Source organism: Salinicola sp. DM10, assembly GCF_017306975.2.
Taxonomy (GTDB): domain Bacteria; phylum Pseudomonadota; class Gammaproteobacteria; order Pseudomonadales; family Halomonadaceae; genus Salinicola.
The window spans coordinates 929,553-986,562 of sequence record NZ_JAFLEN020000001.1; the positions used below are offsets into that span (position 1 = coordinate 929,553).

The window sequence follows — 57,010 nt, forward strand, 5'->3', positions numbered from 1 at the left end:
TGACGCCAAATGCCAGACATGAAAAAACCGGCCATTGAAGCCGGTTCTTTTCGATTCGTGGCGGAGAGGGAGGGATTATCGGCTCGCTTCGCGAGGCCGCTTGTCGGCGCTCGAACACCAACACCGCGAGCGCCTCGGTGCGAACCGGAGGGTTCTCATCACCTCCCTCTCATGACGCCAAATGCCAGACATGAAAAAACCGGCCATTGAAGCCGGTTCTTTTCGATTCGTGGCGGAGAGGGAGGGATTCGAACCCTCGAAGCCTTTCGACTTACACACTTTCCAGGCGTGCTCCTTCGACCACTCGGACACCTCTCCGCATTGTCATCCTGCCCGTTTCGGCGTTGCCGCTTCGTTCAGAACGGCGCACAGCTTATCCGCCTAACTCCGTGATCGCAAGCCATTTTTTTCCTCGTCTGGCTTTTTCTGCCTCACTGCCAGCGCTCGACGTACGTCTGCGGATCGCGCACCGGCGGTTGAGGGTAGCGGCCTCCCGGCTGGCCGAGATAGAGATAGCCGATCAGCTCTTCGTGCTCGCCCAGGCCGAGCCCGCGCCATACGGTCTTGTCATGGGCATAGGTACCGGTGCGCCACATCGCCCCCAGCCCCTGCGCGAACGCCGCGTAGAGCATGGCATGCGCGGCGCAACCCGCGGAGATGATCTGCTCGACCGGCGGCACCTTGGGCAGGTCCGGCGTGACGCACGCGATCACCGCAATGATCATCGGCGCCCGCTTGGGCTTCTTGCGCGCGGCATCGAGAGTGGCATCGTCGATATGCGGATTGGCCTGATAATCGGCGCGGGCGAACAGCTCACCCAGGCGGTCGAGCCCTTCACCGCTGATTTCGATGAAACGGTACGGCGTCATTTCCTTGTGATCCGGCGCCCGCAGCGCGGCACGGTAGAGCGCTTCGAGCTGCTCGGCGGTCGGCGCCGGACCGGCCAGTTTGCCCATCGAACGACGCTGATGCAGTAGCGTCATGGCATCCATGTCTGACTCCTCTGAGACATCGGTGGTAACACGCAAGGGGTCGCTCGACTCTACGCCAAAAGCGTCACTGCCGCAGCAGACGTGGCGGCAATGCCGGCGTCCAGCCCGGCGTGGCCCGCCACGGGTTGATATCGAGCCCGCCGCGGCGCACGTAACGCGCCATCACCAGCAGCCGCTCGGGGCGGCAGCGTGCCATCAGATCGACGAAGATGTGCTCGACGCAGTGCTCGTGAAAATCCTGATGCTGGCGATAGGAGATCAGATAGCGCAGCAGCGACGCCCGCTCGATCCGCGGTCCGCGGTACTGAATCAGCACGCTGCCCCAATCGGGCTGGCCGGTCACCGGACAGTTGGACTTGAGCAGGTGCGAGTGCAGCGTCTCCTCGACGATAGCGCCTTCGTCGCAGGCGAGCAGTTCCGGCGCCGGCGTATAGCGGTCGATTTCGACCTCGAGCTCGTCGATCCCCTCGCCAGGCAGCGGCGCCGGCGCGAGTGCGGCGTCATCGACACCGAACAGCTCCACCGTGACCTCGCCACCCGCTGCCGCGCTCAGATCACGCACCAGCGTTTCGATCACCTGATCGCGACCGCTGAAGGTGGTCTGATTGAAGCTGTTGAGATAGAGCTTCCACGACTTGGATTCGATCAGGCAGGGCGAATCCGCCGGCAGTCGGAAGCGCGCCACCGCGACCACTGGCTTGCCGCGCGGGTCGAGCCAGGAGAGCTCGAAAGCCCACCACTCGTCACCACCGACGAACGGCAGCGACGTGGCCTCGATTCCCAGCGGCGCCCGATTGGCGGCACGCTCGATGGGAAACAGCAAGGCGGCATCGTAGCGCTCGGGATAGGCGGATTCGCGACCCAACGGCGCATCAGCGAGGGTCTCCGGGCGCGGTGTACTCATGAGCGAATCCCCTTGCCGCGGTTGAGCATCCAAAGCGCCAGGCACCAGAACACGACGATGAAGGCGGCGATGGCGATCAGCGCCCCGCTCACCGGAATGTCGGAGATGCCCAGAATGCCGTAGCGGAAGGCGTTAACCATGTAGAGGATCGGGTTGACCATGGTCACCTTCTGCCAGAACTCCGGCAGCAGGTCGATCGAGTAGAACACGCCCCCCAGATAGGTCAGCGGCGTCAGCACGAAGATCGGGATGATCGAGATATCGTCGAACTTCTTGGCCAGCAGCGCATTGATGAAGCCGCCAATCGAGAACAGCAAGGCGGTCATGACCACCACCATCAGGGTCAAGAACGGATGGTGCAGATCGAGATGGGTAAAGAACAGCGAAACCAGCGTCACGATCAGCCCGACGCCGAGCCCGCGTGCCGCACCACCGATCACGAAGCCACCCAGGATGACCCAGTTGGGCATCGGCGAGACCATCATCTCCTCGACACTGCGCTGGAACTTGTTGGAGAAGAACGATGACGCCACGTTGGAGTAGCTGTTGGTGATCACCGACATCATGATCAGGCCCGGCACGATGTAGGACATGTAGGAGATGCCGTGCATCTCGCCCACGCGTGAACCGATCAGATTGCCGAAGATGATGAAGTACATGGTCATGGTGATGGAGGGCGGCACCAGGGTCTGGGGCCAGATCCGCACGAAGCGGCGCACCTCTTTCACCACCATGGTCCAGAGCGAAATCAGCAGTTGCCGGGTATTCAAGATGCCGTCTCCTTGGCCGGTGTCGAAGTGGCGCTGTCGATACCGCTGCTGGCATCCGGCGGCGAGGTCATCGAAACGAACAGCTCTTCCAGACGATTGGCCCGGTTACGCATGGACAGCACGCGCACGCCCTGACGGGTCAATTGCTGGAAGGCATCGTTGAGATCGGTGCCCTTGCGCACGGAGAGTGCCAGCTGGTGCGAGTCGACCCGCTCGATCTCGAAGCCTTCCACCTGGGGAGCGGCCTCCAGCGGCTCGGCAAGATCGAGCAGGAACGTCTCGGTGTCGAGCTCGGTCAGCAGGCCGCGCATCGAGGTATTCTTGATGATCTCGCCCCGGTTGATGATGGCGATATTGCGGCACAGGCTCTCGGCTTCCTCGAGATAGTGCGTGGTCAGGATGATCGAGGTGCCCTCCTCCTCGTTGATCCGGCGCATGTACTCCCACATGCTGCGGCGCAGCTCGATATCGACCCCGGCGGTGGGCTCGTCGAGAATTAGCAGGCGCGGACGGTGAATCAGGGCACGCGCGATCATCAGCCGGCGTTTCATCCCGCCGGAGAGCATGCGCGCGGCACCGTTGCGCTTGTCCCACAGGCCGAGATCCTTGAGCAGACGCTCACAGCGCGGCTTGGCCTCCTTCATCGGCATGCCGTAGTAGCCCGCCTGGGTGAGGATGATGTCCTCGACCTTCTCGAACTGGCTGAAGTTGAACTCCTGCGGCACCACGCCGAGGTTGTATTTCGCCTTGGCGAAGTCATGGTCGATATCGATACCGAAGATCTTCACCTGGCCCGCGCTCTTCTGCACCAGTGAGCAGACGATGCCCAGGGTGGTGGACTTGCCCGCGCCGTTGGGACCGAGCAGCGCGAAGAAATCGCCCTGCTCGACATCGAGATCGATGCCTTTGAGGGCTTCGAATCCATTACCGTAGACTTTGGTCAGCCCGCGGATGGACAGTGCCGGTTCTGCCATCAGGGATTCCTGTCGAGTACGTAGAAGAAGTGCCGCCACATATGGGGCCGATCGATGAAAAATCAATCTTTAGCAGACGAATAGACGCGATGGTCGTGACTGTCGCCGCTATCGTCAGCGTCACCACGCTACCGTGTCAGCGTAGTCGGGAAGCCAGCCGGCGGCAGCGAGGACGGGAGCATGCTGCGCGATGCGTACCTGGAATTCACAGCCGACGCGATATCATCGAGCCCAGAAGATGGCGACAGACGCCAGCATCTCGGCAGGTCGGACGAAGTGAGGAGAGCGATAGCTTACGCTTGGGACAACACGACACTGGAGCGGGAAAGGAGATCGACCGGGCTGGCGTTCCAGCGGACCGGCGTTCCGGCTCACGACCCTCGGCCACGCTTCAAGTACCACGAAACTGGAGCGGGAAAGGAGATTCGAACTCCCGACCCTCGCCTTGGCAAGGCGATGCTCTACCACTGAGCTATTCCCGCTTGTCGAGTCGAAACCAGGCTTCGACGGGATGATCGAGCGATCATCGAAGTGGCGTCCCATAGGGGGTTCGAACCCCTGTTACCGCCGTGAAAGGGCGGTGTCCTGGACCACTAGACGAATGGGACGCAAGACCGGAGAGTGACAGCCAGGCGGAGCCTTCGATCACCTACCGGGTACCACAAAACTGGAGCGGGAAAGGAGATCGATCGGACCGGCGTTCCGGCTCACGACCCTTGATCACGCTTCAGATCCTACAAAACTGGAGCGGGAAAGGAGATTCGAACTCCCGACCCTCGCCTTGGCAAGGCGATGCTCTACCACTGAGCTATTCCCGCTTGTCGAGTCGAAACCAGGCTTCGACGGGATGATCGAGCGATCATCGAAGTGGCGTCCCATAGGGGGTTCGAACCCCTGTTACCGCCGTGAAAGGGCGGTGTCCTAGACCACTAGACGAATGGGACGCATTGTTGGAGCGGGAAAGGAGATTCGAACTCCCGACCCTCGCCTTGGCAAGGCGATGCTCTACCACTGAGCTATTCCCGCATCCTGACTGACGAACCAGACTGGCTTCGACAGTATCTTCGAAAGAGTCGAGTGGCGTCCCATAGGGGGTTCGAACCCCTGTTACCGCCGTGAAAGGGCGGTGTCCTAGACCACTAGACGAATGGGACGCAATGTCTCGTCTCCGTCGAGATGGCGCGCATATTACTGAGGCCGCCCAAAGCTGTCAAGCAATTGATTTCACCGCTGTTCGTCGCCACCTAAAACGCGCTGGCGAGAGCGCCGCAAATGGCCTGTAATGCAGACAGGTGACGAGGCACGAGGAGACCCGCCATGAGTAGAATCAAGAAGAGCGACGCCGAGTGGCGCGAACAGCTGACCCCGGAGCAGTATCACGTCACCCGGGAAAAAGGCACCGAGCCACCGTTCAGCGGCGACTACCAGGTCGAGCCGGTCCAGGGCATCTATCACTGCGTCTGTTGTGGCGCCCCGCTGTTCGAGAACGAGCACAAGTTCGAAGCCCACTGTGGCTGGCCCAGCTTCGACCGTCCACTGGCCGCCGCCTCGGTGGAAGAGCACACGGACACCAGCCACGGCATGCGCCGCATCGAAGTGACCTGCCGCCGCTGCGATGCCCACCTGGGCCATGTCTTCCCAGACGGCCCCGCGGAGACCACCGGCCAGCGCTACTGCATCAACTCGGTGGCCATCACCTTCCATGCCGGCGAATGACCGCGCCCGTGGGCAGCCATCTGGCTCACGGTCATGGCAGGCCGTTTCATGGCCGCGGCGAGCTGCATCATGGTAGCGCCAAAGCGCTCGACCCGAGACGCTAGCGCCAAGGTGACGCCTAGACAGCAGTGCCAGAAAGACAGCAGTGCCAGAAAGACCGCCCCATACGCCAGCGCCCCGACCTCGGTCGGGGCGCTGTCATTATGACTGTCGCCGCTTATCCTACCAGGCTCAGCTGCCGCGATAAGTAGAGTACGCGTAGGGGCTCAGCAGCAGCGGGATATGGTAGTGCTGCTGCGTGTCGACGACTTCGAACGGGACGGTGATTTCGGGAAAGAAGGTCTCGGTGCCGCGGGCACGGTACCAGTCACCGGTGGCGAAGACGGCGCGATAGACACCGGCTTCGAACGTCTCGTCTTCGGGATAGAGCGCCGAGATCCGCCCATCCTCGGAGGTGGTCCCGGTGGCGATGGTCTCCCACTGGCCGTCGGCCCGATGCTCGAGCGTGACCTCGACGCCCGCCGAGGGTTTGCCGCTCTGAGTATTCAGGACATGCACGCTGATCGGATTGCCGGCGGCCAACGAGACGCTGGCAACGCTGGTGAGCAGCAGGCCGGCGGCGATGGATACGAGAGGTTTCATGCGGGGCTCCTTTCCCTGCGATTGATGATCCATGCCTCTACGCCGCCCGCCGGCGACTGGATGCACGAGATTGCCATCACCCGTCGGCTGCCCCCACCCGCCGTTCATGCCGACACCCCCACCCTGCAGCCGCTGAGGGCCGCATCCTGCTAGACTGTCCGCCCGCTTGGCGTCGGGCATCCCCCCGACAGGCATGACATTGGCAGGAGAGACGTATGCTCGGCTGGTATCCCGGTCACATGAACAAGGCGCGCCGCCAGATCACCGAGGCGCTGCCGGAGATCGACGTGGTCATCGAGGTGCTCGATGCGCGTCTACCCTACTCCAGCGGCAACCCGATGCTGGCCGATCTGACCGAGCACAAGCCGGTGCTCAAGATCCTCTCGCGCGCCGACCTCGCCGACCCCGAGGCGACCCAGGCATGGATCGCGCACTTCGACGCCCAGCCCGACAGCCGCGCCATCGCGGTGACCACCACCCAGGCCCGCGAGCTGAAGCAGATTCCGGCGCTGTGCCACGAGTTGGCCGGTCAGGTCCGCGCCGACCGCGATGTGCGGGTGATGGTGATGGGTATCCCCAACGTGGGGAAATCGACCCTGATCAACGGCCTCGCCGGGCGCAAGATCGCCAAGACCGGTAACGAGCCGGCGGTGACCAAGCGCCAGCAGAAGATCCGGATCGACGGCCGCGTGGCGCTGATCGATACCCCCGGCGTGCTGTGGCCCAAGATCGAGGATCAGGCCAGCGCCTACCGGCTCGCCGCCAGCGGCGCCATTCGTGACACCGCGATCGAGTACGTGGATGTGGCCATCGTCTGCGCCGCCGAGCTGGCCAAGCGCTATCCCGAGGCCCTGCGCGAGCGCTACAAGCTCGACGACCTGCCGGCTTACGTCGCTCCGGTGGCGGCAGAGAGCGTCGATGCCGACGGCCCCAAACTGGTCGACCTGCAGGCGCGTGCCGGTTTCGACGGCCATGCGATCATGAACGAGATCGCGCGCAAGCGCGGCGGGTTGAAGGCCGGCGGCGTGATCAACCTGCACCGCGGCGCCGAGGTGCTGCTGCACGAGCTGCGCGATGGCAAGCTCGGCCGGGTCACCCTGGAACTGCCGGCGGACATCCCCGCCCCGGAACCGGACAGCGAAGACGACGCCGCCGCGCCGACGACCTGAACGAGCCGACGCCGGCGAGCATGACAGATCGCCCTGACAGCCTTGCGCTTCTGCCCCTTGCGCCGCGTCCGCGCGGCGTTATGCTGGGCGTCGGCGATGCAGCCCGCCACCCGCTCGCGGCGCCCCAGACGCCGCCTGATCTCTTCGGTTGTGCAGCATACGGAAACCTCATGACCCGCCCCATTCGGAAATCGCACAAGCTCGACAACGTCTGTTACGACATCCGCGGGCCGGTCCTCGAACACGCCAAGCGCCTCGAGGACGAAGGCCATCGCATTCTCAAGCTGAACATCGGCAACCCTGCACCCTTCGGCTTTGAAGCACCCGAAGAGATCCTGCAGGACGTGATGCGCAACCTGCCGACGGCTCAGGGTTACTGCGACTCCAAGGGGCTCTACTCGGCGCGCAAGGCGATCATGCAGGAGTGCCAGCGCAAGGGCATTCCGCAGGTCGGCATCGAGGACATCTTCATCGGCAACGGCGTCTCCGAGCTGATCGTGATGGCAATGCAGGCGCTGCTCAACGACGGCGACGAAGTGCTGATCCCGGCGCCGGACTATCCACTGTGGACCGCCGCCGCCAATCTCTCCGGCGGCCACCCGGTGCACTACCTGTGCGACGAGGCCAACGACTGGGCACCGGATATCGCCGACATCCGCGACAAGATCACCGCCCGCACCCGCGCGATCGTGCTGATCAACCCTAACAATCCCACCGGCGCGGTCTATCCGCCGGCGGTGGTCAAGGAGATCCTCGGCGTGGCCCGCGAGCACGGCCTGGTGGTGTTCTCCGACGAGATCTACGACAAGATCCTGTATGACGGCGTCGAACATGTCTCCACCGGCGCCCTGGCCGAGGACGACCAGTTGGTGGTGACCATGAACGGGCTCTCCAAGAGCTACCGCTGCGCCGGTTTCCGCTCCGGCTGGATGATTCTCTCCGGGGGGTTGGGCAAGCAGAACGCCGAGGATTTCATCCAGGGGCTCAACATGCTGGCGTCGATGCGGCTATGCGCCAACGTGCCGGCTCAGCACGCTATCCAGACTGGCCTCGGCGGCTATCAGTCGATCAACGATCTGATTCTGCCCGGCGGGCGTCTGCTGGCGCAGCGTGACGTGGTGTTCGACAAGCTCAACGCCATTCCCGGCGTCTCCTGCGTCAAGCCCAAGGGGGCGCTCTACGCCTTCCCGCGGCTCGATCCGGAGATCTACCCGATCCACGATGATGCCCAGATGGTGCTCGATCTGCTGCTGCAGGAGCGCATCCTGCTGGTGCAGGGCACGGCCTTCAACTGGCCCCACCCCGACCACGTGCGCATCGTCACCCTGCCCTGGGCGGACCAACTGAGTGACGCGATCGACCGTTTCGCCCGCTTCCTCTCACGCTACCGCCAGTGACCCGTGGCGGTGGCCCGCCACCGCCATGCCCCAAAGGCCGCGCGCGACGTGCGGCCTTCCCCTCTTGAAACCTATCGCCTAACGTCGTATCTAACAGGCCATAACCATCTGATTAGCCGGTGATAACGCATAACAGGCTAAGCAATCGCCGAGGGCCATCCGGCCATCGACAACGCAGGTTTTCCACGACTGAGGGTAGAAACCGATGATGCGAATCATCCTGTTCCTGGCAACCAACCTGGCGGTGGTTCTCGTCGCCAGCATCACGTTGCGCGTGCTGGGCGTCGAGCCCTATCTGAATGCCAACGGGCTGAACATGAACAGCCTGCTGATCTTCTGCTTCGTCTTCGGCATGGCCGGCTCGCTGGTGTCGCTGTTCATCTCCAAATGGATGGCGAAGATGAGCACCAAGGCCAAGGTGATCGACCAGCCGCGCAACTCGACCGAGCAGTGGCTGCTGGACACCGTGCGCGAGCTCTCCCAGCAGGCCAATATCCAGATGCCGGAAGTGGCGATCTTCCCGGCCCAGCAGTCCAATGCCTTCGCCACCGGCTGGAACAAGAACGACGCGCTGGTAGCGGTCTCCCAGGGGCTGCTCGAACGCATGCGCCCGGAAGAGGTGCGTGCAGTCCTGGCCCATGAGATCGGCCACGTAGCCAATGGTGACATGGTCACCCTGGCGCTGATCCAGGGCGTGCTCAACACCTTCGTGATGTTCTTCGCCCGCGTGGTGGCGCAGGTGGTCGACAGTTTCCTGCGCGGCCGCGACAACGGCGGAGGCCTCGGCTTCATGGGGTACTTCGCCGTCGTCATCGTCGCCGAGATCGTATTCGGCCTGGTGGCATCGATCATCGTCGCCTGGTTCTCGCGCTTCCGCGAGTATCGGGCCGATGCAGCCGGCGCCAAGTACGCTGGCGCCGGGGCCATGATCAATGCGCTTTCCCGCCTCAAGGCGGAAACCCAGCAGCCGGACCAGATGCCGGACTCGTTGACCGCCTTCGCCATCACCACCGGCCAGACGCGCAAGCTGATGGAGAAGCTGTTCGCCAGCCACCCGCCGCTGGACGACCGCATCCGCGCGCTGAAGGAGTCCGCCTATCGCGATTGAGTGTCATCGCGATCGAGCATTCGCGTGTCTTCTCGCGTTCGACCCTACGACGCCCCGCCTCATCGGCAGGGCGTCGCTGTTTTGGGGCTCGAGCAAAAAAATTTTCCCATCTCTGCATCCATCACCGGGCCTCGCGGGTAAGCCGTGGGCGAGACATCCGGTTTCGCATTCTCATGCCACGGAGAGACGTCGATGAAGATTTCCACGCTAGCCACCGCCAGCCTGACCGCCGCCCTGTTCGCCAGCTTCGCGGCCCCCGCCCTGGCCGCCGACGTGCCCAGCGCGGTCAAGGTGCCCGACGGCAATCGGGTCGCCATGGAAACCGTGGGCGTGGGCCAGATCACCTACGCCTGCGAAGCCAAGGATGGCGGCTACGCCTGGGTGTTCAAGGGCCCCGATGCCAAGCTCAACGACGCCGATGGCAAGACGCTCGGCCGCTACTACGGCCCGCCGGCGACCTGGGAAGCCAATGACGGCTCCAAGATCACCGGTACGCAGCTGGCCACAGCCCCTGGCGGCGAGGGCAACATTCCGCTGCAACTGGTCCAGGCCAACCCCGCCATGGGCGAAGGCGAGATGGTCGGCGTGACCTATGTCCAGCGTCTTGCCACCCAGGGCGGCGTCGCCCCGGACATGACTTGCAACGGCGACAATCTGGGCGCCGAAGAGATCGTCGACTATCAGGCCGACTACCTGTTCTGGAAAGCCAGCTGAAGCGCGGGCGACCATTTGCACCGATACCACCTGGACCGCCATCGTCGTGCTCCGGCACGGTGATGGCGGGTCACTCGTGCGGGCGCTCCTCTGCGGGATCTTTGGTCAGCACCGATACTTTTCGTGGCCATACGCAAGGCTCCCTGCGTAGTATGGCCGGAGTGGACGTGGCAAGGGTGCCGCGTGCACAGCCTGTAGCCCCGCGCCTCGGCGCGACGCTCGTGGATGCCGTAAAGGAGGACACGCTGACGACGCTCGATCACGCCACATTGATCGCCGCCTGTGCTGGCGGCGATCATCAGGCGCTGCGCCAGCTTTACGATCATGAGGGAGCACGCCTGCTCGGCGTGGTTCAGCGTATCGTGGGCGACCGCGCGCTGGCCGAAGACATCATCCACGATACCTTCGTACGGGTATGGACACGTGCCCACACCTTCGATGCCACGCGCGGCTCGGGCAAGACCTGGCTGTTCAGCGTGGCCCGCCATCTGGCGCTCAATCACATTCGTGGCCGTCAGCGCGAAATCAGCGTCGACGAGCAGACCGCGGAAGCGCTCGACGCCGAGCGCACATCCGCGCCTGCCGAAGCGCTGGATCACTTCGCCTGGCACGGCCGCGGTGAGCTCGACCGCTGCCTGGCGGCGCTCGACGCCGACCGCCGCAACTGCCTGTTCCACGCCTATGTCGATGGCTTCAGCCATCAGGAGATCGCCACGCGTATGGACCGCCCACTGGGTACCGTCAAGGCGTGGATCAAACGCAGCCTGCAGAGCCTGCGCGAGTGTCTGTCATGAATGACCGCTCGCCCGAAAACGCTCACGCCGCAGCCGCCGACGATATCGACACCCTCGCCGGCGAGTACGTGCTCGGCACCCTGAGCGCGGCCGAGCGCCACGCGGTCGAACGCCGTGCCGCGGGGGAGCCGGCGCTGCGCGAGGCGATCGATGCCTGGGAGTCGCGGCTACAGCCGTATACCGAACTGGCGCCGCCGCTCACACCCTCGCCCGGGCTGTGGTCGCGTATCGAGCGCAGCCTGCAGCCGGTGCCCGCAGAGCGTCGTTCGCTGTGGCAGCGCGCCTGGCACAGTCTCCACCTGTGGCGCGGCGTTGGCCTCGCCGCTGCCGCCGCATCACTGGCACTGAGCGTGCTGCTGCTGGCCGTCCCCGAGAGCGCTGCCCCGCGCTACCTGGTCGTGCTGACGACTCCGCAGCATACCCAAGCGGGCTGGGTGGTGCAGGCCGCCTCGGCCCACGATATCGCGCTGGTACCCCTGGGCACCTTCGAGCTGCCCCAGGGCAAGACCCTGGAGTTCTGGACCAAGGCCGACGACTGGTCGGGGCCGGTGTCGCTGGGTCTGGTCCGCCCCGGCCAGACGTTACATCTGAGCCCCGAGGATCTGCCGCCACTGCAGCCCAACCAGCTCTTCGAACTGACGCTGGAAAACGCCGGCGGCTCGCCGCTCGGCCGCCCCACCGGCCCGATTCAGTTCATCGGCCGCGCGATCTCGCTATAGACCAACCCAGGCTGCGTCCGCAGTCTGGGCGTGAACTCCCCGCTCGCAGATGAGAATGGTTGACATTCAGGTGTAATCGACGTTCAATTGGTTGACTTTATCAACCAATAAATCGAGAGATCGATGTCTCAAGCACTCGCCGGCGACACCCTTCACCGCCTGCTGCACGCCTACAAGCGCGCACTGCGCCAAGCCTACGCCGATGAGCAGCTCGAACTCGGTGTCGCTCAGATTCGCACGCTCAAGACGATCCGCGGCCTATCGCCATGCAGCGCCAGCGCGATCGCCCAGAGGCTGAAGTGGGACAAGGCCCAGCTCGCACGCCTGCTGGGAGATCTCGACAGCCGCGGGCTGGTGCACCGACGTCCGGCACCGGATGACGGCCGACGCCAGCAGTTGACGCTCAGCGACGCCGGACAGGCCATGCTGGCGCGGGTCGATGCCTGTGAGCAACGCGCCCATGAGCGCCTCGCCAAGGGCTTGAGCGAGACCGAGCTCGCCGCCTTCGAGGCGCTAGCGCAGCGTCTGATCGACAATCTCGAACGCCCCATCCCCTCTGCTGACTGACAGGAGTCCCGCATGCCCAAGACGCCACCACGTGCCTTCACCGTGCTCGCCCGGCAGCCGCTGACACCCCATATGCTGCGCCTCACCCTCGGCGGCGAGGCGATGCGCACCTTCCCCGCCGATCAGGCCAGCGCCTACATCAAACTGGTGCTGCCCGGGGAAGGCGATACGCCACCGCGGTTGCGCACCTACAGCGTGAGCCGGCAGCGTGAGGACGCCATCGACGTCGACTTCGTGCTCCACGCCGACGGCGGGCCGGCTGCCACCTGGGCGCGCAACGCCCGCCCGGGAGATGTCATCGACGTCGCCGGTCCCGGCCCGGTCAAGCGGGTGGCAGAGGACGCCGACTGGTATCTACTGGTAGGCGACATGACCGCCCTGCCGGCGATCGCCGCCAATCTCGAACGGCTGCCGCCGCAGGCGGTCGGAGAGGTGATTCTCGAGGTGATCAGCGAAGCCGATATCCAGCCGCTCGCGGCACCGCCCGGCATGCGCATCAGATGGCTCGTTCAAGCACACCCGGGCAGCGATAGTGAACGGCTGCTGGAGGCAGTGCGCGAGCTGCCCTGGCGGCCAGGCAAGGCGGGCATCTGGGTCGCCTGCGAGTTCTCGGCGATGCGCCGCCTACGTCGCCATTTGATCGACGAGCGCGGCGTCGACAAGCGTGAGATGTATCTTTCGAGCTACTGGAAGTATGGCGCCAGCGAAGACGGCCATCGCCTCAGCAAGCGCGAGGATGCCGAGCGCGAAGGCGCCTGACCCCGCCGCCGTCACTCGGCAGGCGTGGTGACACGAAAGCCGAAGCCGCGCAGGGCCGCTGCGAGTTCGGGGGCCGCGGCGGTGAGCGCCACCTCGAGGGTCTGGAATTCGCGGCGAACCGGATAGTCGCGGCGGTAAGCATCGAAGCCCTGGGCCATGCCCAGGCGTCGGCGATAACGCTCCAGCCCCATGGCGTCGCGGCGCGGGTCGTAGCAGGCCCGGGCGCACAGCCGCAGCGCATCGTCACGCGGGGTGGCGGCGTCGAGCACCAGCCGTGACAGCCACGGCGTCGGCGTCAGCCGAGCCAGGCTCTGCCGCGCGGGCAGCCCAAGCTGGCGCGACAGCGCCTGATAGATCATCTCGGTGCCGCGTAATTTGCCATCGACGCTATGGCCAGCGATATGCGGCGTGGCGAGATCGACCCGGGTATAGAGCGCCTCGTCGATTCCCGGCTCGTGCTCCCACACGTCGAGCACGCAGCGTAGATCGGCGTCGCGGGCCAGCCGTTCGTTCAGGGCGCCGCCGTCGAGGCAGTCGCCACGCCCGGCGTTGAGCAGCACGGTCCCCGGGGTCAACGCCGCGATCCGCTGGCGGTCGAGCAGATGCCGGGTGGCATGCGCTCCGGCGGCCACCAGCGGCGTGTGCAGACAGATGACATCGGCACGCGCGATCAGCGTGTCGAGAGCCACGAAATCCGCGTCGCCCTCGGCCTCGGCACGCGGCGGATCGCAGATCAGGTGGGATATACCCAGCGCCGCCAGGCGCGCAGCAAGGCGCCCGCCGACGTTGCCGGCGCCGACGATGCCCACGGTCTTGGCGAACAGGTCCTCGCCGTCGCGCTCGCATAGTAGCAACAGGCTGGAGAGCACGTAGTCGACCACCGCCTCGGCGTTGCAGCCGGGGGCGTTGGCAAAGCCGATCCCCTGCTCGCGCAGCGCCGCCAGCTCGACATGGTCGGTACCGATGGTGCAGGTACCCACGAACTTGAGGCGTGATCCCGCCACCAGCGCCGCATTGACCGGCGTGATCGAGCGCACCACCAAGGCGTCGTGATCGCGCACGCTGGTCGCGGTCATCTCACGCCCGGGCTGGCGCGTCACCTCACCCAGCTCGCCGAAGAAGGCCTCGGCCAGGGGTACGTTTTCATCCACCAGAATTCGCATGTCTACCGCTTCTCCCTATCGGCCTGACGGGCTTGCGCCGTACGCGTCGATTTCTGCCGCGCTTGCTTTACAATGAGCCCGATACGAGCCGCGGCGGCGCGGCCGCAACACCCGGCGCAGCCATCTTAGGCGGGCCACCCGGCGGGGACAAGCCGGGGCGCACAACCACGAAAGGAGTTCGCGTGATCGTTCGTTGGGAGAGTGAACACGACTATGTCCTGGTGCACCTGCATCAGGACATGTTCGGTGACTGGATCTTCAGCCGCGCCTGGGGCCAGATCGGCACCCAGTATGGTGGCCTCAAGCACGCCGTGGCCGAGAGCCGCGAGCAGGCCATGCTGTGGCTCGACGATCTCGCGCACATCCAGCTGGCGCGTGGCCTGCGCAAGGTGCTGGAAGCCGACGACGACAGCCCCGAGGGGCGTCGCGCCATGGCTCAGCTGTCGTTGCTCGACTGAGCTTCAGGCCCAGACGACTCTTCGAGGCGCACGAAGCGCCGGCGCGACCGATGCCCGGGCTCGCTCCGCCCCGCTATATCCTGCTCTGATTCGCTTCGCCCCACTACGCCCTACTCCGGTTGGCCCCAATCCGGTTCGCCCCGCTGGCTCGCTCGCCCACCGCGCCTGCGTCAGCCGTCTGGCGCCCTGAAAGAGCGCCAGGGGCGTGCCTCAACGTGATTCGCGATGACGGATGCTGAAGCAGTGGTGCAGATTGGCGCGCCGGCTGAAGTCCGGATCGAAGGTCTGCGCGGTGATCTCGGTCACCGCAAAGCGCGTCGACAGCGCCGGATCGAGCTTGAAGCGCTGCTGGTTATTGGAGAAGACCAGCTCCCCGCCCGGTGCCAGCCGCGCCATGGCCAGCTCGACCAGACGCACGTGATCGCGCTGGATATCCAGCGTGCCGGACATCTTCTTCGAATTGGAGAAGGTCGGTGGATCGAGGAAGATCAGGTCGAAGCTGCCGCCGGCGGTCTCGAGCCAGCGGAAACAGTCGTCGCGCACCACCCGGTGGTGACCGGGATCGAGCTGGTTGAGGACCAGATTGTCCCGCGCCCAGTCGAGATAGGTATTCGAGAGATCCACGCTCAAGCTGTCACTGGCTCCGCCCAGGGCGGCGTGTACCGTCGCCGTGCCGGTGTAGCAGAACAGATTGAGAAAGCGTTTGCCCGCGGCCCGCTCACGCAGCAGCCGGCGCACCGGACGATGATCGAGGAACAGCCCGGTGTCGAGATAGTCGGTGAGATTGACCCACAGCTTGGCCGGCCCCTCCTCGACCACGAAACGCTCGCCGCTGTCGTCCTGCTTGCGATACTGCGCCTTGCCGCTCTGGCGCTCGCGCTGCTTGTAGTGGATCTGCTCCGGGCGTACGTCGAGCGCCACCGGAATCGCGCTCAGCGCATCGAGTAGCCTTCGCTTGGCCTTGTCGGCATCGACCGAACGCGGGGCGGCGTACTCCTGCACGTGCACGCGGTGCCCATAGACGTCGATCGCCAGCGCGTACTCCGGCATGTCGGCATCGTAGAGCCGGTAGCAGCGCTCCCCCGACTGCTTGAGCCACTTGGACAGCCACTTGCGGTTCTTCTGCAGGCGGTTGGCGAACATCCGCGCGCCCTCGCTCAGCGGCGCCGCGTCGCCGGGAGACGGCGTCTGCGCGCTCGGCACGCTGCCGGGCTTGTCGCTATGGCGGGCATCGCTATCGCCGCTATCGGCATCACGGACCGCGACATCGGCCAGCAGCAGCTTGCAGTCGAGCGGTCCGTTCTTGAACGCGTACTGCTTGTGCGCGCGCAGGCCCAGACGATGGCCGAGGTCCGGATTGCCGGTGAATAGCGCCAGTTGCCAGCCGCCGAAGTGCTGCTTCAGCCGCTGCCCCAGATCGCCGTAGAGCGCCACCAGCTCCGGCAGCTCGCCAAGACGCTCGCCGTAGGGCGGATTGGTGATCACCAGCCCCGGCGTGGAGGCCTCGGCGGGCGGTGTCAGCCCCTTCACCGCAGCGCCGGCCAGCTCGATCAGCGCGGGAATCCCCGCGCGCATGGCATTGCTGCGCGCCGCGGCAATCGCCTGCGGGCTCTGGTCGAAGCCCCACAGCCGTGAACGCGCACGCCGCCGGCCGAGATCGGCACGCACCTTGGCCTCGCGCGCCAGGGTCTGCCACAGCGCCGGATCGAAGTCGGCCAGACGCTGGAAGCCGAAGCGCTCGCGGCTGAGCTGGGGGGCGATATCGGCGGCCATCATCGCCGCCTCGATCAGCAGCGTGCCGGCGCCGCACATCGGGTCCACCAGCGGCTCACCGCGCTTGGCCCGGGCCGGCCAGCCGGCGCGCACCAGCAGCGCCGCGGCCAGGTTCTCCTTGAGCGGGGCATGGCCGATATCCCGTCGGTAGCCGCGCTGATGCAGGCTGGCGCCGACCAGATCGATACCCACCAGCAGCTGCCCCTTGTGCAGATTGGCGTAGACGCGCACATCGGGCTGGCCGAGGTCGACCTGCGGGCGCGCACGCCCAGCCGCCGCCAGCGCCTCGACGACACCATCCTTGACCACCTGGGCACCGAAGCGGGTGTGGCGGATCGCCGCCGACTGACCGTGGAAATCCACCGCCAGGGTCTGGCCGTCGCGCAGCTTCTCGGCCCAGGGCAACTGGCTCACCGCGGCGACGATCGCCTCCGGCGTGTCGCAGCCGCTCTCGCGACCCAGGGTCAGGATCACTCGGTTGGCCAGACGCGACCACAGGCACAGGCGGTAGGCAGTGGCGAGATCGGCATGCGCATGCAGCCCGGCGACGGTAGTTTTTTGTATCTCCGCCCCCAGCTCGGCGACCTCTTCGGCGAGCAGCGGTTCGACGCCCCAGGGGCAGGTGATGTAAAGGCTCAACAGCGAGTTATCGTCTTTCATGGTGGCGTCACCGAACCGTCTCGGCTCGGTCATATTCCTGTGAGTGCATTTTCAATCTGGTCTTATGACAAAACGCTCATCGACATCGTTTCTCATTTCCGCTAAAGCTAGAGGGGTAGCTACGAAACAACGCATGCGTATGCCTGTCCGGACGTTTTCTCGGACGGAGTCTTCTTTCGGCGAACCAGACGCCGTGGAGTCTCTGTGTTTTCCCAAAGGTGATGCACTTGTTCCGACAAGAGGCCATACGATGAAACGACAGAAACGTGATCGCAACCAGCGGGCATATCTGCACGGCTACAAGGCGGGGGTCGCCGGTCGCTCACGCGACGAATGCCCGAGCCAGGATATCAACCTGCGCGAGAACTGGATGAGCGGTTGGCGTGAAGGTCGCGGGGACCAGTGGGATGGCATGACCGGCGTGTCCGGTATCCACAAAAACCCCATGGTGATGACTTGAGTCACGGCCCACGCCGCTGACGAGCATTGCCTCATCACACTCAAGGCCCGCACCGTGCGGGCCTTTTTGTTGCCACTTGTTGCCATTTGCTACCACCGCCAGGGGCGCATCGACACGTCCCCCCGGTCAAGGCGCCCGACCCGTGCGCTCAGGCCGAGGCCACGCTGCTGTTTCCGGTCGCGCGAATACACTCCCCGATCAGCTCCGGCCCGCGATAGATGAAGCCGGTGTAGAGCTGCACCAGATCTGCCCCTGCCTGACACTTCTCGCTCGCCCGAACGCCGCTGTCGATGCCGCCGGCACCGATGATCGGCAAGGTAGGCAGCAGCCGACGCAGTTCGCGCACGACCGCAGTCGAGCTGGCGAACAGCGGCGCCCCGGAGAGCCCGCCCGCTTCGTGGGCATGCGGCATGCCGGTCACGTTCTCGCGTGACACCGTGGTATTGGTGGCGATCACCGCGTCGATCTCGTTGTCGGTGAGCGTGCGCGCGACCAGCGCGATCTCCTCACGGGTCATGTCCGGGGCGATCTTCACCGCCAGCGGCACGTGGCGCCCCTGCTCCGCGTCCAGCCGCACCGCCTCCTCCTTGAGCGCCCCGAGCAGCCCGTCGAGATGCTCACCGAACTGCAGATTGCGCAGCCCCGGGGTGTTGGGCGAAGAGATGTTGACGGTGACGTAGTGGGCCGCGGCGTGGACCTTGCGCAGACAGGTCACGTAGTCGTCGACTGCACGCTCCACCGGCGTGGTCAGGTTCTTGCCGATATTGATGCCGATGATGCCGCGATAGCGGCTCTTGCGCACGTTGGCGACCAGCTGGTCGACCCCGGTGTTGTTGAAGCCCATGCGATTGATGATCGCCTGGGTCCCGGTCAGCCGGAACAGCCGCGGGCGCGGGTTGCCCGACTGCGGCTTGGGCGTGGTGGTGCCCACCTCGACGAAGCCGAACCCCAGCGCCCCCAGGGCATCCAGGTGTTCGGCGTTCTTGTCCAGTCCTGCCGCCAGCCCGATGCGGTTGGCGAAGGAAAGCCCCATCACCTCCACCGGTTCACCCGAGCTCTCGGCATCGCCGAGCAGTCCCGACAGGCGCAGCCGGTGCGCCGCATCCAGCGCGGTCAGCGTGACACGATGTGCGGTCTCCGGCTCGAGCCGGAACAGCAGAGAACGAACGACGGGGTACATGGAGAGGTCTCGTCGGTGGCAAAAAGGATCGACAGCGGCGAGCGAGTATATCCCAACTGGGGGCAGCGAGACGAACCGCGCACGCTCGGCGTTCGGGAGACGTGGCCCGCCGCCCCATTACGCCGAAACCCGGCACGGGGCCGGGTTTCGAGGCCTGGGGCGAGCGAGAGGCCCGCCCCCGACTGCCGCTCAGCGCGCGTCGAGCTGCTGTACGCGCAGGGTGTAGTTGTTGACCGAGTTCATCGCCGAGCCGAACCGCTGGCCCTTGACCCAGACTCGATAGCGGCCGGGCTGGAGCACGGTCTCGATATCGAAGTTGCCATCGGCCAGAGAGCCCTCGTCGCTGGCCACCGTGCGCCCATTGGCGTCGAGCACCTTGGCCTGAAGGCGGAAGCTGCCTTCATGGCCGGGGAAGGTCGAGCTGGTGACGGAAACCGTGCCGGCCTGGGCGACATCGAAGGTGAGGACTTCACCCTCCTGCAGCACCTTGATATCGGCGACGATCTCATCGAAGCTGCTCGGCAGCGGTGCCTGCTGGCGCTCGCGGGCGGAGGCGCCGGTCGGCGCGCTGGCCTGTTCGGCCGTCGCCGGCTTGGCCGCCGAGCCGGTGTTGGCGGTGCCGAAGTCGGGGCCCTTGGGCGCGGCCTCGCTGGCGCCAGCGCCGGCGCCACCGGCAACCGCACTGGCCGCTTCACGTCCTGGTGCGCTGAGCGTCGCCACATCGTCCTTGTCGTCGACGAAAGCGGTGGTACGCCCGCTGCTGCCGGGGCCTCCGAACATGATGCCACCGCCGTTATCGACCCCGCCCTGGTCGGCAGTGATCACCTTGCCGCTGGCATCCAGCGCATCCACCTGGATATTGAAGCTGTTACCGCCGGTCTTGGTGCTGCCGAATTTCTGCCCGGAAACCTGCAGCGTGTAGTTGCCCGGTTCGAGGCGCTGCTCCATCTCCAGGCCACCGGTGTTACCGAGCCCGCTGTTCTTGGCCAGGACATTGCCGTTGGCGTCGATCAGGGTGGCCTTGATGCGGTAGTCCTGGGATTCGCCCGGCAGGGTCGAACTGGTAAAGCGGTAGCGGCCGGCCTCGTCGACGGTGAACGGGTGCTGCTGCACGCCACCGAAGAAGAAGCTCTGGCTGCGGGCGTCGGAGCTGGACTTGAAGAAGCTGGTCAGGTCGACCTTGGCGGCCGCGGCCTGCGCCTGCTTGAGCGCCTCGCTCTGCGCCATGGCGGGCATGGCGGTGGCGACACCGACGGCCAGGATAAGGGTGGAAAACGCGCGATACTTCATGGGGCCTCTCTGCGTTGACTGCCTGCGGATGGCTGCAGCATAACAGAGGCGCTTGCCAGAACACCTTAGGCAGGTCTGAAAAGTACCGCGCTCGTCGACTTTTCAAACCATGCCTAAAAAGGCTCTCCGGCAAGCGCCCGTGGCGATGCGTGATGGCTGGCGGGGACATCACCAGCGCACCGTTCAGCTCACTTTTTAAAACCGTTTTTTCAAACCGCTTTTTCAAAACATGCTTTCAAGCCGGGGCCGACGCGCAATGGCGCGCGCCGACCCGCTGCCACCTTAGCCGTCGCTCTCGCTCTCGGCAAGGTCGACCAATTCGCGGATCGCCACGGCAATCAGCGCGAAGCTCACCTGGGTGCCGGCATTGATCTCGCCCAGCAGCGCATTCCAGCGCTCGAACAGGGCCGCGTGCTGCTCCTCCCAGCGGGTCACCCGCGCTTCCACCTCGCGCGGCGCGTCGCTCATGCCCAGCACCTTCACCGTCAGCGCCAGCTGCTGACGGTCGAGGTCGTCGCGGAACGTTTCCCGCGCCTGCATCTGCCAGCTGTCACGCACCTCGAGGGCGTTGATCTGGCGCGTCATCCACGGCAGCTCCAATTGATGACCGATGGCGTAGTAGACCTCGGCCACGCGCTTGAGCTTCTCGCCACTGACACGCGCCGCCTGGATGATACCCAGCCCGGCATACAGGCTCGGCGCGGCGGCCACCACCGCGGCCTGGGCCTTGGGTACACCGGCCTCGATCAGCTCGTCGCGGCGACCTTCCCAGGCCTCGCGCTCGTCGCCCTTGAGCCGGTTGCCGATATCCTCCTGCAGCTGGGTCAACTGGGGCGCGAACTGCTCCACGCACTCCTTGACGCTGAGCGTGCCGCGGTGACGCAGGAACCAGCGCGTGGCGCGCCGCATCAGGCGCATCAGGTCGAGCATCATGCGGTACTGGACCTGGCTCTCGACACGGTAATCGAGGGCCTCGATCTGCTCCCACAGACGGTTGAAGCCGAAGCTGTCGCGGGCGATCACATAGGCCTGGGCGATCTCGACCCTGGATGCGCCGGTGGAATCGCGCAGCTGACGCACGAAGGTAATACCCATGTGATCGACCAGGTCGTTGGCGATCTGGGTGGCGACGATCTCACGCTTCAGGCGGTGCTGGGAAAGATCGTCGGCGAAGCGCTCGGTCAACGTCACCGGGAACGCCTTGGCCACGTGCTGCTGCAGCTGCGGGTCGTTGGGCAGCTCGGCGGCGATCAGATCGCTCTTCAGCGTGCTCTTGGCGTAAGAGATCAGCACGCTCAGCTCGGGCAGGGTGAGACCGCCGTCGGCGTTGCTGCGCTCGCCGAGCTGTTCGTCACTGGGCAGGAACTCGAGCTCGCGGTCGAGACTGCCGGCCGCTTCCAGCTCGTTGATGAAACGCCGATACGGCCCCATCCCCTCCAGCGACTGCAGCTCGGCGAGCGACAGCGCCTGGGTCTGGCGGTAGTTGTCGCGCACCACCAGTTCGCCGACCTCGTCGGTCATCTCCACCAGCAGCTGGTTGCGCTGCTTCTCGGTCATGTCACCGCGCTGGACGATCCCGTCGAGCAGGATCTTGATGTTGACCTCGTGGTCGGAGCAGTTGACGCCGCCGGCGTTGTCGATGAAGTCGGTGTTGACCCGAATCCCCTTGGCCGCGGCTTCCATGCGCCCACGCTGGGTCAGACCCAGGTTGCCGCCCTCGCCGACCACGCGGCAGTTGAGCTCGCGGCCATCGATGCGCAGACCATCGTTGGCCTTGTCGCCGACGTCGGCGTGGCTCTCGTCGTGCGCCTTGACATAGGTGCCGATACCGCCGTTCCAGATCAGATCCACCGACGACTTGAGCATGGCGTTGATCAGGTCGTTGGGTGACAGCTTGTCGGCCTCGATGCCGAAGGTCTTTTTCATCGGCGCCGAGATGGCAATCGATTTGGCATCGCGCGAGAAGACCCCGCCGCCTTCCGAGATCAGCCCCGCGTCATAATCCGACCAGCTCGAGCGCGGCGTCTCGAACAGACGCTTGCGTTCGGCGAACGACTTGGCCGCATCCGGCGTCGGGTCGACGAAGATATGGCGATGGTTGAAGGCCGCGACCAGACGGATCTTGTCGGAGAGCAGCATGCCGTTGCCGAACACGTCACCGGCCATGTCGCCGATACCGAGCACGCTGAACTCGTCCTTCTGGGTGTTGAGGCCCATCTCGCGGAAGTGGCGCTTGACCGACTCCCAGGCGCCGCGGGCGGTGATCGCCATGCCCTTGTGGTCATAGCCCTGAGCGCCCCCGGAGGCGAAGGCGTCGCGCAGCCAGAAGTCATACTCCAGCGAAATGGCGTTGGCGTAGTCGGAGAAAGTCGCGGTGCCCTTGTCGGCGGCAACCACCAGGTAGGGGTCGTCGGGGTCGTGGCGCACCACCGCCTGCGGCGGCACCACCTCGGTGCCATCGAGGTTGTCGGTGATGTCGAGCAGGCCGCGGATCAGCAGGCGGTAGCACTCGATACCCTCGGCCTGGATGGCGTCGCGGTCACCATTCTCGGGCATGCGCTTGCAGATGAAGCCCCCCTTGGCGCCCACCGGCACGATCACCGAGTTCTTGACCTGCTGCGCCTTCATCAGGCCCAGGATCTCGGTGCGGAAATCCTCGTTGCGGTCGGACCAGCGCAGACCGCCGCGGGCGACCTTGCCCCCGCGCAGGTGCACCCCTTCCATGCGCGGCGAGTAGACGAACACCTCGAACATCGGCCGCGGCTTGGGCATGCCCGGCACCTTGCTCGGCTCGAGCTTGAACGAGATGTACGCCTTGGGGCTACCGTCTTCGCGCGGCTGGAAGTAGTTGGTACGCACGGTGGCCTGGATCAGATCGACGTAGCGGCGCAGCAAGAGATCGTCGTTGAGGCTGGCGACCTGATCGAGCAGCGCATTGAGGTCGTCGACTGCCCCCTGGCAGCGGGTGTCACGGTCGCCATCCAGGTTCGGGGCGAAGCGCTGCTCGAACAGCCGCGACAGGCCGCGGGTGATGTCGGCATGCGCCGCCAGGGTGTTGGCGATGTAATCCTGCGACAGCCCGATGCGCAGCTGCTTGAGATAGCGCGCGTAGGCGCGCAGCACCGCGACCTGACGCCAGTCGAGGCCGGCACCGATGATCAGCCGGTTGTAGGCATCGTTTTCGGCATCCCCGACCCAGATCCGCGAGAAGGCGTCGATGAAGTTGTCGCGCATCGCGCGCAGATCGACCTCGCCGACCCCGCGATACTCGAAGGTGAAGTCATGAATCCAGTAGGTCTGGTGCTCGGTATCGATATGATAAGGGCGCTCGCTGATCACCCGCAGACCCAGATTCTCGAGTACCGGCAACATGTCCGAGAGCGGAATCGGCGTGTCGGCGTGATAGAGCTTGAGATTGACGCTATCGGCGCTGTTCTCGGCCAGGTGATAGAGGCTGACGCCGATCGGCGCGCCATCGTCGAGCGCGCTCAGGTGGCGGATGTCGTTGGCTGCGGTACGCGCCGAGAAGTCGTCGCGGTAGCTGCCGGGGAAGGCGTCGCGGAACACCTGTGCCTGGCGGTTACCCTCCTCTTCTCCCAGGCTTTCGATCAGCGCGCCGTGCAGATCTTCGCGCCAGTTGCGCGCCAGGAAGATGACCTTCTTCTCCAGCGCGCGGCGATCGAACGCCACCGGTTCGTCGCCGTTGAAACGCAGGGTGAACTGGATACGGGCCAGCACCGACTCCGAGAGATAAGGGTTGAAGTCGCCGAAGGTGGCGTCGAGCTCCTCGCACAGCAGGTTCTGAATGCGCAGACGCAGATCGGTGGAGAAGATGTCACGCGGGACGAATACCAGGCAGGAGTAGAACTGGCCGCAGCGGTCCTCACGGATGAACAGGCGCACGCGGCGGCGCTCACGAATGTTGAGAATGCCGAAAGCGGTCTGGCTCAACTCTTCGATGGTGCTCTGGAACAGATCGTCGCGCGGGTGCACCTCGAGAATCTGCAACAGCAGCTTGCCGTTGTGGCCCTTGGGATTGACCCCAGCGGCATCGATCACCGCCTGCACCTTACGCCGCAGTACCGGCACCGAGCGCGGTGACTCGTTGTAGACCAGCGAGGTGAACAGCCCGAAGAAGCGCCACTCGCCGATCACCTTGCCCTGCTTGTCATGGCGGGTGATGGCGATATGGTCGGGGTAGGTCGGCCGGTGCACGCGCGCGTGATGTGAACTCTTGGCGAAGCGCAGCAGCGCCGGCATGGGGCCCGGCTCCTCGTCGAGCTCGAAGCGCACCGACTCCTGGTAGCGCGGCTGGTCGAGCTTGAGCACCCCCAGCTCGCTGCCCTCGACCCGCGTCTCGCGCGCCTTGGCGCCGCTGCCGGAGAGCCGGCTCTCGGCGAAGCCGAGAAAGGTGAAGTGCTCGTCGAGCAGCCACTTGAGGAAGGCGATCGTCTCCTTCTGATCCGCGGCGCTCACCGCCGCCGGGCGCTGGGCCTCGAGTTCGGCGATCACCTCGCGCAGCTTGTCGCACATCGGCTCGAAGTCGGTGACCGCGGTGCGCACGTCGCGCAGCACCTCGTGCAGACTCTGCTCCAGGTCATCCAGCGTCGCCGTATCGGTATGGCGATCGATCTCGATCAGAATCAGCGACTCGCGCGACGCCGGCGCCTCCTTGGCCCGCGGCCCGGTGATCTTCAGCGCGTGGTGGCGAGCGTCGCGCTCGACCGCCAGCACCGCATTGTGGATCGCATGCAGGGTCAGGCCGCGACGATTGAGCTCCATGCGCACCGAGTCGACCAGAAACGGCATGTCCGGGTGCAACACCGCGACCACGGTGTGGGGCGACTGCCAGCCATGCTCTTCGAAGTTGGGATTGAAGATGCGAACCTTGGCATCGCTGGGGTCGAAGGTGCGCATGAAGTGCCACGCCGCCAGCGTGGCACCGTAGACATCGTCCAACTGGCGGTCGGCCGCCTCCTCGAAGGGCGCCGTGGCGTAGAGATCCTCGGCGAAGGCGGTGATCCGCTTCACCTTCTCCTCGGGAAGTCGCTTCGCCAGCTTCTCCCGCAACTGCTCAAGAAACTCCGTCTTTCCTTCGATCGCGACGTGTTGCATCTATCACCTCGGCTGGCACCGGCCGTCGATATGGCGGCCGCATTCACGTGGGGCGAAGCTTACGCCAGCGCCCGGGGGCGCCCTATCCACTTGAAGCTTCGTTATGGCGCATGTCGCTTACGCATCATGACACCCGCCATACGACGCCGGTGCGACTTGACAAATTCAGGCCGTCTCGCGGCGCTCGAGCACGACCCCGCACTCGCAGTGGTCGGTCCAGGGAAACTGGTCGAACAGCGCCATCCGCGTGATCCGATGCGTCTGGGTGAGCTGCGCCAGATTGACCGCCAAACTGTCGGGGTTGCAGGAAATATAGACGATTCGCGGGTACTCCATCAGCGGCGCACAGCTGGCGGCATCGAGTCCGGCCCGCGGTGGGTCGACCAGCACGGTGGAGAAGTCGCACTCATCGAGCGCCATCGCCGCCACCCGGCGCCCCTGCTTCTCGCCGGCCAGAGCCTGAGCGAACTCCTCCGCCGACATCCGCGCCACATGCACGTTGTCGATGCCGTTGGCGGCGAGGTTGGCCTGGGCCGAGGCGACCGAGGTCCGCGAGATCTCGGTGGCGACCACGCGGCGGAAGTTCTCCGCCAGCGCCACGGTGAAGTTGCCGTTGCCGCAGTAGAGCTCGACCAGATCGCCTGCGCTGTGGCGCGTGGCATCCCGCGCCCAGCCGAGCATGGCGCGGCAGATCTCGGCGTTGGGCTGGGTAAAGCTGTTCTCCACCTGCTGATAGTGGAACTCGCGCCCTTCGACCGTCAGGCGCTCCCACACGTGATCACGCTCGAGCACCAGGCGCTGCTTGCGCGAGCGCCCGATCAGCGCCACCCCCAGCGTCGCCTGCAGCTCGCGGGCACGCTGCTCCCACTCGGCATCCAGCGGCTTGTGGTAGATCAGCGTCACCAGCGCCTCACCGCTGAGGGTGGTCAGAAACTCGACCTGGAACAGCTTGCGCCGCAGCGTGGTGTCGTCGCGAATGGCGTCCAGCAGCTGGGGCATCAGCGCATTGATGCGCTCGCCGGCGACCGGGAAACGATCGACCCGGACCACCTTCTGGGCCACCCGCCCCTTATGCAGCGGCGCGTCCGGGTCGGGTTCGAACATGGCGTAGTAGAGATCGTCCCCCTCGTGCCAGAGGCGGAACTCCGCGCGCATGCGGTAGTGCATCGGCGGCGAGGCGAAGACCTCCAGCGGCGGCGGGTCGAAAGCGGCGAACTGCTGCTCGATCCGCGCGCGCTTGGCCGCGAGCTGGGCGTCATAGCGCGCCGGGTCGATGGTGGTGATGACCACGAAAAACTCCTCAATCGATAGCGGAAATAGGGAAGCGCTGAATAAATCGGCGAGCGGGATGAAGCGCAAGGCGCACGGAGCACAGAAGGCGAGACATAACATGGGGTTAGGCGAGTCTTCGAGCACCGCGCAACGCAGCGATTCACTCGCGCAGGCATTTATGCAGTGCTTCCTTAGCAGTGTCTGCGGGCACCATAGCGACCGTCGGCAGCGCCCGCGGCGGGGCGAAGCCGAACCCGGCCAGCGCCGTGGCCAGCCCGCTGGCGTCAGCGCCGGTCGCCCAGCTGGCGCCGGTCGTCGCCGCCGGCGGGGTGGCCGCCGGCGCAGCCAGGGGCGCGACACCCAGCACCTGCCCCAGGCGGCGTGCAATCGCGGCCCCCGAATCGATCCAGCGGATCGGCCGTGGCGCCTGCGCTTCGAGCTCGGCGCGCAGCAGCGGAAAGTGGGTACACCCCAGCACCACGGTATCCAGGGTCGGCTCCCGCCACAGCGGCATCAGCGCCGCGGCCAGCGCCTCGCGGTCGAGCTCGCCCCCGGCCAGCTTGCGCTCGGCGGCGACCACCAAGGTGTCCGCGGCGACGCCGACGAGCCGGCAGTCGGCGGCGAAATCGGCCACCAGCCGCTGCAGATAGGAGCGCTTGAGGGTGGCGCTGGTCGCCAGCACGCCAATCACCCGCGAGCGGCTGACCTCCCCGGCGGTCTTGATCGCCGGCACCGTGCCCACCACCGGGATCGTCAGCCGCGCGCGCAGCGCCTCCAGCGCCAGCGTACTGGCGGTGTTGCAGGCGATCACCAGCGCCCGCGGTCGGCTCTCGGCACAGGCCGCCAGGCAGACCTCGACGGTCCGTGCCACCAGCCAAGCATCCGGCTTGGTGCCATAGGGCAAGGCGGCGTTGTCGCAGACATAGTCGAGGCCGAGCTGGGGCAGCCAACGGCGGATCTCGGCGCTCACCGAGAGCCCGCCGACACCGGAGTCGAAGATCAGCGCATCACGCATGGGTCGGGCTCCCGGCGAAGTGGGTCAATAGCGTTTCGATCAGCGCGCGCAGGCGCGCCGGCATGAAGTCACGCTCGGCGTAGAGCAGATGCACGTCGAGCGCAGGAATCGGAAACGTCTCGAGCAGACGCACCAGGCGCCCTGCAGCCACCTCGGGCTCACCCAGGAAGGCGGGCTTGACCACCAACCCCATGCCCAGCGCTGCGGCCTGGACCAGCGCGCGCCCGTTGTTGCACGCAAGCGCCGGGCGAAAACGCACCCGCTGCGGCTCGCCGTCGACCTCGAAGGTCCACTGCGGCCCCTGACGTGCCAGCGTGTAATGGAGGCAGCGGTGGTGCTTGAGCGCCTGCGGATGATCGGGGGTGCCGTGACGGCGCAGGTAGTCGGGGGCGCCGTACAGGTAGCAAGGCATGCGCATCAGTGGGCGGGCGATCAGACTCGAATCCTCGAGCGCCCCAATCCGCACCACCAGATCGTAATCCTCGGCCAGCAGGTCGACGTGGCGATCCTCGAGCACCAGCTCAAGGGTGACCGCGGGGTGCGCCTGCTCGAAGGCGTCGAGCGCCACCATCAGCGCCTGAGCGCCGAAATCCATGGGTGCCGACAAGCGCAGGCGTCCGCGAATCTCGCCGCGCTGCTCGCCCAGCCCCGCCTCCAGTTCGTCGAGCTCGTCGAGCAGCCGTGCGGTGGTGGTCAGATAGCGCTCGCCCTCCGCCGTCAGTTGCAGCCGTCGCGTGGTACGGGCGAGCAGGCGCACCCCGAGACTCTCCTCGAGACGCGCTATCTGCTTGCTGACCATGGCGTTGGATACGCCCAGCCGGCGGGCGCCGCCGGCAAAGCTGCCGGCCTCGACCACGGCCCGGAATACCTGCATCGCCTGTAGCCGATCCATCCCGGCTCCCTCTGACACTGTCGGGCGCCCATTCTACGCAAAGCGACGACGATCGCGCAGTGCGATCGTCGTCGAAGGAGAGCGCAGTGCGGGCCGGTGGCCCGCCACCGTCAGGATTCGAGGGGCGAAGGCGCGTCGCGGAATTCGGAATAGAGCTCCGGGTAGGCCTCCTGCAGGCGCGAGAGTTCGGACTCCGCCTGGGGCGGCATCTCGGCGGCCAGACGCGCCAGGTCATCATCGTCGAAGTGCTCGCGAATCAGCGGGAACAGCTCCTCGCGCTCGGCGCGCAGATAGCCGCGGTGGGCGTCGAGATAGGCGCGCAGATCCTTGGCGAACTTGTCCATCGGCATCACTCCATCCATCAGGATCATGTCGATGTCGTTGGAGAGCCGCATCAGTTGCTCGTGCAGATGCTGGTAGTCCTCCGCCAGCCGTGCGAATAGCGCATCGGTGTCGCTGGCCCGGCTGGAGAGTTGCTCGCGGCAAATGCGCTCCAAGGGAATGGTGAAGCCGCTCATGTAGTCGAGAATATAGTCCACCACCTCCCGAATCAGGCGAAAGTTGGGGCGTTCACCATCGGCGAGCGTCTTGTGCTTGAGCTGCAGCACGTGGAGCAGACGCGCCATGTTGGCGTGATCCTGGCGCAGTTGGGTCAGCATGGGCATGGGAGTTCTCCTGTCCGTGCGGCGGCTATGGCGACGAGCGTGAAGCGGCGAGACTGACAACCAGCGTGCCGAGACCTCGGATTTTTCGTTCAGATCCTAGTGTAGCGGCACTCGAAGGCCAGCGTGTAGTGTCTTGGCCGGCCATACTGTGTCGGGGCGCACTTGGGTAGAATCGACCTTGGGCCGTTCACACTGCCAGGACGCCACCTGGTATGGCGCGGGCGTGCCGACGCGACCGGCCCCGACTGTCTTACCCTAGCGGGTTTGGAAGAGAAAGCCCTACGCCTTAAGTCGCGATTGGCGTAGTGAAATGTACCCGCTCGTTGCTGAGCGCAAACCGGAAGTACGCCGATGGACCTCTTTGCCGATAGCGCCCCCCAGGACAATGTGCCGCTCGCCTACCGCATGCGGCCAAAAAGTCTCGACGACTATGTTGGCCAGGAAGCGCTGGTCGGCCCCGGCAAGCCACTGCGGCGCATGGCCGAGAGCGGCAGCGTGCGCTCGATGATCCTGTGGGGCCCACCGGGGGTGGGCAAGACCACCCTCGCCGACATCCTCGCCGAGGCCTCAAGCTCACGACTCGAAAAGCTCTCGGCGGTGATGGCCGGGGTCAAGGAGATCCGCGCCGCGGTGGAGCGGGCCCAGGAGGCGCGGCTGCGCGAGCGTCAGACGCTGCTGTTTCTCGATGAGATACACCGCCTCAACAAGAGCCAGCAGGACGCCCTGCTGCCGCACGTGGAGTCGGGCCTGTTGACGCTGATTGGCGCCACCACCGAAAACCCCTCGTTCGAGGTCAACTCCGCGCTGCTGTCGCGGGCTCGGGTCTACGTACTCAAGGCACTCGACGAGCAGGCGCTGATCAGGGTGATCAAGCGCGCCCTGGGCGACGCCGAGCGTGGCCTCGGCCAGCGCGACATCCGCGCCAGCGACGAAGCACTGGCGATCCTCGCCCGCGCCGCGGCGGGGGATGCCCGGCGCGCCCTGGGTCTGCTCGAGACCGCCTGCGACTTCACCGGTCGTGACGAGCATGGCGAGACGCTGGAACGTGACGCCGTGGTCGAGGTGATCGGCCATCAGGCGGCGGCCTTCGACAAGCAGGGCGAGCATTATTACGATCTGCTCTCGGCGATCCACAAGTCGATACGCTCATCACGCCCTGACGCCGCGCTGCTCTACATGGCGCAGTTCATGCGCGGTGGCGGCGATCCGCTCGACGTGGTGCGCCGGCTCACGGCGATCGCCTCGGAGGACGTCGGCAACGCCGACCCGCGCGCCCTGCCGCTGGTGATCGCCGCCTGGGACGCCTACCTGCGCCTGGGCGACTACGAAGGCCAGCGCGCCATCGCCCACGCCGCCATCCATCTCGCCACCGCGCCCAAGAGCAACCGGGTCGATCAGGCCTGGGCCCAGGCCAAGGCATTCGTGGCCGAGCATGCCGATCTCGAGGTCCCGGTCTATCTGCGCAACGCGCCGACCCAATTGATGGCCTCACTGGGCTACGGCGAGGGCTACCGCTACGCCCATAGCGAGCCCAACGGCTACCCCGCCGGCAGCGCCCACGACTGCTGGCCAGCAGCGTTGCCCAAAGCCAATTTCTACGTGCCCAGTGAATTCGGTCAGGAGAAGCGCTACCAGCAGATGCAGGCGTGGCGTGACGAGCTCGACCGTGAGGCCGACCGTTAGGGAAACGCTGCATAAATGCCTGCGCTAGCGAATCGCTGCGTTGCGTGGTACTGGTGCGCCAGCCCGGTCGAACACTCGCCTAACCCCATGTTATGTCTCGTGTGACGCGTTGCCTTCGGCAACTTGCCCTGAGGGGCCGCCCTACGGGCGTTCTCTACGCGTTGCTTCGAGTCTGCGTTCCATGCGCCTTGCGCTTCATCTCGCTCGTCGATTTATTCAGCGTTTCCTTAGGCTTGAGAGGGTATTTGCACAATGCCTGCGCTCGGCCATACGGCGGCAGTGGATCAAACATGGGCGCAGCGGCGAGCAAGCGGCCCGGGGGACGGGCCGCAACGAAGCTCAGGGGGAGGCGGGTGACTGCTCGCGGATGACGTCGGCGCCGGCGGGAATCTCGAAGCGGAACTTGGCCGGGTCGATGCTGCCGTTGACCTCGGCGTCGTCGAACTTGATCGCGGTGCGCTGGCCGGTGCTGTCGGTCATCTGCAGCATGCCCAGCTTCTCGCTGTAGAAGGTCAGCTTGAGCTGCTCGAACAGGGTGTCGTTGGCCTTGGGCTTGAGCGTGAAGGTCTCGCCGGTGCCCTGCTGCTGGCCCGTCACCTCATAGTTCTGCGCCAGCTCCGAGGCGCTGCCGGAGAGCAGCAGCGCCGGGGTGTGGGTGACGCGGTCGTCGAGCGGCTGGATCGTGGCCTGCTCGAGGTCGGGGTCGTAGAGCGTCACCTCCTGGCCGTTGGAGACCACGATCTGGCGATAGGGCTCGTTGACCTCCCAGCGGAAGTGACCGGGCCGCGACAGCCACATATGGCCACTGGTGTCCTGCAGGCTGGAGCCCGAGGCGTCCAGGATCTGCTGATTGAAATCCGCCGAGTAGGTCTTGAGCGGTTCGAGCAGCCGGGTCAGGCGGTCGACCGAGGCCGGGTCGGCGTGTGCCGCCTGGGTCGCCAGCAGCAGCACGCCGGCTGCGGCCAGGCTCTTCATCATACGCATGGGCATTCCTTGTCTGAGTGCAGAGAACATGATCCTTGGACAGCGGGATGGCGGCTCAGTTGCCCACCGGTGGCGGCGCCAGCACTTCGCGCGAGCCGTTGTTGCCCATCGACGAGACGACGCCGGCCTGCTCCATCGCCTCCACCAGCCGCGCGGCGCGGTTGTAGCCGATCTTGAAGCGACGCTGGACCGCCGAGATCGAGGCGCGCCGGCTCTCGGTGACGAACTGCACCGCCTCGTCGTAGAGCGCATCCTGTTCGGCGTCTTCGCCGTCGCCACCTTCGGCCTCGAGCCCGGCCAGGGCATCGGCGGAGACGCCACCGGAGAGGATCTCCTCGATATACTCCGGCTCACCGCGCCGCTTCCAGTCCTCGACGATGCGGTGGACCTCGTCGTCGTCGACGAAGGCGCCGTGGACACGCTGCGGCATCCCTGCCCCCGCCGGCAGATAGAGCATGTCGCCATGGCCGAGCAGGTTTTCGGCACCGCCCTGGTCGAGAATGGTGCGCGAATCGATCTTCGACGACACCTGGAACGCCATGCGGGTGGGGATGTTGGCCTTGATCAGCCCGGTGACCACGTCCACCGACGGCCGCTGGGTAGCGAGAATCAGGTGGATACCCGCGGCGCGCGCCTTCTGCGCCAGCCGCGCGATCAGCTCCTCGACCTTCTTGCCGACGATCATGAACATGTCGGCGAATTCGTCGATCACCACCACGATATAGGGCAGCTTGGCCAGCGTCGGCGGCTGCTGGTGCATCTCCCACGGCTGTGGCTCCCACAGCGGGTCCTGGACCTGGGCGCCGTGGCGCTCGGCCTCGTCGAGCTTGGCGTTGAAACCGGCGATGTTGCGCACACCCATGGCCGCCATCAGCTTGTAGCGCCGCTCCATCTCGGCCACGCACCAGCGCAGCGCGTTGGCCGCTTCCTTCATGTCGGTGACCACCGGGGCCAGCAGATGCGGAATGCCGTCGTAGACCGACAGCTCGAGCATCTTGGGGTCGACCATGATCATGCGCACTTCGTCAGGGGTCGCCTTGAGCAGCATCGACACCAGCATGGTGTTGATCCCCACCGACTTGCCCGAACCGGTGGTGCCGGCCACCAGCAGGTGCGGCATCTTGTTGAGGTTGGCCACCACCGGCTTGCCGCCGATATCCTGGCCCAGCGCCAGGGTCACCGGCGAGTCGGCCTGCTGATAGACGTCGGAGTCGAGCACCTGGCGAATGCGGATCATCGCCCGGTTCGGGTTGGGAATCTCGATCCCCACCGTGGGCTTGCCGGGAATGACCTCGACCACGCGCACGCTCTTGACCATCAGCGAGCGTGCCAGGTCCTTGGCCAGATTGCTGATCTTGGAGACCTTGACCCCGGCCGCGGGACGAATCTCGAAGCGCGTGATCACCGGCCCCGGCCAAGTCTCGACCACCTCGGCCTTGACCCCATACTCACGCAGACGCATTTCCAGCAGCTCGGCCATGTCGGCGAGCTGTTCGGGCGTGTAGTTGGGCTGCTCCGGGTCGGCCGGCGTGGTCAGCCGGATCGATGGCAGCTCGCCAGTGGGTTCGGGCATGTCATCGAACGCCGGACGCTGGCTCTGCAGATGCTCGACGGTCCACAGCGTCGGTTGATCATCCGCCGCCGCCCGCGCCTGCTCGGCGGTAGCCATATCGCCGCGCGGTGCCGGTGCCGGTGCCGGTGCCGGTGCCGGTGCCGGTGCGTCGGCATGATACCTGGCCGCGTCCTCGCTGCTGTCGGCAGCCTCGTCCCAATCCGCTTCTTCGGAATCGCCACGACACGGCGCCAGGGCGTTATCGGCGCCATCGGCGCCATCGGCGTGAATGCTGGCAGCGCTTCCCGGCGGCAGCGGCGAGCGCTCGACCGGTGCATCACGCTCCTCGGCTTGCGGCTCATCGGCCTGCGTCTCTGCGTGCACGTCATCGAGCCCCCAATGCGTGGGCTCGCGCCGGGTCGGCGCGACAAAGCGCGACTCGTCCGCACCGCCGCGCGCCCAGTCGAGGCTCGGTTCACGCGCCCCGGCGTCAGGCAGATCGCTGCCCAGGCCAGCCGCGAACGCGCCCAGCGTCGGCTCGGCGGGCCCGGGGCGTGCCGAGGCACCGCGGGTACCATCCTCATCGCGGCGCGGCATCTCGGCGCCGCTGCCATCAGAACCGCTTTCATTGGCGGCGCGGGCATGGCGCCAGCCGGCCGGCGCCTCGTGGCGCTCGGCGCGCAGCCCCCAGTGCGCGGTGGGGGTCTCGTCCTCCGCCGCGGAGAGCCGGCCGCTGTCGGCCGGCTCGCCACGGGGGTCTGCCATCTCGGCGCCTGTCTCGCTGGCAGTTGGGTGATCACCGGTCTCCGCGCCGCTTTCCTCGGGCGCCATCGACGACGCCTGGAACGCTTCGGGGATACGCCGGCGGGTGACATCGGCACGGAACGGCGTACGCACGGCGTCCTCATGCGGGATTTCTCGAGTCGGCGACGCCGCCTGCGGCTTCGACGCATCCGCGGTCGGGCTATCCGGTGCGGGCTCGCGCGAGGTCAATGTGGGCTCGCGTGGGGCTAGCGTCGGCTCGCGCGGGGCCAATGTCGGCTCACGCGGATTCAGACTGGGTTCACGCGGAGAGTCCTCGCGGCGTCGCGGCGGCGGTGTGGCCGAGCGCGCGGGCCGCCATTCGGTCTCGCTGCGGGGCGCAGAGGCGGCACCAGCCGGCGGGCGCTCGTGCAGCGTCGGCTCGCGCGCCTCTTCACGCTGCTGGCGGCTGGCATAGGCGGCCTCGGGCTGCTTGGCCGAGGGCGTGCGCTCGGGCACCTCCCAGGGGATATCGGTGCTGCCGTCGTGGCGCCAGCGTGACTGACGCTGCCCGCTGCCGGACTCGCCACCCGCCCCTTCCCACGCCGGCTCCGGCTGCAGCGCTGCGCCCAGCGAGGGCTCTTCGTCCCACTGCTCGAGATCCGGCGCGCGCTGCCACGGCAACCAGCGCGACCACCAGCGCGGCTTGTCCACCGCGGTAGTGGGCGCTTCGTCGACGCCGTCGCTCTCCTCGGCTGGGCTCTGCTCATGCTCGATCTGCTCACGCTCGACCTGTTCGCGTTCGGCCCGCTGCTCGGCGCGACGGTTGGCGCGCACCTCGCGGCGCTCGGCGCTGTGCGCTCGCAGCCACTGGAACAGGCGATGGCAAGAGCTGCCCAGCTCGTCCATCACGGTCAGCCAGGACATGCCGGTGAACAGGGTGAAACCGCACATGAAGGCGGCGATGGCGATCAGGGTGGTGCCATGCACGCCGACCAGCTGCGACAGCCCACCGGCGATGCCCATGCCGAGAATACCGCCCGCCTGGTTGGGCAGATCGCTGGCGGGGTTATAGAAATGCAGGTCACCCAGCGTGGTGGTGCTCATCAACAGCAGCACCAGGCCACCGGTGTGCACGGCGAGTGCGACCGGGTCCCAGGCGATCTGGACCTGGTGCTGGCGCATGATGCGCCACGCCGCCAGACCGAACATGCCCGGCCACCACAGCGCACTGGCGCCGAACAGCGAATAGAGGACATCGGAGAGCCAGGCCCCGATCTGGCCCATCCAGTTGGCGATATCCTGGTCGGGCCCGCTATGCGACCAACCAGGATCGCCGGGGTGATAGCTGAACAGCGCCAGCAGCAGGAACACACAGATCGCGAGCAGCAGAATCACGGCGCCTTCGCGGGTCACGCCCTGGAGCTGCATGATCACACGGCGTGCCTGTTCCTTGGCTTGCGCAGATGAACGACGGCCCTTCTTGGCCGAACTCTTGGCACTCAAACGCTCAACCCCCTCGCGCCTGCTTCCGGCAGGACGCCTCAACGGCCGCGTTCCCGTGGGCTTGCCGTGGCGCCCGGGTCGGCGGCGATGAACCACCGGCCCGCGACGGCGGGCCGATTTCCTCGACCCGCCATCATACCGGGGCCCGCGTCGACATCACAGGGGGGCGCCGCACCCGGCACGAGTGCGGCGCCGGGGGTGGGGTCAGGCCGGCGTGTGTCCCGGCAACGCCGGGGTATCAGCCGCATCCAGCGCGGAGTCATCGCTGCCACCGCCCTCACGCAGCCGGAACAGGGCCACGGTCTCGCTCAGGCGCCGGCTCTGCTCGCTCAGCTGCTGGGTCGAGCGGCTCGACTGACGCACTAGTGCGGCGTTGCTCTGCGTGGTCTCGTCGATCTGCGACACCGCGACGTTGATCTGCTCGATACCGTGGGACTGCTCTTCGGAGGCCAGGCGGATCTCGGCCATCAGCGTACTGATACGTTCGATCTGGGAGACGATCGCGGCGACCTGCTCGCCGGCTTCCGCGGCCTGCAGATTGCCGCTCTCGACCTCCTCCACCGTGCGCCCGATCAGCCCCTTGATCTCGCGCGCCGAGTTGGCGCAACGCTCGGCCAGGCTACGCACCTCCTGCGCCACCACCGCGAAGCCGCGCCCCTGTTCGCCGGCGCGGGCGGCCTCGACCGAGGCGTTGAGCGCCAGCAGGTTGGTCTGGAAGGCGATGCTGTCGATGACCCCGACGACGTCGGCGATCTGCTTGGCCATCTCGTCGATACGACGCATCGCCTCGACCGTCGAGTCGACCGTCTTCTGCGCATCCCCGGCGGCCTCAGCGGTACGGCTCGCCTGGGCGTCGCTCTCCTGGGCGCGCTCCGCATTCTGGCGCACGGTGGCGTTGAGCTGCTCGGTGCTGGCGGCGGTCTGCTCGAGACTCGAGGCCTGGGATTCGGTGCGCGCCGAGAGGTCTGCGTTGCCTGCAGCCAGCTCCTGGGTATGTCCGTCGGTCTCCTCGATCGCCGAGCGCACCTGGCGCACGATCCGCTCGAGGCCGTCGCCGATGCCGTTCATCGCCAGCACCAGTTGGCCGATCTCGTCACGTCGGCGGCTGTCGATACGCTGCGACAGGTCGCCCTCGGCGAGCGCCCGGGCAAGCTCGACCGTGCGCTGCATGGGCCGCGAGACCAGCCGTTTGAAGATGACGTAGAGCAGCAGGCTGAGCAGGATCGCGATCCCCACCGCGATCAGCAGGAAGCGGTCGCGGGCAGCCATCACTCCGGCGTTGATCTCGTCCATCGATACCGAGCCGGCGATGGTCCACTGCCAGTCCGGATAGCGGGTGAACGCCAGCAGCCGCTTCTCGCCATTCGCGGTATAGTCGAGCTCGCCGGAGGCTTTGTCGAACAGCGGCGCGAAGGCAGCGGCGCGCTCGCCCTGGCGCAAGTCGGTGCCCTCGTAGGGGCCACCCGCGAGCACTTGTCCTGCGCGCTTGCCACCCGCGGCGATCAGCATGGTATAGCCCTGCTGACCGATTTTCATGCCGCGAATCTGCGCTTTCACTTTCTCCATCTCGGCACTGATGTCGACCCCCACGAAGAGCGCGCCGATGACCTTGCCGTCGCCGTCGTGAATCGGCTGATACTTGGTGATGTAGGCGGTGCCGAACAGCGTGGCGAGGCCGGTATAGGGCTTGTCCGCCATCAGACTGGCATAGCTGCGCGAGCCGCGATCGAGCAGCGTGCCCATGGCGCGCTTGCCGTCGGCATCCTTGAGCGAGGTCGACACGCGCACGAAGTCGTCGCCATCACGGGCGAAGATGGTCGCCGGTGCGGTGGTCTGCTCGGTGAAGCGATCGAGCTTCCAGGTGTTGTCGTTGATCACCTCGAGCCCATCCTTGAGCATCGGGGTCTGGCGCCCGGCCACCTCGACCTGCTGATCGGGCAGCAGCACGAAGCGCCCCATGTACTGATCGGCGAAGATGTCGAGGAAGCGATTGGCCTGCTGCTGCAGGCTATAGTCGAAGAGCGATAGCATATCGGCGATGGATGCCTGTTGCGTCGCCAGTTCGTGCTCGGTGGCCTTGCGTAGTTGGCTACTGCTGGTCTGCGCCATGGCAACGGCCAGGCCCAGCAACACCACGACCTGAAGCAGGCCGACGATCAGCGCCAATTTGGTACCGATACCCGCATGGCGCAGCCGTTGTCGAATTGCCGCCATCGATTGTTCTACCTTGTCGTCAGAAAGATCGGAGTTGTCAGAGGATCACGATTGTCAGAGGATCAGGCGTCTTATCGGCAACGGATGCGCAAACCTTAACGTTCCCTGAATTCTCGCCAGGCGGTCGCAGCTCCGCGGCCGCAAGACCCACAGGAAGGCTGCATGCTGCGCTGGCTCCCCCCCGCCCCTATCGCGTTTCCCGATGTCTCGCAGGCACTCGACGAGCCCAACGGGCTGCTCGCCGCCGGCGGCGCGCTGACTCCGGAGTGGCTGCTGGCCGCTTACCGCCGCGGCATCTTCCCCTGGTATGGCGAGGGCGATCCGCTGCTGTGGTGGTCGCCTGCGCCGCGCATGGTGCTGTTTCCATCAGAGGTTCGTGTACGCCGCAGCCTGGCCAAGCGCCTGCGCAACGGTGGCTTCACCACCACCTTCGATCATGCCTTCGATGCGGTCATCGACGCCTGCGCGGCCGAGCGCGTGGGTAGTGGCGGCACCTGGATCGACGCCGAGATGGCCCTCGCCTACCGCCGCCTGCACGCACTGGGCCACGCCCACAGCGTCGAGACCTGGCGCCACGGCGAGCTGGTGGGCGGGCTCTACGGGATCGCGCTGGGCCAGGTCTTTTTCGGCGAATCGATGTTCAGTCGCTGCGCCGACGCGTCCAAGGTCGCGCTGGTGGCCCTCGCACGCTGTCTCGAGGCACACGGCTTCCCACTGATCGACTGCCAGATGCATACCGCGCACCTGGCCAGCATGGGCGCCCGGGAGATCGCCCGCGAGACGTTCATCGACTACCTTGAGAAGAGCGTGGACCAACCCACCCCAGCCGGCCTCTGGCCCTCGGAGCCCCCGTGAGCAGCGACAATGCGAACCGCAGCACAGCGCAGCGTCAGGCACGCGATCTCCGTTTCTTCCTGACGGTGCCGCACCCCTGCAGCTATCTCCCCGGCCGCGAAGCGACGACGCTATTCCTCGACCCGCAGGAGCCACCCACCGCGGATGTCTACGACGCCCTGACCCTGCTCGGCTTCAGGCGCAGCGGGGCCAACCTCTACCGACCCCATTGCGGTGCTTGCAGCGCCTGCGTCTCGGTGCGCATTCCGGTGGAAGATTTCTCCCCCTCGCGCACGCAACGCAAGCTGATACAGCGCAATCGCGACATCACCACGCGGCTGCGCCCCACGCTGTTCGACGAGCGCCACTACGCGCTCTACGCAAGCTACATCCGTGCCCGCCACGCCGATGGCGATATGTTTCCACCCAGCCGCGAGCAGTACCGGCAGTTTCTGACCCAGACCCAGCCATTCGCCAAGCTGCTCGAATTCTGGCTCGACGAACGGCTGATCGCGGTCGCCGCCACCGACCTGCTGGGCCATGGGCTGTCGGCGATCTACACCTTCTTCGATCCCGATCCGGCGCTGCAGCGCCGCTCGCTCGGCGTGTTCGCGGTGCTCAGCCAGATCGAACTGGCGCGCCGCCGGGGCCTACCCCACGTCTACCTGGGCTACTGGATTCGCGAGAGCCAGAAGATGCGCTACAAGCAGGCGTATCAGCCGCTGGAGTACCTCGACGGCGGCCGCTGGCAGCGACGAGTGCCGGCGACGGCATTGACCTGAGCCGCTTTTTGCCTTCGGCGTCGAGATGGCCCATAATATCGCGCACTTCAGAGGCCCGGGTCGGGCTCGTCGCTGACCGTGGATGGCACCGCTGCCGTTCGCGGTGGTGTGCGTCGACGGCCGACCGAGCGGTCCGCCAACCAATACCCAAGAGGGATCGCCTATATGGCACGAGAAGATCACATCGAAATGGAGGGTGTCGTCGTCGACACGCTGCCCAATACCATGTTCCGCGTCGAGCTGGAAAATGGCCACGTCGTCACTGCTCATATTTCCGGCAAGATGCGCAAGAACTACATCCGTATTTTGACCGGCGACAAGGTCAAGGTCGAACTGACCCCCTACGACCTCTCCAAGGGCCGCATCGTCTACCGCTCGCGCTGAGCCCTGCCCTTCGGCGCCGCTGACGGGAACGCGCTTCCCGCCTGTCTATCGCGCCCCGAGCCACCATTGTCACGGGCGTCAGCCGCCGCCAGCACCCAGAATCGAAAACGCCTCGCCATGTTGCCATGGCGAGGCGTTGTCGTTTCGAAGAGGTTGTGAATTCTGGACTTGGTCGTTTCGACGTTCTGGCGTATCGAGACCGCCCGTCGGGACACCGAGTGGCTGGCCGCGCGCCCAGCCACTCGGGCAACCCGATTAGGCCACTTCGGCCTCGGTCTCCAGCTGTAGCTCGTCGTTCTCCACGGTGACGTGGACCACGCCGCCGTTCTCGGCCAGATCGCCGAACAGGATCATCTCCGCCAGCGGCTTCTTGAGCTTCTCCTGGATCACGCGAGCCATCGGCCGCGCCCCCATCTCCGGATCGTAGCCCTTCTCCGCCAGCCAGCGACGGGCATCCTCGTCGACATCCAGCTGCACCCGCTTCTCGTCGAGCTGAGCCTGGAGCTCGACCAGGAACTTGTCGACCACGTTGCGCACGATCGACGGTTCGAGACCGTGGAACTGGATGATCCCGTCGAGGCGGTTGCGGAACTCCGGCGAGAAGGTCCGGCGGATCACCTCCATGCCATCGGTCGAGTGGTCCTGGGTCTGGAACCCGATCGAGCGACGCGAGATCTGCTCGGCACCGGCGTTCGAGGTCATGATGATGATCACGTGGCGGAAATCCGCCTCGCGGCCGTTGTTGTCGGTCAGACGGCCATGATCCATCACCTGCAGCAGCAGATTGAAGACTTCCGGGTGCGCCTTTTCGATCTCATCGAGCAGCAACACGCAGTGCGGCTGCTTGTTGATCGCCTCGGTCAGCAAACCGCCCTGGTCGTAACCGACATACCCGGGGGGCGCCCCGATCAGGCGCGACACGGTGTGGCGCTCCATGTACTCGGACATGTCGAAACGGACCAGCTCGATCCCCATGAGATGCGAGAGCTGACGCGCCACCTCGGTCTTGCCGACCCCGGTGGGGCCCGCGAACAGGAAGCTGCCGACCGGCTTGTCGGGCGACTTGAGCCCGGCCCGCGAAAGCTTGATCGCCGCCGAAAGACTGGTGATCGCCTCGTCCTGGCCGAACACCAGCATCTTGAGATCGCGCTCCAGATTGGAGAGCAGCTTGCGATCGGAGCTGGAGACGCTCTTCGGCGGAATCCGCGCGATCGACGCCACCACCGCCTCGACCTGGTCGACATCGATGGTCGCGACTCGCGCCTCGGGCGGCAGCAGCCGCTGATGCGCACCGGCTTCGTCGATGACGTCGATCGCCTTGTCCGGCAGGTGGCGGTCGTTGATGTAGCGATCCGCCAGCCGCGCCGCACTCTCCAGCGCGCCATCGGTGTACTTGAGCTGGTGGTGCTCCTCGAAGCGCCCGCGCAGCCCCTTGAGGATACGAATGGTGTCGTCCACAGAGGGCTCGGGCACGTCGACCTTCTGGAAGCGGCGAGCCAGGGCGCGGTCCTTCTCGAAGATACCGCGGAACTCCTGGAAGGTGGTCGAACCGATACAGCGCAGCTCACCCGAGGAGAGCAGCGGCTTGAGCAGGTTCGAGGCGTCCATGACCCCACCCGAGGCGGCGCCGGCGCCGATCACGGTATGGATCTCGTCGATGAACAGGATCGAGTTCTCCTGCTTGCGCAGCTCCGCCAGCAGCCCCTTGAGACGCTTCTCGAAGTCGCCGCGATATTTGGTGCCCGCCAGTAGCGCGCCCATGTCGAGGGAGTAGACCACCGCATCGGCGATCACATCGGGAACATCTTCCTCGACGATACGCTTGGCCAGACCTTCGGCGATGGCGGTCTTGCCGACGCCGGCCTCGCCCACCAGCAGCGGGTTGTTCTTACGCCGGCGCGCCAGGATCTGCACCACCCGCTCGAGCTCGTGATCGCGCCCGATCAGCGGGTCGATCTTGCCCAGACGGGCCTGCTCGTTGAGGTTGGTGGCGTAGCTGGTGAGCGGGTGCTGGCCATTCTCGGTAGCGGCCTCCTCGCCCTCTTCGGACTCCTGAGAAGGCTGCTGCGACTGGCCGTGGCCCGCCACCTTGGAGATGCCGTGAGCGATGTAGTTGACCGCGTCGACGCGGGCCACGCTCTGCTGCTTGAGGAAATAGACCGCCTGGCTCTCCTGCTCGGAGAAGATAGCGACCAGTACGTTGGCGCCGGTGACCTCGCTCTTGCCGGAGGACTGGACGTGGAATACTGCACGTTGCAGCACGCGCTGGAAGCCGAGCGTGGGCTGCGTTTCGCGATCGTCCTGATCCTCGGGGATCAGCGGCGTGGTGGAGTTGATGAAATCCTGCAGATCGGCACGCAGCTTCTCCAGATTCGCCCCACAGGCATTCAGCACGTCGGCTGCCGAAGCATTGTCGAGAAGCGCCAGCAGCAAGTGCTCCACGGTCATGAACTCGTGTCGCTTGGAGCGCGCCACGGTGAAGGCCGTGTTCAGGGTGAGTTCAAGTTCTTTACTCAACATGGCAGTCCCCTTTTAGCCACTGAGGGCGTCGGTCGGCACTTTCACAATCGGGCACAAACAGCGGTTTCGCAAGTCCCCGACGCATAAAGCGTCGCGGACCGCCCCACCACCCCCTACTCGACGGCATCCACATCACACAGGAGCGGATGTTCGCACTCGCGCGCATACTCGTTGACCAGATGACACTTGGTCTCCGCCACGTCGCGGGTGAAGATGCCGCAGGTCGCTTTCCCCTGGGTGTGCACGGCGAGCATGATCTGCACCGCCTTCTCACTGTCCATGGCGAAGAAACGCTGAAGTATCTCGACGACGAACTCCATCGGGGTGTAGTCGTCGTTGTAGAGTACGACCTTGTACATCGGCGGCGGCGCCAGCTTCGGCTCCGACGCCTGTTCGGCAACGTCTCCCTGCTCGTGGTGATCAGGGTCGGGAGGGCGCGTCATGCCGAGACGCGCCGGCTCCCCATGGGAATCGGACGACACGCTATCTACGATCTCTAACATGGTAAGGATGAATTCCTGAGTGCACGGACCGGGTTCGTCTACCGTTGCACGGGTATCGCGGCGGGTGCGTCTGGCGCCCTGCACCGGTACTCTGTGCAGCGTCGGCGACCTGGCCGCCTCGCACAGGTGCGAATCGAGCCGTGTATCAGTGGGGTATTGGATACCGTTGAAGACCCGAGGTTCCCTTGAAGATGCGGCCGATATCGCCATGATGCAAGCCCGAACAAAAAATAGTTAGCCGTGGGCTCTAACGCCAGCCCGACGGCGGCCACCACCTGCGCCCGGTCACTCGCCGGCCGCACTCTGTCACGCTGCCTGCCCACCTTTTCAGGAGTCGCCTCGACGCGAAATCCATGGGTCGAATCTACCTGCTGCACAAACCCTATCAGGTGCTCTGCCAGTTCACCGATGATCGCGGTCGCGCCACCCTGGCCGACCATCTGGCGGTGCCCGGCGTCTACGCCGCCGGCCGCCTCGACTACGACTCCGAGGGCCTACTGCTGCTCACCGACGACGGCGGCCTGATCCACCGCATCAGCGACCCGCGCCACAAGCTGGCCAAACGCTACTGGGTGCAGGTCGAGGGCGCGCCCGATGACGCCGCCCTGGCGGCGCTCGCCCGCGGCGTGACGCTCAAGGATGGCCCAACGCGGCCGGCCCGAGTTCGCCGGCTGGATGGCCCGCCGCCAGCGCCGCGCGACCCGCCGGTGCGCTTTCGCCGCGACATCCCCACCACCTGGCTGGAGATCGAGCTGCGCGAGGGGCGCAACCGCCAGGTACGCCGCATGACCGCCCATATCGGCTACCCGACGCTGCGCCTGGTGCGAGTGGCGATCGGCCCCTGGCAGTTGGGGGAGCTGGCTCCCGGGGCGTGGCGCAGTGAACGGCTCAACCTGCCGACGGCACCCGCTCCGGGCCGCGCGCGAACGCGCCGACGCCGCTGAGCGCAGCCTCGGGGAGGGCCGCACGGGCTGTGCCGCGACGCCAGACCCGGTATGATCGTAGTCAGCCCGGCCGCCAGAGTGCGCCGTGGAAGCGTTCGAGTGGGGAAGTGGGGAGAGAAATGACATGAATCGCTGGACACCACGCGTGACCGTGGCCGTCGTGGTGGAACGCGCCGGCCGTTATCTGATGGTCGAAGAGGATCGTGGCGGCCCGTTCAGCCTCTACAACCAGCCGGCCGGCCACCTCGAGCGCGGCGAGCGGCTGGTCTCCGCCGCCGAACGCGAAGTGCGCGAGGAAGCGGCCTGGCAGGTGGCGATCACCGACTATCTCGGCCTTTATGTCCATCATACCCAGGATGGCCTGACCTTCCATAGCCACGCCTTCCTGGGCCTACCGCTGGCGCATCTGGGCAACCCGCTCGACAAGGGAATCGTCAGCGCTCACTGGCTGACCTTCGACGAGATCGATGACCTCGAGCGCGCCCGCCGACTGCGCAGCCCGGTGGTGATGCAGCGCCTGCGTGACGTGCGCGAGGGCCGCCGCTTTCCGCTGGACGCGATTCGCGAACGCTGACGTCGGCCTCGCCAGACGCTCGTCGCCAAGTTTTCCCCGCCATACTCGCACCGCCATGCCCACGCCACCGGCAACCGAGCCGACAGCGCGGCGCACTCGATGCTGCCCCGCGCTTTCGGCTATAATCCCGGGTCATTTATTTCGCGGCCCGTGCCGGTGCCGGGGGTTGCGCCCCGCTCGCCACGGACCCTGTCGGCCAGAGATTCGCCATGACGCTTGCCACACCTCCATCCGAGACACCCGAGGGCCCGACCGCGACCGGCGCTACCACCGTGATCGTGGGCATGTCCGGTGGCGTCGACTCCTCGGTCACCGCGCTGCGCCTGCTCGAGCAGGGTTACCGCGTCGAGGGCCTGTTCATGAAGAACTGGGACGAGGACGACGGGACCGAATACTGCACCGCGATGGCGGATCTGGCCGATGCCCAGGCGGTCTGCGACAGCCTCGGCATCAAGCTGCACACGGCCAACTTCGCTGCCGAGTACTGGGACAACGTGTTCGAGCACTTTCTCGCCGAGTACCAGGCCGGACGCACACCCAATCCGGACATCCTGTGCAACCGCGAGATCAAGTTCAAAGTCTTCCTCGATTACGCCGAGATGCTCGGTGCCGATCTGATCGCCACCGGCCACTACGTGCGCCGGCGTCTCACTGCGGATGGCCATGCCGAGCTGCTCAAGGGCCGCGACGCCAACAAGGATCAGAGCTACTTCCTACACGCAGTGCCAGGCGCGGCGATCGCCAAGACGCTGTTCCCGGTGGGTGAACTCGAGAAGTCCGAGGTGCGTGCCCTGGCCGAGCGCCACGGCCTGGCCACCGCGCGCAAGAAGGATTCGACCGGCATCTGCTTCATCGGCGAACGCCGCTTCAGCGACTTCCTCAAGCAGTATCTGCCGGCCCAGCCGGGGCGTATCGAGACCCCCGAGGGTGAAGTGGTCGGCGAGCACATGGGCCTGATGTACTACACCCTGGGCCAGCGCCGCGGCCTGGGCATCGGCGGGCTCAAGGCGCACAGCGAAGATCCGTGGTTCGTCGCCGCCAAGGACCTCGCGCGCAATGTGCTGGTGGTGGTCCAGGGCGAGCATCCGCTGCTCTACAGCGACACCGCCTACTGCGAACCCGCCGCCTGGATCGCCGGCGCCCCGCCCAAGACCACGCGCCTGCGCGCCAAGACCCGCTACCGCCAGCAGGACGAACCCTGCGAGGTGCAGGTGCTCGACGATGGCGGCCTGGCGGTGCACTTCGACACCCCGCAGCGCGCGGTCACGCCGGGTCAGTCGCTGGTGCTCTACGCCGACGACGTCTGCCTCGGCGGTGCGGTGATCCGCGCCACCGCCACGACCGATGCCGGCGCGGTCGAGCCCACCTCACTCACAGGGAGCGCGCGTTCGGCATGAACCCAACGCCCATCCAGTCTGCCCCCCTGGGCGCCAGCGGCCGTCAGGCGCTGGCCCTCGCCGGGGTGTTCCAGGCCGCCACGGTGGTCGATCAGCTCGCGCGCACCGGCCACTGCGACGAACGCGCCTGGAACACGCTGGTGCGCGCCACGCTCGAGACCGACCCGCCCACCTTCGAGTCGATCTACGGCGGCCACCACAACAATCTGCGCCAGGGTATCGACACCCTGCTGGCGGTGATGTCGCGCCAGCAGGCGGACCCGGCGGTGATGCGCTACGGCTTCTCGATGGTGCTTTTGATGCAGAAGCTGCGCAAGAACCCGGCCATGATGCGCACCCTGGGCGAGCGCCTGGGGCGCATCCAGGGCCAGGCCGAGCACTTCGGCAACACCCACGACAACGTGATCGCCAGCCTCGGCGAGCTGTACCAGGAGACGCTCTCGACCTTCCGCTACCGCATCGTGGTGCAGGGCGAGCCGAGCCTGCTGCAGAGCCCGGGCATGCCCCCGCGCATTCGTACCGCGCTGCTCGGCGGCGTGCGCTTTGCCCTGCTGTGGCACCAGCAGGGTGGCCGGCGCTGGAGCCTGATCTTCCAGCGTGGCGCGCTCAAGCGTGCCCTGCGCGAGCTCGACGGCCACTGAGCGCGGACCGCCCGCGCCGCCTTTTCGCCTTTTCCAACGCGAGCCCATCGCTCGCGCGACGCTTCGGGAACCCAAGATGATCGAACTCTCTGCTCTCACCGCCCTCTCTCCCGTCGACGGCCGCTACGCCGACAAGACCGCCGCGCTGCGCCAGCACTTCAGCGAGTTCGGCCTGATCCGCGCCCGCGTCACCGTCGAGGTGCGCTGGCTACAGCGCTTGGCCGCGCATGACGGCATCAAGGAAGTGCCGGCGCTGTCAGCCGACGCCAGTGCCTGGCTCGACGCCATCGTCGCCAACTTCAGCGTCGAGGATGCCCAGCGCATCAAGGACATCGAGCGCACCACCAACCATGACGTCAAGGCGGTGGAATACTTCCTCAAGGAGCAGGTCGAGGACAACGCCGAACTCCACGCCGTCACCGAGTTCATCCACTTCGCCTGCACCAGCGAAGACATCAACAACCTGTCTCACGCCCTGATGCTGCGTGGCGGCCTGAAGGATGTGCTGCTGCCGGTGATGCACGAGGTCACCGACGCCATCGTCGCTCTGGCCCACAAGCATGCCGACCAGCCGATGCTCTCGCGCACCCACGGCCAGACGGCGAGCCCCACGACCCTGGGCAAGGAAATGGCCAACGTCGCCGCGCGTCTGCGTCGCCAGCTCCAGCAGATCGAGGCCGTCGAGCTGTTGGGCAAGATCAATGGCGCCGTGGGCAACTACAACGCTCACCTGGCGACCTACCCGAACATCGACTGGGCGGCCAATGCGGAGACCTTCGTCGCCGAACTGGGGCTGACCTTCAACCCCTACACCACCCAGATCGAGCCCCACGACTACATCGCCGAGCTGTTCGACGCGGTGTGTCGTTTCAACACCATCCTGATCGACTTCGATCGCGACGTCTGGGGCTACATCTCGCTGGGCTACTTCAAACAGCGCACGGTGGCCGGCGAAATCGGCTCATCGACCATGCCGCACAAGGTCAACCCGATCGACTTCGAGAACTCCGAGGGCAATCTGGGGATCGCCAACGCCGTGCTGACGCACCTGGCCCAGAAACTGCCGATTTCCCGCTGGCAGCGCGACCTGACCGACTCCACCGTGCTGCGTAACCTCGGCACCGGCCTGGCACAGGGCCTGATCGCCTACCAGGCGACGCTCAAGGGCATCAGCAAGCTCGAAGCCAACCCGGAACGCATCGACGCCGACCTGGACAACAGCTGGGAAGTGCTGGCCGAGCCCATCCAGACCGTGATGCGCCGCTACGGCATCGAAAAGCCCTACGAAAAGCTCAAGGAACTGACCCGCGGCAAGCGTATCGACCAGGCGGGCTTCGCCGCCTTCATCGACACCCTTGCGCTGCCGGACGAGGTCAAGCGCGAGCTCAAGGCGCTGACCCCGGGCACCTACACGGGCAACGCCGCCGCCCAGGCCAAGGCGCTGGGCGCCTGAGCGCGCCCGCCCCACCGCAGGAGGATGCCATGACCGTCGCCAATACCCCGCGCACGCTGCTGGGCGGCCTGACGCCCGCCCAGTTCCTGAGCCGCCACTGGCAGAAGTCGCCGCTGTTGATCCGCGGCGCACTGCCTGACTTCGTCTCGCCCCTGGATCCGGACGACCTCGCCGGCCTGGCCTGCGAACCCGAGGTCGAGTCGCGCCTGGTCGAGGAGCAGGGCCCGGACAAGGCGTGGCAGGTGAGCCAAGGCCCGTTCGACGACGCCACCTTCGCGCGCCTGCCCGAGAGCGGCTGGTCACTGCTGGTGCAGGCAGTCGACCACTACGTGCCCGAGGTCGCCGCACTGCTCGCCCAGTTCGACTTCCTGCCGCAGTGGCGGCTCGACGACATCATGGTCAGCTACGCCCCCAGCGGCGGCAGCGTCGGCCCGCATGTCGACCAGTACGATGTCTTCCTGCTGCAGGCCAGCGGACGACGCCACTGGCAGCTGGGCGGCAAGCCCGGCGACGATGCGCCGCTGATCGCCGGGATCGATCTGCGCATTCTCGACACCTTCGAGGTCCAGCCCGATCAGGACTGGGTCCTGGAACCCGGCGACATGCTCTACCTGCCGCCGGGCGTAGCCCATCACGGGGTCAGCGCCTCGGATGACTGCATGACCTTCTCGATCGGCTTTCGCGCGCCCTCGGTCGACGAGACAGTCACTGCCTTCGCCGACTACATCGGCGAGCAGCTCGGCGACAGCCAGCGCTACACCGATGCCGATCTGCAGCCGCCGCAGCACCCCGGTGAGCTGGACGACGCCGCGGTGGAGCGCGTGCGCGCGCTGCTGCTGGCCACCATCGATCGCCCGGATCAGATGGCGCAATGGTTCGGTCGCGCCATGACCCAGCCCAAGTATCTCGATCAGCTGGTACCCAGCGACAGCCCAAGCGATCCAGCCGAGGTGAAGGCAGCACTGACCGCCGGCAAGCACCTGCTGCATAGTCCCGGCTCACGCTTCGCCTGGCGGGGGCAGACGCCGACCCGGGCGACGCTGTTCGCCGACGGCGACGCCCTCGAGTGCGATCCGGCGCTGGCGCAACGCCTGTGCGAGGCCGAGCCCCTGGGCCAGGAGAGCCTGGACCACCCCGAGGCGGCCGTCGTGCTGGCCGCGCTGCTCGATGCCGGCAGCCTGTGCTGGGACGAGGATGAGGAAGACGACGAGGATGCGTGAGCGTGCAGCGGCGGCAAGTTCGTCGCAGGCCGCCTACACTAAGTCGGGCCGGCCGCGGCAGAAATGCTGGACGAGTTCGGAAACACTGTTTTAATATTCTTGGCACAACGCTATGTTGCTAGGTTCAGGAGGAGTGAACATGAAGAAACTGCTTATCCCCGCGCTGGCCATGAGCGTGCTGGCGCTGGCCGGCTGCGCCAACAACTCGACCTACTCGGGCGACGTCTACCGTGGCAATCAAGCCGAGACCGCACAGTCGGTCAGCTACGGCACCATTCAGTCGGTGCGCCCGGTACAGATCCAGGGTGGTAACGGCGAGAGCGTCCTGGGCAGCCTGGGCGGCGCGGTGATCGGCGGCCTCCTCGGCAACCAGGTGGGCGGTGGCTCCGGCAAGACCCTGGCCACCGCGGCGGGTGCGATCGGTGGCACCATCGCCGGCAGCAAGATCCAGCAGGCGACCGATCGCGTCGACGCCTACGAGCTGGAGATCCGCCAGGACAGCGGTCAGAACGTCGTGGTCGTGCAGAAGGCCGATCGCAACTGGCAGGTCGGCCAGCGCGTGCGCCTGATCGCCAGCGGCTCCAGCGTCAGCGTCGCCCCCTACTGACGCCTGCCGGCGGCGCGCTTCTGCGCGTTGATCTCAGGTCAGCGGCCACGAAACGGTGTCCTACGGGGCACCGTTTCTGCGTTCTAGCAGGCGCTCGGCGCGCATCGTTAGCCTGATACTATTTTCGCCTGTCGCCCGCACTTTACATACGCTATCGTATGTTCTGTGGTTAAGACTCTTAAGGGAATGACAGGGACATGAAGGGACGCATAACAGCCACGGCCGGCCTGGCCGCAGTGCTGCTGTCGGGTGCCGCCGGCGCCGACGGCCTGCTCACGCTCAAAGCGGAAAACGACCTGTTCGCCAGCGGCGGCGACGGTCACTACACCAACGGCCTCGAGATCGGCTGGTCCTTCGCGCCAAGTGCCGGTCACTGGACGCGCCGGCTCGCCGACATCCTACCGGGCTGGAGCGGCGCCACGCTGGACGGCGCCGCCTATCGCTTCGGCCAGCAGATCTACACCCCCGAGGACATCGATCAGCGCAGCCTGGTCGAGGACGATCGCCCCTACGCCGGCGTCCTGTATGCCGGGCTCTCACTGTTCGACGAGTCGCGCACGCCCGGCTGGCGCCGCACCAGCGGCCTGTTCTTCGACGCTGGCCTGGTCGGCCCCGGCTCGGGTGCGCGTACGGTACAGAAGAACTTCCACCACTGGATCGGCAGCGACGAGCCCGAAGGCTGGCACAACCAGCTTCACAACGAGCCCTTCGTCAATGTGGCCTACGAGACCGCCTGGTGGAAGACCGCCCACTTAGGCGGCCTGGAGACCGAATTCGGCCCCTCGGTGGGCTTCGCCGTGGGCAACCTCTACACCTACGCTGCCAGCGGTCTGGGCCTGCGCCTGGGCGAGGGACTCGACCAGAGCTTCGGCGTGCCGGCGGTGGCGCCGTCACAGGGCAGTCGGGTCTACTTCCGCGAGAACAGCGGTTTCAACTGGTATCTCTTCGCCAATCTCGAGGGCCGACTCATGGCCCACAACATGCTGCTCGACGGCAACACCTTCGAAGACAGCCACTCGGTGGATCGTCGCCCCTGGGTCGGTGACGCCCAGCTCGGCCTGGCGCTGTCCTGGGACCGCTGGCAGCTCTCCTACAGCTCGGTGTGGCGCACCAAGGAGTTCGACGAGCAGGACGGCAGCGATCGATTCGGCTCGCTCACTCTCTCCACCTGGCTCTGAGCCCGGGGGCTCCCGAGCCTAAAACACGACGGGCGCTGTCATCGCGACAGCGCCCGTCGTCACTCTGGCCGGTAGTATCGCCGACATTCTGCTCAGTGCAGTTTGGCCTTACGCAGCGCCCAGCAGGCCAGGCGCTTGCCGACCCACACCAGCAGTGCCAGCAGAATCAGCGTCAGCAGCATCGAGATCGGCTTGACGATGAACGTCGCCCCCAGGATCGCCAACGCCACCGACACCATCCAGCGATCCTGCGCCGGATCCCCTCTGAGCTGCGCCGGCAGCCAGCGCTCAACCGCGCCACCCAGCGCCCCATCCCACGCCTTGAGCGCCAGGAACAGCAGCACGGCAAAGGCGACGAGCCATACGATAAACACGGTCATGCAACACCTCTCCTCACCCCAGAGATCACGATATCAATGCCTTCCGCAGGGTACTCACAGCCTCGATCCGGCGCAACTGCCGGTGAATGCCGGGCGAGAGGCATGGTTTTCGCCCATGACAGCCGCTCACCACCTGACACGGAAGCCATGGCACGTTACGATATTGGAGACATGCACAAACGCAAAGGTTCCCAGATGCAGATTGCCCAGAACTCCGTGGTCGCTTTTCACTATACCCTGACCAACGACGCGGGCGAGGTCCTGGACAGCTCGGAAGGCCGCGATCCGCTGACCTATCTTCACGGCGCGGGCAACATCATCCCGGGGCTGGAGAAGCAGCTCGAAGGCCGCACCAATGGTGACAAGCTCACGGTCGCCGTCGAGCCGAGCGAAGGCTACGGTGAAGTACAGCCGGCGCTGGTACAGGAAGTGCCGCGCGACGCCTTCCAGGGCGTCGAGGAAGTCCAGCCGGGCATGCAGTTCCAGGCCCAGACCCAGGAAGGCCCGCTGATGGTCACCGTGACCAAGGTCGAAGGCGACACCGTCACCGTCGACGGCAACCACCCGCTGGCCGGCGAGAAGCTCAACTTCGACGTCGAGATCACCGAGGTGCGTGAAGCGACCGAAGACGAGGTCTCCCATGGCCACGTTCACGGTGAAGGCGGCCACGAGCACTGAGTCGCACACCGCGGCGCCCCGCTCATGCGGGCGCAACGACAAAGGGCAGCCTCTCGGCTGCCCTTTTTTGTCTACTTCCTTTTGTCTACTTCCATCGCGGCGCGCATGGCGCAACACGTAAGCTGCGGTGACCCTCAGCCCTCGCTGGCCAGAACCACCCGCTGCGCCAGCTGGGTGCGCTCCATGGGGCGCCGTGCCTGCCAGTAGTAGCGTCCCCAGTAGACATTGTCGAGCCGCGACAGCTTGACCCCCTGCGACGTCGAGGCGTGCAGGAAGTAGCCATCGCCGACGTAGACACCGACATGGTTGTAGGGCCCTGGCGGACGGAAGAAGACCAGATCGCCGGCCTTGAGATCGCTGCGCGAGACGCGGCTGCCCTCCTGGACCTGCTCCTCGGTGGTGCGCGGCAGCTCGAGCGAGAAGGCCTCGGTGAACACATGCTGCATCAGCGCCGAGCAGTCGATGCCGTGACGGCCATTGCCGCCGAGTGCATAGGGGGTGCCGACCCAGCGCTGGTGCTCATCGAGCAGCGCTTCGCGAATGATGGTAGGCGAGACGGGGGAAGGCTGGCGGTAGTCACGCACCTGGCGTGCCTGCTGATGCGTCCGGGGCGGTGATGCCGCCGGCGTCTGCTGGGCGACGACGAAGCGCGACTTGGCCACCGGAAGCGCGTACTGCGCGTGAACCTGTTGTTGTTGTGCGGGGGTCGAACAGCCACTCACGACAAAGGCGATGGCCAACCCCAGGGCCGTGCGTTTGAGCATTCAGCGCAACCTCATTCACCGGTGAGCCACCACGGGCATGCCTCGATACACGCCGCGGACGTCTCAAGACCGGGCAAGCGCCATCGGGCGAATTGAGTCGCTGTGGTGGTGACACCGGTGGGGGTATCACCGCCAAAGCGGCCAGTATTCGGCTCGAATCATCGATAGTCAGGAACAAAAAAACCACGCGCCGTCTGGCCGACGGGCGTAGCACATCGCGGATGATATGTCATCGCTAGGGCTTTGACGAGCCCTATCGCGATGAAAGCGAGACTCGATCGCGGCGGCGCGTTCAGTGCAGCCGGTGCGGCCCGCCCACCAGCACGTCGACGTGCAGCGGCGTCGAGTGGCGCCCCGGACGACCAGGGAAGTCGAGACTCGCCCAGCTGCCGGCGAGCAGCGGCGAGGCGCCGAGCCAGGCATTCAACGCCTCACGGAAGCGGCGCAGGAAATCGTCGCGCTCCGGGGTGTCGTCCATAAAGAAGCCGAAACCGCTGTAGAGCCCCTCGGCGTAGGCTTGCCAGCTGCTGTAGTGGCGCTCGGCGAGGCGCCCCGCTGCCTCGAGATAGCGCGTCAGCGTGGCATCGTCGAGCCAGTCGAGCTGGCGCCCGGCGAGACTCAGATCGACCAGTTGGGCGATATCCCAGGCGGTCATGTCTTCGTCGTTGCAGCCGCAGGCGTTGTCGCGCACATGGCGTAGCCGCAGCAGATGCACCCGCTCCTCCTCGCCGCAGTCACCGGACTCGAGAATCGCGATCTCCTCGGCCAGCCGGCGCCGATTGAGCGTATAGGGCGCGTAGTTGATCTGATACTCCTGACGATCCCCCGCCTCGAGCAGGAAATCGAGAAACTCGGTGAGCCCCACGGCCCCCTGCAGTGCGTACTGATGCTCCAGCCACTCCTGCAGCGCGCGCCGATCCTCCGCCGCCAGCGGCAACGGCCATTGCCACGCCGCCTCGTTGAGCGGCCCGGCTAGCGAGATCGCAGTGAACTGTTCGAGACTCGGGCGCGGCCCCGGCTCCTGCCACTGGCTATCGAAGACCGGCGTCAGCCAGTGAAAGCGCGAGCCGGGGTCGCGCAGATGCCAGGCGATATCATCGCCCAGCCCGGTCTCCTCCGGCGCTTCCTCGGGGCTGAGCAGCGTCTCCCACGTCAGCCAGGCCGCGAGCAGCGTCTGCGGCGTAGCATAGAAGCGCCCGAGCGCACCCGCCAGCGAACGCGCCTGCGCCTGCAGCTCGGCCGGCGCGTAGCGCTCGCTGTCCGCCGCCATGAGCAGATAGAAAGCGTACTTCTCGGCCATGAAGATGGTCGCGGCGTGATCGGCGCACGCCTTCAACGCCTGACGCCGCTCGCCCGCCACGCGACCGCTGCCTGCCGCGCCGGGGTGACGCGCATCCGCCGCCAACTGGTTGAGATGATGCGCCTGAGCCGGCATCCAGTAGCGCGCCAGCGCCGTCAGCGGTTCGTCCCGGCGCAGCGTCAGCACCTCGTTGAGATAGCGCTCGGCATCCTCACGCCGCGCCGGTGCCAGCGGCTCGCCGAGCTGCCGGCGGGTCGCCAGGTCCGGCTCCCGCACCGCCGCCAGCGCCAGCACCCAGGCGTCGGCCGAGGCGTGACGCTCACGCACCACGCGCCGCGCCTGCTGGCGACGGCCATCGTCGAGGCTGTGTGCCAGCGGGGTCTGCCAGGGGCTGCCGGTCGCCCCCAGCAGGCGGCCCCAATCGGCTTCGAGGTCAGCGCACAGATCACGCCCCTCGAACAGGCTGCGACCACGCTGGTAGGCGTGGGCCATGGCGGGCCAGTCGGCGTAGCGCTGCTGCAGAAGGTCCAGACCGTGGGCAGCGAAGGTCTCGGCCTCCTGCGCCGACAGCCAGCCCGCGCCGAAGCCAAGATAAGCCTGGTCGATCAGCCGCAGCCAGTCCCAGGCCGCCCATTCGAGCGGCTCCGCGCGGGCCAGGAAGGCGACCAGCACCTGGCCATACTCGCGCTGCTCGCCGAGCGAGGCGAGCCAGGTCTCGGCTTCCTTCGGGCCCTCGCGCCCGAGCCGGGCGGCATCCATGTCCCAGCCGTAACGATAGCCCTGACGCGCCAGCCACTCGAGGCCCGCGAGCAGCGCATCGCGCCCGGCGATATCGAGCTCTTCACGCAGCAGACGCTGCCACCCCAAGCGCTCGTCGGGGTCGGGGGTGAACGGCCAGCACAGCACCGGGGCGAAGGTCGCGCGCGCCCCCCACAGCTGATCGGCCCACAGCGACTCGGGCACCGCCTGCGCCCCTTCCAGCTGACGCCCCAGCGCCTGCCAGTCGACCCCACGACCCTGACGTTCACGCTTGGCCAGCGCGCGCCCGGCGGCATCCAGCAGCGGATCGCTCCACGGCGCCAGCGCCGCGCGCCAGCGGGTCAGCGAGGGGTAGGCGGTCATGATCTCCGCCGCCAGCCAGGCAAGCCAGGCGGCCTGGCGCTCGCCCTCGAGCCACCCTGCCGCCCCACCCAGCGCCAGCAGTTCGAGCGTCGCCAGACGCGACAGCGGTGGCTGCTGCCCATCGACCGCGCTCTCCCACAGCCGCCAGGCGAACTCGTCGCGATCGGTGATCGCCAGCGTCTGCAGACGCTCCCGCGCCTGCACCGGCGACAGCGCCTGGCGCGGATCGGCGCCCTCGGGCCAACCGCAGAGTGTCAGCTGCTGAGCCCACCACTGGACGAGAAGTTCGCGCAAAGAGAGACCTCGTGAAACGCCGAAGACAGGACGTCCGCTTGACGATCGAGAAGACCGCCACGGACGCGGCGGCACAGTATACCGGAAAGCGAACGCCCCGCCGACCGCCAGGTCGCCGGGGCATCGCGCGGGTCGCCAAATCAGCTCATCTTGTCGACATGCGTGCGCGGCGTCTTGTGCAGCAGATGGCGCAGCAGCCAGCGCCGGACCCGGACCACGAACTGCTCCTGGAACACGATACAGAACAGCACCGTGAGCAGCAGAAAGACCGGATAGAGCCACAGATGCACCTCGCCGGCCGCGGCCAGGCAGCCGCGAAAGTCGCTCAGGCACAGCCCCGGATCCCCCGAGAGCACCCGCTCGACCCGCGAGAACACCGCATACAGCGGCACGTGCAGGGCGAACATCGGCAGCGAGGCGCCGCCCAGACGCGAGGCCAGGCGCTTGATCCGTCGGCTCCTGGGCTCGCCCCACTGCGCGGCCACGTAGACCAGCGTCAGCTGCGCCGGCAGCAGCAGTCCATCATGCAGCAGGTAGTACCAGGCGTGTCCGCGCCCGAGCAGAAACAGCGCCACCGCAATGCTGGCAGACACGCCGAGCAGTGCCAGCAGCTGCCGGCTCGGCGACATCGAGCGCCCCGCCGAACGCTGCTGGGCATAGAACGTATAGAGCAGAATGCCGGCGGCGAACTCCGGCAGCCGGATCAGCGGATTGCGGTGCAGAATGCCGGTCTCCGGCACCCCGTAATTGGTGGTGAAGACCACGATCAGCGGAGGAATCAGATAGATCAGATTGACCCACAGCATGGCGCGCCGCGGATGCAGTACCCGGCGCAGACGCGGCGCCAGCCACGGGAAGGTCAGATAGAAGAAGAACAGCGCCGAGATCGACCAGGAGGGCGGATTGAAGGTCAGATAGAGCGGATTCCAGGCGTGCAGCAGGGTCAGGTTGAGCAGCAGATTGATGCCCGTTTCCAGCGGCGACATGGTGTGGTTGAGGCTTTTCCAGTCGAGCTGGCCGATGTCGTTGTTGACGTCGTAGACCACGAAGCGCAGCGAGATGTCGCTGTCACCCGGCGCAATGGCGAGATAGCCGACCAGCGCCGACACACTCATCGCCAGGATCAGCGAGCCGATATGAATCGGATAGAGATTCGAGAAACGCTTGAGTAAGAAGCTCTTGACCGGCTCGCGCATGCGATGCGCGTCGTCGAGATAGACGTGGGTCAGCAGAAACCCCGAGAGCACGAAGAACGCGCTGGTCGAGAAGAAGCCGATATCGGTCACATAGTGCGACCAGCTGCTGATCGAGGGATAGGTGTGCAGCGTATGGAAGATGACGATATACAGGCCGAGAAAGAAGCGCAGCCACTCCAGGCCAATGAAACGCTCCTTCTGGCCGGCGCTTTGCGTGCCGGACACGGCGGTCTTTGAATCAGGCATTCCTTGCAGATCTCTGGCCGTCGAAAGATCTCATTCTACCCGATTCACGCCGCCGGGCACGCCCGAAGACGCGGCGTGCCCCGCCAAGCGCGACAGGCGGGGCCGCAAAGCCCCGCCGCACGGCCCGCGCCTTTCACGCCGGTTG

The 57,010-nt window shown here is 66.2% G+C and carries 47 protein-coding genes and 7 tRNA genes; 24 read left to right on the plus strand and 30 right to left on the minus strand.

Going from position 1 to position 57,010, the window contains the following annotated elements:
- Positions 1–230: 230 nt before the first annotated feature.
- The 11 genes from J0A90_RS04130 to J0A90_RS04180 all read right to left on the minus strand — a co-directional run bounded on the left by J0A90_RS04130 (position 231) and on the right by J0A90_RS04180 (position 4,794).
- Positions 231–318: transfer RNA gene (locus J0A90_RS04130), tRNA-Ser, on the minus strand.
- Between the two features lie 113 nt (positions 319–431).
- Entirely contained in the window at positions 432–992 is a 561-nt protein-coding gene (locus J0A90_RS04135; protein ID WP_207036938.1) for a nitroreductase family protein, read from the minus strand.
- A 64-nt stretch (positions 993–1,056) separates the two neighbouring features.
- Positions 1,057–1,896: an NADPH-dependent 7-cyano-7-deazaguanine reductase QueF gene (gene queF, locus J0A90_RS04140; protein ID WP_207036936.1), complete on the minus strand. Its 840-nt coding sequence runs from the start codon at positions 1,894–1,896 to the stop codon at positions 1,057–1,059.
- On the minus strand, positions 1,893–2,666 hold the full coding sequence (locus tag J0A90_RS04145; RefSeq protein WP_035471407.1) for an ABC transporter permease: 774 nt from the start codon (positions 2,664–2,666) through the stop codon (positions 1,893–1,895). The genes queF and J0A90_RS04145 overlap by 4 nt, the downstream gene beginning before the upstream one ends.
- Positions 2,663–3,640 (minus strand): ABC transporter ATP-binding protein, encoded by a 978-nt coding sequence (locus J0A90_RS04150; RefSeq protein ID WP_207036934.1) that lies wholly within the window; start codon positions 3,638–3,640, stop codon positions 2,663–2,665. Before J0A90_RS04150 ends, J0A90_RS04145 begins: the two co-directional genes overlap by 4 nt.
- A 407-nt stretch (positions 3,641–4,047) precedes the next feature.
- Positions 4,048–4,122 (minus strand) — tRNA-Gly (locus tag J0A90_RS04155).
- Positions 4,123–4,172: 50 nt separating this feature from the next.
- A tRNA-Glu gene (locus tag J0A90_RS04160) sits at positions 4,173–4,248 on the minus strand.
- Positions 4,249–4,383: 135 nt separating this feature from the next.
- Positions 4,384–4,458 (minus strand) — tRNA-Gly (locus J0A90_RS04165).
- Positions 4,459–4,508: 50 nt separating this feature from the next.
- Positions 4,509–4,584 (minus strand) — tRNA-Glu (locus J0A90_RS04170).
- Between the two features lie 7 nt (positions 4,585–4,591).
- Positions 4,592–4,666, minus strand: a tRNA-Gly gene (locus J0A90_RS04175).
- 52 nt (positions 4,667–4,718) lie between these two features.
- A tRNA-Glu gene (locus tag J0A90_RS04180) sits at positions 4,719–4,794 on the minus strand.
- Between the two features lie 163 nt (positions 4,795–4,957).
- Between J0A90_RS04180 and msrB the strand changes: the two genes are divergently transcribed.
- A complete protein-coding gene (gene msrB / locus J0A90_RS04185; protein WP_207030904.1) occupies positions 4,958–5,356 on the plus strand; it encodes a peptide-methionine (R)-S-oxide reductase MsrB in 399 nt (132 codons plus the stop codon).
- A gap of 231 nt (positions 5,357–5,587) precedes the next feature.
- Here the strand turns inward: msrB and uraH are convergent, their stop codons facing one another.
- Positions 5,588–5,998, minus strand: coding sequence for a hydroxyisourate hydrolase (gene uraH, locus J0A90_RS04190; protein WP_207030916.1), 411 nt, complete (start codon positions 5,996–5,998; stop codon positions 5,588–5,590).
- A gap of 215 nt (positions 5,999–6,213) precedes the next feature.
- Between uraH and ylqF the strand changes: the two genes are divergently transcribed.
- From ylqF to J0A90_RS04230, 8 genes are all read left to right on the plus strand, one after another.
- Positions 6,214–7,167, plus strand: coding sequence for a ribosome biogenesis GTPase YlqF (ylqF, locus tag J0A90_RS04195; RefSeq protein ID WP_035471398.1), 954 nt, complete (start codon positions 6,214–6,216; stop codon positions 7,165–7,167).
- Between the two features lie 170 nt (positions 7,168–7,337).
- A complete protein-coding gene (locus J0A90_RS04200) occupies positions 7,338–8,564 on the plus strand; it encodes a pyridoxal phosphate-dependent aminotransferase (protein ID WP_207030918.1) in 1,227 nt (408 codons plus the stop codon).
- Between the two features lie 205 nt (positions 8,565–8,769).
- Complete coding sequence (htpX, locus tag J0A90_RS04205; protein ID WP_035471392.1) at positions 8,770–9,672, plus strand: protease HtpX; 903 nt, start codon at positions 8,770–8,772, stop codon at positions 9,670–9,672.
- 192 nt (positions 9,673–9,864) lie between these two features.
- On the plus strand, positions 9,865–10,386 hold the full coding sequence (locus tag J0A90_RS04210) for a DUF3455 domain-containing protein (protein WP_207030920.1): 522 nt from the start codon (positions 9,865–9,867) through the stop codon (positions 10,384–10,386).
- Positions 10,387–10,607: 221 nt separating this feature from the next.
- On the plus strand, positions 10,608–11,180 hold the full coding sequence (locus J0A90_RS04215; RefSeq protein WP_233076480.1) for a sigma-70 family RNA polymerase sigma factor: 573 nt from the start codon (positions 10,608–10,610) through the stop codon (positions 11,178–11,180).
- Positions 11,177–11,899 carry an anti-sigma factor domain-containing protein gene (locus J0A90_RS04220; protein ID WP_207030925.1) on the plus strand — a complete coding sequence of 241 codons (723 nt, stop codon included), beginning with the start codon at positions 11,177–11,179 and terminating at the stop codon, positions 11,897–11,899. The genes J0A90_RS04215 and J0A90_RS04220 overlap by 4 nt, the downstream gene beginning before the upstream one ends.
- A gap of 123 nt (positions 11,900–12,022) precedes the next feature.
- A complete protein-coding gene (locus tag J0A90_RS04225; RefSeq protein ID WP_035471385.1) occupies positions 12,023–12,466 on the plus strand; it encodes a MarR family winged helix-turn-helix transcriptional regulator in 444 nt (147 codons plus the stop codon).
- Between the two features lie 12 nt (positions 12,467–12,478).
- A complete protein-coding gene (locus tag J0A90_RS04230) occupies positions 12,479–13,225 on the plus strand; it encodes a siderophore-interacting protein (RefSeq protein ID WP_207030927.1) in 747 nt (248 codons plus the stop codon).
- A gap of 11 nt (positions 13,226–13,236) precedes the next feature.
- Here J0A90_RS04230 and pdxB read toward each other — a convergent pair whose 3' ends face one another.
- Positions 13,237–14,388, minus strand: a complete 1,152-nt coding sequence (pdxB, locus tag J0A90_RS04235; RefSeq protein WP_207030930.1) for a 4-phosphoerythronate dehydrogenase PdxB — start codon at positions 14,386–14,388, stop codon at positions 13,237–13,239.
- 182 nt (positions 14,389–14,570) lie between these two features.
- Here pdxB and J0A90_RS04240 point away from each other — a divergent pair, with 182 nt between their 5' ends.
- Positions 14,571–14,846, plus strand: a complete 276-nt coding sequence (locus J0A90_RS04240) for a hypothetical protein (RefSeq protein WP_035471375.1) — start codon at positions 14,571–14,573, stop codon at positions 14,844–14,846.
- 210 nt (positions 14,847–15,056) lie between these two features.
- Here J0A90_RS04240 and rlmKL read toward each other — a convergent pair whose 3' ends face one another.
- Positions 15,057–17,279 carry a bifunctional 23S rRNA (guanine(2069)-N(7))-methyltransferase RlmK/23S rRNA (guanine(2445)-N(2))-methyltransferase RlmL gene (gene rlmKL / locus J0A90_RS04245; RefSeq protein ID WP_207030932.1) on the minus strand — a complete coding sequence of 741 codons (2,223 nt, stop codon included), beginning with the start codon at positions 17,277–17,279 and terminating at the stop codon, positions 15,057–15,059.
- 250 nt (positions 17,280–17,529) lie between these two features.
- Between rlmKL and rmf the strand changes: the two genes are divergently transcribed.
- The gene (rmf, locus tag J0A90_RS04250) at positions 17,530–17,739 is read left to right on the plus strand and encodes a ribosome modulation factor (RefSeq protein ID WP_035471369.1); all 210 of its coding nucleotides are present in this window, start codon (positions 17,530–17,532) and stop codon (positions 17,737–17,739) included.
- 148 nt (positions 17,740–17,887) lie between these two features.
- On the opposite strand, the gene J0A90_RS04255 is transcribed toward rmf, so the two are convergent.
- The 7 genes from J0A90_RS04255 to J0A90_RS04285 all read right to left on the minus strand — a co-directional run bounded on the left by J0A90_RS04255 (position 17,888) and on the right by J0A90_RS04285 (position 29,162).
- Positions 17,888–18,919: a quinone-dependent dihydroorotate dehydrogenase gene (locus J0A90_RS04255; protein WP_207030934.1), complete on the minus strand. Its 1,032-nt coding sequence runs from the start codon at positions 18,917–18,919 to the stop codon at positions 17,888–17,890.
- A gap of 189 nt (positions 18,920–19,108) precedes the next feature.
- The gene (locus J0A90_RS04260; protein ID WP_207030936.1) at positions 19,109–20,209 is read right to left on the minus strand and encodes a hypothetical protein; all 1,101 of its coding nucleotides are present in this window, start codon (positions 20,207–20,209) and stop codon (positions 19,109–19,111) included.
- A 282-nt stretch (positions 20,210–20,491) separates the two neighbouring features.
- Complete coding sequence (locus tag J0A90_RS04265) at positions 20,492–25,324, minus strand: NAD-glutamate dehydrogenase (protein WP_207030938.1); 4,833 nt, start codon at positions 25,322–25,324, stop codon at positions 20,492–20,494.
- 165 nt (positions 25,325–25,489) lie between these two features.
- Positions 25,490–26,614, minus strand: coding sequence for a tRNA (uridine(54)-C5)-methyltransferase TrmA (trmA, locus tag J0A90_RS04270; protein WP_207030940.1), 1,125 nt, complete (start codon positions 26,612–26,614; stop codon positions 25,490–25,492).
- Positions 26,615–26,756: 142 nt separating this feature from the next.
- On the minus strand, positions 26,757–27,611 hold the full coding sequence (gene murI, locus J0A90_RS04275) for a glutamate racemase (RefSeq protein WP_233076481.1): 855 nt from the start codon (positions 27,609–27,611) through the stop codon (positions 26,757–26,759).
- Positions 27,604–28,503: a LysR family transcriptional regulator gene (locus tag J0A90_RS04280; RefSeq protein WP_207030943.1), complete on the minus strand. Its 900-nt coding sequence runs from the start codon at positions 28,501–28,503 to the stop codon at positions 27,604–27,606. Before J0A90_RS04280 ends, murI begins: the two co-directional genes overlap by 8 nt.
- A gap of 110 nt (positions 28,504–28,613) precedes the next feature.
- Complete coding sequence (locus J0A90_RS04285) at positions 28,614–29,162, minus strand: hemerythrin domain-containing protein (protein WP_207031218.1); 549 nt, start codon at positions 29,160–29,162, stop codon at positions 28,614–28,616.
- A 357-nt stretch (positions 29,163–29,519) separates the two neighbouring features.
- Between J0A90_RS04285 and J0A90_RS04290 the strand changes: the two genes are divergently transcribed.
- Positions 29,520–30,851 carry a replication-associated recombination protein A gene (locus J0A90_RS04290; protein ID WP_207030946.1) on the plus strand — a complete coding sequence of 444 codons (1,332 nt, stop codon included), beginning with the start codon at positions 29,520–29,522 and terminating at the stop codon, positions 30,849–30,851.
- A gap of 339 nt (positions 30,852–31,190) precedes the next feature.
- Here the strand turns inward: J0A90_RS04290 and lolA are convergent, their stop codons facing one another.
- The 3 genes from lolA to J0A90_RS04310 all read right to left on the minus strand — a co-directional run bounded on the left by lolA (position 31,191) and on the right by J0A90_RS04310 (position 37,848).
- Entirely contained in the window at positions 31,191–31,835 is a 645-nt protein-coding gene (lolA, locus tag J0A90_RS04295; protein ID WP_207030948.1) for an outer membrane lipoprotein chaperone LolA, read from the minus strand.
- A 55-nt stretch (positions 31,836–31,890) separates the two neighbouring features.
- Entirely contained in the window at positions 31,891–35,634 is a 3,744-nt protein-coding gene (locus J0A90_RS04300; RefSeq protein ID WP_304617738.1) for a DNA translocase FtsK, read from the minus strand.
- A 204-nt stretch (positions 35,635–35,838) separates the two neighbouring features.
- On the minus strand, positions 35,839–37,848 hold the full coding sequence (locus J0A90_RS04310) for a methyl-accepting chemotaxis protein (RefSeq protein ID WP_207030966.1): 2,010 nt from the start codon (positions 37,846–37,848) through the stop codon (positions 35,839–35,841).
- Positions 37,849–38,010: 162 nt separating this feature from the next.
- Here J0A90_RS04310 and aat point away from each other — a divergent pair, with 162 nt between their 5' ends.
- The 3 genes from aat to infA all read left to right on the plus strand — a co-directional run bounded on the left by aat (position 38,011) and on the right by infA (position 39,848).
- Positions 38,011–38,703, plus strand: a complete 693-nt coding sequence (gene aat, locus J0A90_RS04315; RefSeq protein ID WP_207030969.1) for a leucyl/phenylalanyl-tRNA--protein transferase — start codon at positions 38,011–38,013, stop codon at positions 38,701–38,703.
- Positions 38,700–39,464: an arginyltransferase gene (locus tag J0A90_RS04320; protein WP_233076483.1), complete on the plus strand. Its 765-nt coding sequence runs from the start codon at positions 38,700–38,702 to the stop codon at positions 39,462–39,464. Before aat ends, J0A90_RS04320 begins: the two co-directional genes overlap by 4 nt.
- 165 nt (positions 39,465–39,629) lie before the next feature.
- Complete coding sequence (gene infA, locus J0A90_RS04325) at positions 39,630–39,848, plus strand: translation initiation factor IF-1 (protein ID WP_013332816.1); 219 nt, start codon at positions 39,630–39,632, stop codon at positions 39,846–39,848.
- Between the two features lie 255 nt (positions 39,849–40,103).
- On the opposite strand, the gene clpA is transcribed toward infA, so the two are convergent.
- Together clpA and clpS are read right to left on the minus strand one after the other, a co-directional pair.
- Positions 40,104–42,368: an ATP-dependent Clp protease ATP-binding subunit ClpA gene (gene clpA, locus J0A90_RS04330; RefSeq protein WP_207030971.1), complete on the minus strand. Its 2,265-nt coding sequence runs from the start codon at positions 42,366–42,368 to the stop codon at positions 40,104–40,106.
- Positions 42,369–42,481: 113 nt separating this feature from the next.
- Positions 42,482–42,811 carry an ATP-dependent Clp protease adapter ClpS gene (gene clpS, locus J0A90_RS04335; protein WP_285950070.1) on the minus strand — a complete coding sequence of 110 codons (330 nt, stop codon included), beginning with the start codon at positions 42,809–42,811 and terminating at the stop codon, positions 42,482–42,484.
- A 413-nt stretch (positions 42,812–43,224) separates the two neighbouring features.
- Here clpS and J0A90_RS04340 point away from each other — a divergent pair, with 413 nt between their 5' ends.
- The 8 genes from J0A90_RS04340 (at position 43,225) to J0A90_RS04375 (ending at position 50,885) form a co-directional block, all read left to right on the plus strand.
- Positions 43,225–43,815, plus strand: coding sequence for a pseudouridine synthase (locus J0A90_RS04340; protein WP_207030974.1), 591 nt, complete (start codon positions 43,225–43,227; stop codon positions 43,813–43,815).
- A 124-nt stretch (positions 43,816–43,939) separates the two neighbouring features.
- Positions 43,940–44,389: an NUDIX domain-containing protein gene (locus tag J0A90_RS04345; RefSeq protein WP_035473198.1), complete on the plus strand. Its 450-nt coding sequence runs from the start codon at positions 43,940–43,942 to the stop codon at positions 44,387–44,389.
- Between the two features lie 209 nt (positions 44,390–44,598).
- On the plus strand, positions 44,599–45,786 hold the full coding sequence (gene mnmA, locus J0A90_RS04350) for a tRNA 2-thiouridine(34) synthase MnmA (RefSeq protein ID WP_207030976.1): 1,188 nt from the start codon (positions 44,599–44,601) through the stop codon (positions 45,784–45,786).
- Positions 45,783–46,427, plus strand: coding sequence for a high frequency lysogenization protein HflD (gene hflD, locus J0A90_RS04355; protein WP_207030977.1), 645 nt, complete (start codon positions 45,783–45,785; stop codon positions 46,425–46,427). The genes mnmA and hflD overlap by 4 nt, the downstream gene beginning before the upstream one ends.
- A 79-nt stretch (positions 46,428–46,506) precedes the next feature.
- A complete protein-coding gene (gene purB / locus J0A90_RS04360; RefSeq protein WP_207031220.1) occupies positions 46,507–47,880 on the plus strand; it encodes an adenylosuccinate lyase in 1,374 nt (457 codons plus the stop codon).
- Positions 47,881–47,909: 29 nt separating this feature from the next.
- Positions 47,910–49,100 carry a cupin domain-containing protein gene (locus tag J0A90_RS04365; protein ID WP_207030979.1) on the plus strand — a complete coding sequence of 397 codons (1,191 nt, stop codon included), beginning with the start codon at positions 47,910–47,912 and terminating at the stop codon, positions 49,098–49,100.
- Positions 49,101–49,239: 139 nt separating this feature from the next.
- A complete protein-coding gene (locus J0A90_RS04370; protein WP_207030981.1) occupies positions 49,240–49,707 on the plus strand; it encodes a glycine zipper 2TM domain-containing protein in 468 nt (155 codons plus the stop codon).
- A 197-nt stretch (positions 49,708–49,904) separates the two neighbouring features.
- Positions 49,905–50,885 carry a lipid A deacylase LpxR family protein gene (locus J0A90_RS04375; RefSeq protein ID WP_207030984.1) on the plus strand — a complete coding sequence of 327 codons (981 nt, stop codon included), beginning with the start codon at positions 49,905–49,907 and terminating at the stop codon, positions 50,883–50,885.
- 92 nt (positions 50,886–50,977) lie between these two features.
- Here the strand turns inward: J0A90_RS04375 and J0A90_RS04380 are convergent, their stop codons facing one another.
- Positions 50,978–51,265 carry a hypothetical protein gene (locus J0A90_RS04380; protein ID WP_207030986.1) on the minus strand — a complete coding sequence of 96 codons (288 nt, stop codon included), beginning with the start codon at positions 51,263–51,265 and terminating at the stop codon, positions 50,978–50,980.
- 195 nt (positions 51,266–51,460) lie between these two features.
- On the opposite strand from J0A90_RS04380, the gene J0A90_RS04385 reads away from it, so the two are divergent.
- Positions 51,461–51,943 (plus strand): peptidylprolyl isomerase, encoded by a 483-nt coding sequence (locus J0A90_RS04385; RefSeq protein ID WP_207031222.1) that lies wholly within the window; start codon positions 51,461–51,463, stop codon positions 51,941–51,943.
- Between the two features lie 134 nt (positions 51,944–52,077).
- On the opposite strand, the gene J0A90_RS04390 is transcribed toward J0A90_RS04385, so the two are convergent.
- From J0A90_RS04390 to J0A90_RS04400, 3 genes are all read right to left on the minus strand, one after another.
- Complete coding sequence (locus J0A90_RS04390) at positions 52,078–52,707, minus strand: C40 family peptidase (RefSeq protein WP_106419855.1); 630 nt, start codon at positions 52,705–52,707, stop codon at positions 52,078–52,080.
- Positions 52,708–52,999: 292 nt separating this feature from the next.
- The gene (locus J0A90_RS04395; protein ID WP_207030988.1) at positions 53,000–55,423 is read right to left on the minus strand and encodes a YbeU/YbeR family protein; all 2,424 of its coding nucleotides are present in this window, start codon (positions 55,421–55,423) and stop codon (positions 53,000–53,002) included.
- Positions 55,424–55,563: 140 nt separating this feature from the next.
- Entirely contained in the window at positions 55,564–56,865 is a 1,302-nt protein-coding gene (locus tag J0A90_RS04400) for an acyltransferase (protein ID WP_207030990.1), read from the minus strand.
- Between the last annotated feature and the right edge of the window lie 145 nt (positions 56,866–57,010).

Bases quoted from the DNA above. Each gene is read 5' to 3' on its own strand.
- J0A90_RS04135 (WP_207036938.1), bottom strand. From the start codon at position 992: ATGGATGCCATGACGCTACTGCATCAGCGTCGTTCGATGGGCAAACTG.
- queF (WP_207036936.1), bottom strand. From the start codon at position 1,896: ATGAGTACACCGCGCCCGGAGACCCTCGCTGATGCGCCGTTGGGTCGC.
- J0A90_RS04150 (WP_207036934.1), bottom strand. From the start codon at position 3,640: ATGGCAGAACCGGCACTGTCCATCCGCGGGCTGACCAAAGTCTACGGT.
- msrB (WP_207030904.1), top strand. From the start codon at position 4,958: ATGAGTAGAATCAAGAAGAGCGACGCCGAGTGGCGCGAACAGCTGACC.
- uraH (WP_207030916.1), bottom strand. From the start codon at position 5,998: ATGAAACCTCTCGTATCCATCGCCGCCGGCCTGCTGCTCACCAGCGTT.
- ylqF (WP_035471398.1), top strand. From the start codon at position 6,214: ATGCTCGGCTGGTATCCCGGTCACATGAACAAGGCGCGCCGCCAGATC.
- J0A90_RS04200 (WP_207030918.1), top strand. From the start codon at position 7,338: ATGACCCGCCCCATTCGGAAATCGCACAAGCTCGACAACGTCTGTTAC.
- htpX (WP_035471392.1), top strand. From the start codon at position 8,770: ATGATGCGAATCATCCTGTTCCTGGCAACCAACCTGGCGGTGGTTCTC.
- J0A90_RS04210 (WP_207030920.1), top strand. From the start codon at position 9,865: ATGAAGATTTCCACGCTAGCCACCGCCAGCCTGACCGCCGCCCTGTTC.
- J0A90_RS04220 (WP_207030925.1), top strand. From the start codon at position 11,177: ATGAATGACCGCTCGCCCGAAAACGCTCACGCCGCAGCCGCCGACGAT.
- J0A90_RS04225 (WP_035471385.1), top strand. From the start codon at position 12,023: ATGTCTCAAGCACTCGCCGGCGACACCCTTCACCGCCTGCTGCACGCC.
- J0A90_RS04230 (WP_207030927.1), top strand. From the start codon at position 12,479: ATGCCCAAGACGCCACCACGTGCCTTCACCGTGCTCGCCCGGCAGCCG.
- pdxB (WP_207030930.1), bottom strand. From the start codon at position 14,388: ATGCGAATTCTGGTGGATGAAAACGTACCCCTGGCCGAGGCCTTCTTC.
- rlmKL (WP_207030932.1), bottom strand. From the start codon at position 17,279: ATGAAAGACGATAACTCGCTGTTGAGCCTTTACATCACCTGCCCCTGG.
- rmf (WP_035471369.1), top strand. From the start codon at position 17,530: ATGAAACGACAGAAACGTGATCGCAACCAGCGGGCATATCTGCACGGC.
- J0A90_RS04255 (WP_207030934.1), bottom strand. From the start codon at position 18,919: ATGTACCCCGTCGTTCGTTCTCTGCTGTTCCGGCTCGAGCCGGAGACC.
- J0A90_RS04260 (WP_207030936.1), bottom strand. From the start codon at position 20,209: ATGAAGTATCGCGCGTTTTCCACCCTTATCCTGGCCGTCGGTGTCGCC.
- J0A90_RS04265 (WP_207030938.1), bottom strand. From the start codon at position 25,324: ATGCAACACGTCGCGATCGAAGGAAAGACGGAGTTTCTTGAGCAGTTG.
- murI (WP_233076481.1), bottom strand. From the start codon at position 27,611: ATGCGTGATGCGCTGATCTTCGACTCCGGTGTCGGCGGGCTCTCGGTG.
- J0A90_RS04280 (WP_207030943.1), bottom strand. From the start codon at position 28,503: ATGGATCGGCTACAGGCGATGCAGGTATTCCGGGCCGTGGTCGAGGCC.
- J0A90_RS04285 (WP_207031218.1), bottom strand. From the start codon at position 29,162: ATGCTGACCCAACTGCGCCAGGATCACGCCAACATGGCGCGTCTGCTC.
- J0A90_RS04290 (WP_207030946.1), top strand. From the start codon at position 29,520: ATGGACCTCTTTGCCGATAGCGCCCCCCAGGACAATGTGCCGCTCGCC.
- lolA (WP_207030948.1), bottom strand. From the start codon at position 31,835: ATGCGTATGATGAAGAGCCTGGCCGCAGCCGGCGTGCTGCTGCTGGCG.
- J0A90_RS04310 (WP_207030966.1), bottom strand. From the start codon at position 37,848: ATGGCGGCAATTCGACAACGGCTGCGCCATGCGGGTATCGGTACCAAA.
- aat (WP_207030969.1), top strand. From the start codon at position 38,011: ATGCTGCGCTGGCTCCCCCCCGCCCCTATCGCGTTTCCCGATGTCTCG.
- infA (WP_013332816.1), top strand. From the start codon at position 39,630: ATGGCACGAGAAGATCACATCGAAATGGAGGGTGTCGTCGTCGACACG.
- clpA (WP_207030971.1), bottom strand. From the start codon at position 42,368: ATGTTGAGTAAAGAACTTGAACTCACCCTGAACACGGCCTTCACCGTG.
- clpS (WP_285950070.1), bottom strand. From the start codon at position 42,811: ATGACGCGCCCTCCCGACCCTGATCACCACGAGCAGGGAGACGTTGCC.
- J0A90_RS04340 (WP_207030974.1), top strand. From the start codon at position 43,225: ATGGGTCGAATCTACCTGCTGCACAAACCCTATCAGGTGCTCTGCCAG.
- J0A90_RS04345 (WP_035473198.1), top strand. From the start codon at position 43,940: ATGAATCGCTGGACACCACGCGTGACCGTGGCCGTCGTGGTGGAACGC.
- mnmA (WP_207030976.1), top strand. From the start codon at position 44,599: ATGACGCTTGCCACACCTCCATCCGAGACACCCGAGGGCCCGACCGCG.
- hflD (WP_207030977.1), top strand. From the start codon at position 45,783: ATGAACCCAACGCCCATCCAGTCTGCCCCCCTGGGCGCCAGCGGCCGT.
- J0A90_RS04365 (WP_207030979.1), top strand. From the start codon at position 47,910: ATGACCGTCGCCAATACCCCGCGCACGCTGCTGGGCGGCCTGACGCCC.
- J0A90_RS04370 (WP_207030981.1), top strand. From the start codon at position 49,240: ATGAAGAAACTGCTTATCCCCGCGCTGGCCATGAGCGTGCTGGCGCTG.
- J0A90_RS04375 (WP_207030984.1), top strand. From the start codon at position 49,905: ATGAAGGGACGCATAACAGCCACGGCCGGCCTGGCCGCAGTGCTGCTG.
- J0A90_RS04380 (WP_207030986.1), bottom strand. From the start codon at position 51,265: ATGACCGTGTTTATCGTATGGCTCGTCGCCTTTGCCGTGCTGCTGTTC.
- J0A90_RS04385 (WP_207031222.1), top strand. From the start codon at position 51,461: ATGCAGATTGCCCAGAACTCCGTGGTCGCTTTTCACTATACCCTGACC.
- J0A90_RS04390 (WP_106419855.1), bottom strand. From the start codon at position 52,707: ATGCTCAAACGCACGGCCCTGGGGTTGGCCATCGCCTTTGTCGTGAGT.
- J0A90_RS04400 (WP_207030990.1), bottom strand. From the start codon at position 56,865: ATGCCTGATTCAAAGACCGCCGTGTCCGGCACGCAAAGCGCCGGCCAG.